Annotated in this window: 41 protein-coding genes and 1 riboswitch (1 of these 42 only partly in view); of the genes, 16 read left to right on the plus strand and 25 right to left on the minus strand. The window is 71.3% G+C overall.

Annotated elements, in window-relative coordinates:
- On the minus strand, positions 1-403 hold the 5' end (the start) of the coding sequence (locus KEC57_RS06000; RefSeq protein WP_372456946.1) for an ABC transporter ATP-binding protein. It extends 1163 nt beyond the left edge of the window; only the first 403 of its 1566 coding nucleotides appear in the window; the start codon lies at positions 401-403; the stop codon falls past the left edge of the window.
- A 2-nt stretch (positions 404-405) separates the two neighbouring features.
- A complete protein-coding gene (locus KEC57_RS06005) occupies positions 406-1050 on the minus strand; it encodes an ECF transporter S component (protein WP_229383605.1) in 645 nt (214 codons plus the stop codon).
- A riboswitch (TPP riboswitch) is annotated at positions 1041-1152 on the minus strand. (Overlaps the previous gene by 10 nt.)
- 38 nt (positions 1153-1190) lie before the next feature.
- On the opposite strand from KEC57_RS06005, the gene KEC57_RS06010 reads away from it, so the two are divergent.
- A complete protein-coding gene (locus tag KEC57_RS06010) occupies positions 1191-2882 on the plus strand; it encodes a D-alanyl-D-alanine carboxypeptidase family protein (RefSeq protein WP_229383606.1) in 1692 nt (563 codons plus the stop codon).
- Between the two features lie 32 nt (positions 2883-2914).
- Here the strand turns inward: KEC57_RS06010 and KEC57_RS06015 are convergent, their stop codons facing one another.
- The 4 genes from KEC57_RS06015 to KEC57_RS06030 form a co-directional block, all read right to left on the minus strand.
- On the minus strand, positions 2915-3841 hold the full coding sequence (locus tag KEC57_RS06015; protein ID WP_229383607.1) for a J domain-containing protein: 927 nt from the start codon (positions 3839-3841) through the stop codon (positions 2915-2917).
- Between the two features lie 105 nt (positions 3842-3946).
- Positions 3947-4615, minus strand: coding sequence for a hypothetical protein (locus KEC57_RS06020; RefSeq protein WP_229383608.1), 669 nt, complete (start codon positions 4613-4615; stop codon positions 3947-3949).
- Positions 4612-5430, minus strand: a complete 819-nt coding sequence (locus KEC57_RS06025) for an LssY C-terminal domain-containing protein (protein ID WP_308187576.1) — start codon at positions 5428-5430, stop codon at positions 4612-4614. Before KEC57_RS06025 ends, KEC57_RS06020 begins: the two co-directional genes overlap by 4 nt.
- Positions 5427-6518, minus strand: a complete 1092-nt coding sequence (locus tag KEC57_RS06030; RefSeq protein WP_229383609.1) for an enoyl-CoA hydratase/isomerase family protein — start codon at positions 6516-6518, stop codon at positions 5427-5429. Before KEC57_RS06030 ends, KEC57_RS06025 begins: the two co-directional genes overlap by 4 nt.
- A gap of 194 nt (positions 6519-6712) precedes the next feature.
- Here KEC57_RS06030 and KEC57_RS18895 point away from each other — a divergent pair, with 194 nt between their 5' ends.
- Together KEC57_RS18895 and KEC57_RS06045 are read left to right on the plus strand one after the other, a co-directional pair.
- A complete protein-coding gene (locus tag KEC57_RS18895; RefSeq protein ID WP_267492048.1) occupies positions 6713-8890 on the plus strand; it encodes an ATP-binding cassette domain-containing protein in 2178 nt (725 codons plus the stop codon).
- Positions 8887-9711 carry an ABC-2 transporter permease gene (locus KEC57_RS06045; RefSeq protein ID WP_229383610.1) on the plus strand — a complete coding sequence of 275 codons (825 nt, stop codon included), beginning with the start codon at positions 8887-8889 and terminating at the stop codon, positions 9709-9711. Before KEC57_RS18895 ends, KEC57_RS06045 begins: the two co-directional genes overlap by 4 nt.
- A gap of 14 nt (positions 9712-9725) precedes the next feature.
- On the opposite strand, the gene KEC57_RS06050 is transcribed toward KEC57_RS06045, so the two are convergent.
- Positions 9726-10190 (minus strand): hypothetical protein, encoded by a 465-nt coding sequence (locus KEC57_RS06050; protein WP_229383611.1) that lies wholly within the window; start codon positions 10188-10190, stop codon positions 9726-9728.
- Positions 10191-10315: 125 nt separating this feature from the next.
- Here KEC57_RS06050 and cofG point away from each other — a divergent pair, with 125 nt between their 5' ends.
- The 6 genes from cofG (at position 10316) to KEC57_RS06080 (ending at position 18329) form a co-directional block, all read left to right on the plus strand.
- The gene (gene cofG / locus KEC57_RS06055; protein WP_229383612.1) at positions 10316-12934 is read left to right on the plus strand and encodes a 7,8-didemethyl-8-hydroxy-5-deazariboflavin synthase CofG; all 2619 of its coding nucleotides are present in this window, start codon (positions 10316-10318) and stop codon (positions 12932-12934) included.
- Positions 12931-14460, plus strand: coding sequence for a flavin-containing monooxygenase (locus KEC57_RS06060; RefSeq protein ID WP_229383613.1), 1530 nt, complete (start codon positions 12931-12933; stop codon positions 14458-14460). Before cofG ends, KEC57_RS06060 begins: the two co-directional genes overlap by 4 nt.
- A complete protein-coding gene (fgd, locus tag KEC57_RS06065) occupies positions 14457-15467 on the plus strand; it encodes a glucose-6-phosphate dehydrogenase (coenzyme-F420) (protein ID WP_229383614.1) in 1011 nt (336 codons plus the stop codon). The genes KEC57_RS06060 and fgd overlap by 4 nt, the downstream gene beginning before the upstream one ends.
- Positions 15464-16201, plus strand: a complete 738-nt coding sequence (gene cofC, locus KEC57_RS06070; protein ID WP_229383615.1) for a 2-phospho-L-lactate guanylyltransferase — start codon at positions 15464-15466, stop codon at positions 16199-16201. The genes fgd and cofC overlap by 4 nt, the downstream gene beginning before the upstream one ends.
- Positions 16202-16879: 678 nt before the next feature.
- Positions 16880-17311 (plus strand): cupin domain-containing protein, encoded by a 432-nt coding sequence (locus tag KEC57_RS06075; protein ID WP_229383616.1) that lies wholly within the window; start codon positions 16880-16882, stop codon positions 17309-17311.
- 25 nt (positions 17312-17336) lie between these two features.
- Positions 17337-18329 (plus strand): class I SAM-dependent methyltransferase, encoded by a 993-nt coding sequence (locus KEC57_RS06080; RefSeq protein WP_229383617.1) that lies wholly within the window; start codon positions 17337-17339, stop codon positions 18327-18329.
- 9 nt (positions 18330-18338) lie between these two features.
- Here KEC57_RS06080 and KEC57_RS06085 read toward each other — a convergent pair whose 3' ends face one another.
- From KEC57_RS06085 to KEC57_RS06135, 11 genes are all read right to left on the minus strand, one after another.
- Positions 18339-19082, minus strand: a complete 744-nt coding sequence (locus KEC57_RS06085; protein WP_229383618.1) for a sulfite exporter TauE/SafE family protein — start codon at positions 19080-19082, stop codon at positions 18339-18341.
- A gap of 1 nt (position 19083) precedes the next feature.
- Positions 19084-20067: a 2-phospho-L-lactate transferase gene (gene cofD / locus KEC57_RS06090; protein ID WP_229383619.1), complete on the minus strand. Its 984-nt coding sequence runs from the start codon at positions 20065-20067 to the stop codon at positions 19084-19086.
- 7 nt (positions 20068-20074) lie between these two features.
- Entirely contained in the window at positions 20075-20917 is an 843-nt protein-coding gene (locus KEC57_RS06095) for a uroporphyrinogen-III synthase (protein ID WP_229383620.1), read from the minus strand.
- A 160-nt stretch (positions 20918-21077) separates the two neighbouring features.
- Positions 21078-21377 carry a DUF3618 domain-containing protein gene (locus tag KEC57_RS06100; protein WP_229383621.1) on the minus strand — a complete coding sequence of 100 codons (300 nt, stop codon included), beginning with the start codon at positions 21375-21377 and terminating at the stop codon, positions 21078-21080.
- The gene (locus KEC57_RS06105) at positions 21367-21768 is read right to left on the minus strand and encodes a phage holin family protein (RefSeq protein WP_229383622.1); all 402 of its coding nucleotides are present in this window, start codon (positions 21766-21768) and stop codon (positions 21367-21369) included. Before KEC57_RS06105 ends, KEC57_RS06100 begins: the two co-directional genes overlap by 11 nt.
- Before the next feature lies 1 nt (position 21769).
- A complete protein-coding gene (locus KEC57_RS06110) occupies positions 21770-22156 on the minus strand; it encodes a hypothetical protein (protein ID WP_229383623.1) in 387 nt (128 codons plus the stop codon).
- Between the two features lie 100 nt (positions 22157-22256).
- Positions 22257-24044, minus strand: coding sequence for a protoporphyrinogen/coproporphyrinogen oxidase (locus tag KEC57_RS06115; protein ID WP_372456948.1), 1788 nt, complete (start codon positions 24042-24044; stop codon positions 22257-22259).
- Positions 23929-24753, minus strand: a complete 825-nt coding sequence (locus KEC57_RS06120) for an ABC transporter ATP-binding protein (protein WP_229383625.1) — start codon at positions 24751-24753, stop codon at positions 23929-23931. Before KEC57_RS06120 ends, KEC57_RS06115 begins: the two co-directional genes overlap by 116 nt.
- A complete protein-coding gene (locus tag KEC57_RS06125; RefSeq protein ID WP_229383626.1) occupies positions 24750-25850 on the minus strand; it encodes an ABC transporter ATP-binding protein in 1101 nt (366 codons plus the stop codon). The genes KEC57_RS06120 and KEC57_RS06125 overlap by 4 nt, the downstream gene beginning before the upstream one ends.
- Before the next feature lie 4 nt (positions 25851-25854).
- Positions 25855-28560, minus strand: a complete 2706-nt coding sequence (locus tag KEC57_RS06130; protein WP_229383627.1) for an ABC transporter permease — start codon at positions 28558-28560, stop codon at positions 25855-25857.
- Positions 28557-30944: an FtsX-like permease family protein gene (locus KEC57_RS06135; RefSeq protein ID WP_229383628.1), complete on the minus strand. Its 2388-nt coding sequence runs from the start codon at positions 30942-30944 to the stop codon at positions 28557-28559. Before KEC57_RS06135 ends, KEC57_RS06130 begins: the two co-directional genes overlap by 4 nt.
- A gap of 139 nt (positions 30945-31083) precedes the next feature.
- Between KEC57_RS06135 and KEC57_RS06140 the strand changes: the two genes are divergently transcribed.
- From KEC57_RS06140 to KEC57_RS06150, 3 genes are read left to right on the plus strand one after another with little or no spacing between them, the layout of a single operon-like run.
- Positions 31084-31680: an HhH-GPD-type base excision DNA repair protein gene (locus KEC57_RS06140; protein WP_229383629.1), complete on the plus strand. Its 597-nt coding sequence runs from the start codon at positions 31084-31086 to the stop codon at positions 31678-31680.
- The gene (locus KEC57_RS06145) at positions 31677-32099 is read left to right on the plus strand and encodes a DUF1801 domain-containing protein (RefSeq protein ID WP_229383630.1); all 423 of its coding nucleotides are present in this window, start codon (positions 31677-31679) and stop codon (positions 32097-32099) included. Before KEC57_RS06140 ends, KEC57_RS06145 begins: the two co-directional genes overlap by 4 nt.
- 53 nt (positions 32100-32152) lie before the next feature.
- Positions 32153-35077, plus strand: a complete 2925-nt coding sequence (locus KEC57_RS06150) for an ATP-binding protein (RefSeq protein ID WP_229383631.1) — start codon at positions 32153-32155, stop codon at positions 35075-35077.
- Between the two features lie 27 nt (positions 35078-35104).
- Here KEC57_RS06150 and KEC57_RS06155 read toward each other — a convergent pair whose 3' ends face one another.
- Both KEC57_RS06155 and KEC57_RS06160 read right to left on the minus strand, forming a co-directional pair.
- Complete coding sequence (locus KEC57_RS06155) at positions 35105-35926, minus strand: ABC transporter permease (protein ID WP_229383632.1); 822 nt, start codon at positions 35924-35926, stop codon at positions 35105-35107.
- Positions 35923-36939 (minus strand): ATP-binding cassette domain-containing protein, encoded by a 1017-nt coding sequence (locus KEC57_RS06160; protein ID WP_229383633.1) that lies wholly within the window; start codon positions 36937-36939, stop codon positions 35923-35925. The genes KEC57_RS06155 and KEC57_RS06160 overlap by 4 nt, the downstream gene beginning before the upstream one ends.
- 188 nt (positions 36940-37127) lie before the next feature.
- Here KEC57_RS06160 and KEC57_RS06165 point away from each other — a divergent pair, with 188 nt between their 5' ends.
- Positions 37128-37595, plus strand: a complete 468-nt coding sequence (locus KEC57_RS06165) for an NfeD family protein (protein WP_229383634.1) — start codon at positions 37128-37130, stop codon at positions 37593-37595.
- A gap of 39 nt (positions 37596-37634) precedes the next feature.
- On the plus strand, positions 37635-39146 hold the full coding sequence (locus tag KEC57_RS06170; RefSeq protein ID WP_229383635.1) for a flotillin family protein: 1512 nt from the start codon (positions 37635-37637) through the stop codon (positions 39144-39146).
- A gap of 207 nt (positions 39147-39353) precedes the next feature.
- Here KEC57_RS06170 and KEC57_RS06175 read toward each other — a convergent pair whose 3' ends face one another.
- Positions 39354-40139: an SDR family NAD(P)-dependent oxidoreductase gene (locus tag KEC57_RS06175; protein ID WP_229383636.1), complete on the minus strand. Its 786-nt coding sequence runs from the start codon at positions 40137-40139 to the stop codon at positions 39354-39356.
- 62 nt (positions 40140-40201) lie between these two features.
- Here KEC57_RS06175 and KEC57_RS06180 point away from each other — a divergent pair, with 62 nt between their 5' ends.
- Positions 40202-40813: a TetR/AcrR family transcriptional regulator gene (locus tag KEC57_RS06180; RefSeq protein ID WP_229383637.1), complete on the plus strand. Its 612-nt coding sequence runs from the start codon at positions 40202-40204 to the stop codon at positions 40811-40813.
- 284 nt (positions 40814-41097) lie between these two features.
- On the opposite strand, the gene KEC57_RS06185 is transcribed toward KEC57_RS06180, so the two are convergent.
- The 3 genes from KEC57_RS06185 to KEC57_RS06195 form a co-directional block, all read right to left on the minus strand.
- Positions 41098-42483: a glycine--tRNA ligase gene (locus KEC57_RS06185; RefSeq protein WP_229383708.1), complete on the minus strand. Its 1386-nt coding sequence runs from the start codon at positions 42481-42483 to the stop codon at positions 41098-41100.
- A 72-nt stretch (positions 42484-42555) separates the two neighbouring features.
- Positions 42556-43572 carry a hypothetical protein gene (locus tag KEC57_RS06190; RefSeq protein ID WP_229383638.1) on the minus strand — a complete coding sequence of 339 codons (1017 nt, stop codon included), beginning with the start codon at positions 43570-43572 and terminating at the stop codon, positions 42556-42558.
- A 23-nt stretch (positions 43573-43595) separates the two neighbouring features.
- The gene (locus tag KEC57_RS06195; RefSeq protein ID WP_229383639.1) at positions 43596-45470 is read right to left on the minus strand and encodes a substrate-binding and vWA domain-containing protein; all 1875 of its coding nucleotides are present in this window, start codon (positions 45468-45470) and stop codon (positions 43596-43598) included.
- A 154-nt stretch (positions 45471-45624) separates the two neighbouring features.
- Here KEC57_RS06195 and KEC57_RS06200 point away from each other — a divergent pair, with 154 nt between their 5' ends.
- A complete protein-coding gene (locus tag KEC57_RS06200) occupies positions 45625-46704 on the plus strand; it encodes a class I SAM-dependent methyltransferase (protein WP_229383640.1) in 1080 nt (359 codons plus the stop codon).
- A gap of 1 nt (position 46705) precedes the next feature.
- Here KEC57_RS06200 and KEC57_RS06205 read toward each other — a convergent pair whose 3' ends face one another.
- A complete protein-coding gene (locus KEC57_RS06205) occupies positions 46706-47029 on the minus strand; it encodes a DUF4870 domain-containing protein (RefSeq protein WP_229383709.1) in 324 nt (107 codons plus the stop codon).
- Between the last annotated feature and the right edge of the window lie 115 nt (positions 47030-47144).

Raw genomic sequence — 47144 nt, forward strand, 5'->3', positions numbered from 1 at the left:
CGACATCGTCGCCGACCTTCGAGAGCACGACCCCCGAGTCCGGGTCCTGCAGCACGAGGCCGACCCGCCCGCGGTGGGCCTCGGGCCGCTCACCGTCGATCAGGAGGGACCCGGCCTGCTCACCTTCGTCGGCGCCGCCGAGCAGACCTGCGATTCCGGCGAGCAGCGTCGACTTTCCGGCGCCGGAGGCTCCGAGCAGCAGTACGCGCTCGCCGGGCTCGATGGTGAACGTCACGTCGCGCACCGCCGGCAGGCGCCGTCCGGCGTAGCGCCAGCCCCAGCCATCGACGCTCACACGCGCAGGACGGACCGCCGGGCGGCCCCCGGAGCCGGCGATCGGCGCCGCGCTCCGCGGGGGTCTGGATGAGGCGCTCCCGGCCACGGGAGGGGGCACGCGGAGCATCGTCAGACCTCGCGTCGGACTTCCCGGCCTGCCGCGAATCGACTCAGTGCCCCGGTGGCGGCAAGTCCTCGCACGGCGAACCAGCCGACCACACCGGCGAGCAGCGCACCCGAGACGACGAGGGTGCCGAGGTAGATCGCGTTGAACTGGGCGGTCTTCAGGATGTTGGGCGAGCTGCCGTAGAAGAGCTCGAACACCCAGGCGCCGGCGGCGGCGCCGATGCCGGCGAGGATCGCGACAGGCAGCGTGAAGCGACGGTAGAGGAAGAGCGCGAAGACGAGTTCGGCGCCCAGGCCCTGGACGATGCCCGAGAACAGGGTCGAGACGCCCCACACGTTGCCGATCAGCATCGACACGATGGCGGCGATCACCTCGACGAGCAGCGCGGCGCCGGGCTTGCGGATGACGAGGCCGCCGACGACGCCGCCGAGCAGCCAGATGCCCACGGCGATGCCGCCGAGGCCCGGGGTGAAGCCATCCATGACCGTGAACCAGGCGTACCCGACGGTGTTCCAGGCCCAGAAGACCAGGCCGATCGCGACACCGAGGACACTGGCCACGACGATGTCGATGACCCGCCAGCGCAGTCGGTGCTCCGAGGGCGACGTGATCGGTGCGGCCTTCGGTGCAGACGTGGACGCGTGCATATGAACTCCTCCCTGCGCCGGCATGATCCGGATCAGGTTCGACGGTCGAAGCGTGGATCGCTTCCTCTCAGCCCGGCTTACCGGACTCCCGTGGTTATGCGGATGAGTATACCGCCGCACAGCCGCGGTATCTTGAGCGGGTGACTCTGGATGACGCCGCCGCGCCCACGCGCCGTGAGCCTCATGCGCCCATCGGGTCGCTCCCCGTGGTCGAGCAGTACGACCCGGACGCGAGCAACATCCAGACGATCGATCCGACAGCGGTGACGGATGCCTCGCACCCGGGCACCGACACCGCACCCGTCGAGGTCGCCGCAGCCGTTTCGACCGACACCGCCCCTGTCGATGTCGACACCCCCGTTTCGACCCTCGCCGCCGCGTCGTTCGTCGACGTCGAGTCGGATGCCGTGCTGGTCACGACCGTTGCCGCCGGGACCTCTTCGACCGGGTTCGGCAGCGGGCCGTCCGGCTCCGGCAACAGCCCGACGCCTTCTGGACGCACCGCTCTCGCGTGGGTGGACGAGAGCACCGTCGGGCAGACCCACGTCCCCGTCGATCTGACGGTCGCCGCGACGGCGTTCGTGCCGGTCGAGACTGATCTGCTCGCCGATGCTCCTCGCCGCACTCCGCTGCGTGCCAGTGTCATCGTGCCCACTCTCATCGCCGTCGGGGTCGTCGGCGCGTATGCGGGCACGACGCTCCTGTGGCCGCTGCACTCGGTCGCACCCACCGTCTCTGCGATCGAGGTGCAGCCCGCTGCCGCACCGGTGACGACACCCGCATTTCCGCCCGCAGGGTCCGCGGCCGTGGCTGTTCAGGGGATGCCGGGGGTCGCGGCATCCGCTGTCGAACCCGAGGCGATCGCGAGCATCACCAAGGTCGTCACCGCGCTCGTCGTGCTCGACGAGATGCCGCTGGCCGTCGGCGAACAGGGTCCCGAGTACCGGTTCACCGCCGCGGACCGGACGCGGTACTGGCAGTACCGCAACAACGGCGAATCCGCACTCGACGTGCCCGCCGGCGGCTCGCTCACCCAGTATCAGATGCTCGAGGGCATGCTCATCGGCTCGGCGAACAACTACGCGGATCGTCTCGCCCAGACCATCTGGCCGACGGACGCGGTCTTCGAGCGTGCCGCGACCGAGTGGCTGTCGACGCACGGCGTGCCCGGTGTGACGATCGTCGAGCCCACCGGGATGGATGCCCGCAACGCGGCGAGTCCCGAGGCACTGATCGTGCTCGCGCAGAAGGCGCTCGCGAACCCCGTGATCGCCCAGATCGTCGCCACGCAGTCGGTCGACCTGCCCGGCGCGGGGCTGGTCGATAACACCAACGGACTGCTCGCCGATCCCGGTGTGGTCGGAATCAAGACCGGCACCCTCAACGCGTGGAACCTGCTGTCGGCGAAAGACATCACCGTCGGCGACACGACCGTGCGGCTGTTCGCGTCGGTGCTCGGCCAGCCCGACGACGACGCCCGGCTCGCGGCATCCCGTGCTCTCTACACGCAGCTCGAGACCGAGCTGCAGCTGAAGCCGTCGGTGACCGGCGGAACAGTCGCCGGCCGGGTCGAGACGAAGTGGGGCGAGAGCGTCGACATCGTCATCGGCGAAGATGCCTCCGTCGTGCTGTGGAACGGCGGCTCGGGCACGGTCGGTACGACCTACGACCTCGGCGACAGCCGCGAAGAGGGCGACAGCGTCGGCTCGCTCACGGTGACCGGCCCGCTCGACACGGCGACGGTCGATCTGCGCCTGGCCGCTGATGTCGACGACCCCTCGCCGTGGTGGCGTCTGACGCATCCGCTCGACCTCTTCGGCCTCAACGACTGACACCCGCTCCTCGGCAGAGGATGCTCGTCCGGCTAGGCGTAGCGGACGGTGTGCTGCAGGCGCGTGCGCACGTCGAACACCTCGTTGCCGCCGACGTCGGCGGCACCGGTGATGCCACGTCGCAGCACCGTCGAGAGCGCGCTGCGCGAGACCACCGCGACCCGCACTCCCCGGACCTTTCCGAGCTCTTCGATCGGATCGATCACGTCTTCGTCGGGCAGCACCACGATCGCGCCGCTGAAGCGCACGCCCGCGACGCGGGCGACGACCCGCATCCGTGCGAGCAGTTCCGTGATCGGCGCACCGGGAACGCCCTCGCCGATGAACTCGCCGCGGCGCAGGCGCACCGGGGCGCCGAAGTCCTCCGAGAGGAGGCCGTACAGTCCGCTCGGGCCGAGAACGATGTGGTCGATCTTGGCGTCGGGATCGGCATCCCGACCCACCGCCGCGACGTCGTGCCAGACCGTGTATCCCATGCCGAGATCCGACACGATGCGCGCGGTCGCCTCTTCGGCGAGTGCGTCGGCGAGCAGGCGCCGCAGGTGCTGCGGGGCGCCGCGCACGAGCGCGGGGTCGTACGGGTCCTCGAGCGTGACGCCGCGTCCGGCCCACTCGCGGATCAGGTCGAGATACCGCTCGCGGCGCCAGCCTCCGGGATGCCCGTACGAGCGCGCCCGGGGACGGGTGTCGGTGCGTGCCGCGGGCGGCCGCCATCCGGACCACTCGGGTGCCGCAGTCTCGCCGAATCCATGGCCCCGGTCGTAGGCGGCTCGCGCTTCGGGCGTGCCGATGAGCTCCCATGCCCGCTGCACCTGGATGAACACGGCCGCGTCGCCGCCGGTATCGGGGTGGGTCTGGCGGAGGCGCAGACGGTAGGCCTTGCGGAGCGACTCGTTGTCGACGCCCGGGTCGACGACGAGCACCTCATAGGCCGAAGCGGACAGTGGACTGTCGAACACTCACCCTCCCCCGAGACCGTCGGACCGCGTCTCGCGGCCGAATCAGGCTACGCCACGCATCGGTGGCCGCGGCTCGGTGACCGCACTTCATACCGAGCCCACAGGTCAGCGGGCCTCGTTGCGCCGGGCGTAGGCCGATGCCCTGCGGCTGGACAGTGCGAGAAGCAGCAGGATGTCGAGGCTGAGCGACAGGAACGTGCCGTAGATCTCGATCTCCTGTCCCTGCGCCCACCACGCCACGAACACGGTGCTGATCGAGATCACCGACACGACCATGACGAGGATCCGCGCCCAGTTGAGCCCCCGGAAGACGAAGATCGCGAGCGCCAGGTCGACCAGCAGCACCGCCGCGCCCACGGCGAGGACGAACCACAGCGCGAGCTGGCGCCCCTCGGGTGAGGGATCGAAGCCGTCCAGCACGGAGTCGGGATCGTCGAGCATCGCGTCCCATCCTGCGGCGATGCCGACCAGCACGATCACGCCGGCGAGCACCCGCAGCAGCACGAGGGCGAAGCCGGCCGTGGTGGCCATCGGACGGCGCATGTCGGGGTCGTAGCCGGTGGGTCGCAGCAGCCGTGCGGCGGGCTCGTACGCCGGCCGTTTGCGCGGCGCGACCTCCTCCGCGGGCGCGGGCGCGGACGAGGTCGCGGGTGCGGACGAGGTCGCGGGTGCGGACGAGGTCGCGGGTGCGGGTGCGGGTGCGGGTGCGGACGCCGAGCCGGACGCCGATCCGCCGTCCGCCTCCGGCCCGTCCAGCGGTGCTCGGCCGGTCATGCGTCCACCCCCTCGAGCGCGCGCACGTCGACGATCGGCAGGTCGCCGTCGGTGCGGATCGTGTCGCCTCCCCCGTTTCGCGCGTGGTAGCCGGTGGCGAAGTCGGCGATGACGTCCACGACGACCCGGGGTGCGGCATCCGTCACCGTCTTGACGATGTGATCACGCTCGACGTCCGTGTCGGCGTCGATGCGGTGGGTCACCTGGAGAGTGAACAGCGAGAGCCCGACGCTCGTGTCGAACGTGCCGGCCGCGAGCCAGTCGACGCGGCGGCCGCCGGGCAGCAGCCAGTCGTCGGGGCACTTCCAGAAGCGCACGTGGTGCCGCTGCGCCGGGTTGCCGTCGACCTCCTGCTGGTAGGCGAAATCCTGCTGGCGGCCGAACAGGAACAGCGGGCTGACCGGCGCCTGGTGGTAGCTCTGCCGGCTCAGGGTCGAGGTCACGATGCGCCATGACGACGTGAAGGTCACGGGGTCGGCGCGTGTCCAGCCGGCGGCGCGCATCGCCGCCTCGATCTGCGGTCCCGCGCCGAGGAACGCCAGGTTCACCGGGTCGCCGAGCAGCCCGTCGCTCGTGCGCGCCCGCCCGATGAAGTAGTCGGGGACGTAGACCGTCGTGAGGATCCGGTGCACACGCGGCAGCACCAGATAGGCCAGCAGCAGCCAGAATCCGACGAAGAACGGGATGCCCCACCACCCCACCTTGAACGTCTCGGTGAAGCTCAGGTACGCGAGCCAGATCGCGGCGAGGCCCGCGAAGACGAAGAAGAACCAGTCGATCGCGATTCCGATCGAGTAGGCACGACGCGGCTTCACCCCCACAGCGGCTCCGGAAAGCGGAAGGCGAGGGCGGATGCCGCGGCATCCGGTGACAGGTCGGCCAGGGTGGCGGGCTGCCAGCGGGGCGAGCGGTCCTTGTCGATGACCTGCGCACGGATGCCCTCGGCGAGGTCGGGCTGGGTCGTCGCGAACCACATCACGAGGCCGTACTCCTGCTCGAGCGCGTCGCGCAGGCCCGGCAGCTCGCGCGAGCGGCGCACCGACGCGAGGGTGACGGCGAGACCCGTCGGCGAGAGTTGTTCGAGCAGGTCCGCCGTTCCGGAGGCGTCGGCCTCGGGCCGTGCCCGCAGGCGCGCGACGATCTCGGGAACGGTGTCGGCGGCGAAGGCCTCGTCGATCCACACGCGGGCGTCCTCGAGCTTCGAGCGCTCGGGGGTCTCGTCGAACAGGAGCACGAGCTCGGTCGGACTCGACGGATCCGCCCGGGTCTCGAGGGCGTCGCGCAGACCGTCGAGGTTGGCGGAGGGCACGAAGTGGTCGGCGAACCCGGCGTAGATCGCGTCCGAGCCATCCATCACCGCCCCCGTCAGACCGAGGTACTCCCCCAGACGACCCGGCGCGCGGCCGAGCAGCCACGTACCGCCCACGTCGGGGGTGAACCCGATGCGAGTCTCGGGCATGGCCAACTGCGACCGCTCGGTGACGACGCGGATCGCGGCATGACCGGCGATCCCGATCCCCCCGCCCATCGTGATGCCGTCCGCGAGGGCGACGATGGGCTTGGGGTACTCCGCGATGCGGGCGTTGAGCGCATATTCGTCGCGGAAGAAGACGGATGACTCGTCGGCCCGGCCGCCGATCACGCGCTCCGCGAGCCCGCGCACGTCGCCGCCCGCGCACAGTCCTCGCTCACCGGCACCGTCGATGACCACAAGATCGACCTCGGTGTCGTGCTCCCACGCGTCGAGCGCCTGGTGCAGCAGGTGGATCATGCCGATGTCGAGCGCGTTGATCGCCCGGGGACGATTGAGCGTCAGCCGCCCGAGGCCCCCGCTCGCACGGACGAGAACGGTGGGCTCGTCGGCGCGGGACTCGCTGGCACGGGGCTCGGGGGCGTCGGTCACGAGCGCAACGTTACCGGCCGCGTTCGCCGCGTGGCACGCTCGCGTGCCGGGTCGCAGGCGTGACGCCGAGAAGTCTCCCCCGCGGGACAGGGGCGAAACCACCCGACTTCTCCCACGGTGGAGCAGGAATCCGCAAAGATAGGCAAAGTCCGCAATGCCGCGGGCGTGCACTCACGTCGATGAGAGGGTTCGGGATGCCCGACGGCCAGTCGCTGGAGTTCTCTGGAGTCACCAAACGCTTCGGCGCCGTCACGGCCGTCTCGGAGTTCACCGCGCGTGTCGAGCCCGGTCGCGTGACCGGGTTCCTCGGTCCCAACGGGGCCGGCAAGACCACGACGCTGCGGATCCTGCTCGGACTCGTCCGTGCGACCGGCGGTGCCGCCACGATCGGCGGGGTGCCGTACGCCCGCCTCGATCGCCCGCTGCAGACCGTCGGTGCGGTGCTGGAGGCATCCAGCTTCCACCCCGGTCGCACGGCCGCAGCCCACCTCACCGTCTATGCGCAGGCCGCCGGAATCGCGAAGGCGCGCGTCGAAGAGGTGCTGGGCCTGGTCGGATTGGCGGATGCCGCGGGTCGCAAGGTCGGCGGTTTCTCGCTCGGCATGCGCCAGCGCCTGGGTCTCGCCTACGCGCTGCTCGGCGACCCGGGCGTGCTGGTGCTCGACGAGCCCGCCAACGGACTCGACCCCGAGGGCATCCGCTGGATGCGCGGGTTCCTCCGCCAGCTCGCGGGCGAGGGGCGCACCGTCCTGGTGTCGTCGCACGTGCTCTCGGAGGTGCAGCAGACCGTCGACGCGCTGCTGATCATCTCGCGCGGGCGCCTCGTCTTCCAGGGTCCGCTCGACGACCTGTCCGACCCGTCCGGGCACGCGACGGTCGTGGACTCCCCCGACCGCGCGGCGCTGTCAGCGGCGCTGCAGGCGGCGGGGGTGCGGTTCGAGATCCTGCGCTCGGGCCTCACCGTGCGCGGGGTCGACCCGGTGGCCGTCGGCGCCACGGCAGCGGCGGCCGGCGTCGCCCTGTCGACGCTGCACCAGCGCGGTCCCGCGCTCGAAGAGGTCTTCCTCGACCTCGTCAACGGCACGCGGGTGCACGCCAGCGCGGCGGGGACGGATGCCGCAGCTGCGGCGAGCGCAGCGGGTGCAGGTGCCGCGAGGGCTGGGGTTGTGGAGGCCCGAGGTGCGGAGGCCGGAGCTGCGCTGGACGAAGACGCTGCGGGAGGTGCAGCCGCTGGCGGTGCCGCGGCAGCGGGTGCAGTAGCCCTGGGCTCCTCGGATGCGACGGATGGTCCGTACGAAGCAGACGCGCCGACGATGCCCGCCGGAGATGCTGCCGTCGACGCGGCGGCCGCGGAGGCGGCGGAATCCGCCCTCTCGGCAGACCAGCTCGATGCGGCCGCCACGAGCCTGCCCGGCGCGGCGGCGGCCGCGGGCACCGCGGCGGCCGCGGCGTGGGCGATCGACGGGTCCGGACGTGCAGAAGCGGCCGAGCCGACGGAGTCCGCCCCCATGGACGCGGCGCCGGAGACCGGTGCACCCGAGTCGGCCGACCCGGGGGCCACCCACGCCCCGGCGGCGTTCGCGGTGGCCGGCACCGGCGTGATCGACATCGTCCCCTCCCCTGCCCCGCCAGCCGAGCGCTCAGAGACCGAGCCGCTGAACGAAGTGGTCGACGAAGCACTTCCCGAGGATGCCGACCCCGACGTCGAGGCGATCGGCGAGATCGACGAGGAGCTGTCGGACCTCGCCGAATCCGATGACGCCCGACCGTGGGAGACCTACCTGAAGACGGATGCCGATATCGACGCGGATGCCTTCTTCCACGCCTTCGACACGACCGGCGAGGGCGGTGCTGCGGGCGCGAAGACTGCTGTGGATCCCGACTCCGAAACCGACGCGGGCCCCGCAGACGCGTCCGATTCCGAGACCGACGCGGACCCAGCCGACACATCCGAATCCGTGCTCCGATCCGACCCCGCCTCCGGCTCCGCATCCGGCTCCGATCCCGAGCCCGACTCCCGACCTGAATCCGAACCCGAGTCGTGGGCGCCACCCGAACCCGAACCCGAGCCCGAGCCCGAGCCCGAGGCCGAGGCCGAGGCCGAGGCCGAGGCGTGGGTGCCACCCGAACCCGAACCCGAACCGGACTCCCGGGACGACGCACCCGGAGTTGAGCCTGACTCCGGGAACGAAGTATCCGGAACCGAACCACATCCTGGCGACGCGGCATCCGACTCCGGCGACGACGAGAACCACGACACTGACGACACCGGCATGGGCACGCTCTCGGATCTGTCGCCCGACTGGGTCGAGACCGACGTGCGCAACCCGCTCGACGACGAGCAGGACCACCAGGGAGGGGAGTCGCGATGAGCCTCACCGCCGCCACGCGCGCCGAGACGACGAAGCAGTTCACCACGTCGATGTGGTGGATCCTCGCGATCGTCCTGTTCGTCTACGTGGGCTTCACCGCCGCCACTCTCGGGTTCGTCTTCGCGGCATCCGCGTCCGGCACCCTGCCCGGCGACGCGCCTCAGATCCCCGAAGAGGGTCTCGCGAAAACGCTCTACAGCACCGCGACGGCGATCGCCTATGTCTTCCCCCTCCTCATCGGCACCCTGATGGTCACGGGCGAGTTCAGGCATCAGACACTCACGCCCACCTTCCTCGCGACTCCGCGTCGCGGGCGGGTGCTCTGGGCGAAGCTCGCGGTCGGGGTCGTGCTCGGCGTCCTCTTCGGAGTCATCGGAGTGTTCGCCTCGGTCGCGCCGTCGGCGCCGTTCCTCGCCGCGAACGGGCTCGAGACGGACCTGTCGTCGTCAGACACGTGGGCGATGTTCGCGCGGATGATCCTCGCGTACGTGCTGTGGGTGTTCATCGGGATCGGCGTCGGCGCGCTCGTGCGCAACCAGGTCGGCGCGATCGTCGGCGTGCTCGTGTTCACGCAGTTCGTCGAGCCCGTCGCGCGCGCCGCAGCCGCCTTCGTCGACGGGCTCACCGAGGTCTCGCGCTACTTTCCGGGAGCGGCGAGCGACGCCCTCGTCGGGGCGAGCCTGTTCACGGGAATGACACCGGCCGGAATGACCGCCGAGACCCCGCTCGAGTGGTGGGTCGGCGCGCTCGTGCTGCTCGGCTACGCGGTCGTCTTCCTCGTGCTCGGCCACCTGACCAGCTGGCGCCGCGACGTCAGCTGACCCGATGCCTCGAGTCAGACCGCGGGGGCGGGGGCGGGAGCCTTGCGCGTGCGGGGCTTCTTCGCCGGCTGGACCGGAATCGTTCCGGTCTCGGCCGCGATGTCGACGACGTCGGCGGGCTTCTCGTCTACCTCGACCCGCAGCGCCTGCACCAGGGAGAGACCGTGGCGGGTGGTGAGGATGATCCGCTCGAACTCGGGGTGGCCCTCGAGATCGATCACCACGCTCGGTCGATGGCGGCGGATGATCGCGAAGTCGTTGCCGCCGGCGGAGCGCCAGGTGCCCATCGCGATGACTCCGCGCAGGTGCGTGCCGGGGCTCGGGATGCCTCGCAGCCACGTCCACGCGTCATCGGTGAGCTGCACCTTCGTGATCGTCGAGCGTTCGATCTCGACATTCCCCTTGCGGAATGCCAGAGCGCGCTCAGACCCCGACAGCACGACTTCGAGCTGCGTCGAGTCGAGCAACAGCGTCACCATGCGTCTAGTCTGCCAGCGCCGACGAGCGGAACAGGGTTGATTTGCTCACAGGAGAGCAACGATCCGCTCCGCGTTCGACGCGGAGTACGACCCCCTGTCCTCGCACGCGGTGCGAGACTGGTTCGATGACCGTCGTGGCCAGCTCCATCGCCGAATCGCCGGCCCGGGCCGCTGCTGCGGCCGTGGACCGGGCGCTCGCGCGGGCGCACTCCGGCGAGCGCCTCGACGTCGCAGATGCCGAAGCACTCCTCTCCGCGACGGGCGAACGTCTGGAACGGCTGCTCCGGATCGCCGGAGCGATGAGGGATGCCGGGCTCGCGGCATCCGGTCGTCCTGGCGTTCTGACCTACTCCCGCAAGGTGTTCGTCCCGCTCACCACTCTCTGCCGCGACCGCTGCCACTACTGCGTCTTCGTCGACACCCCCGGTCAGCTGCTGAAGAAGCGCAAGCCCGCGTTCATGTCGCCCGAGCAGGTGCTCGCCGTCGTCCGGCAGGGGCAGGCGATGGACTGCAAAGAGGTGCTGCTGACCCTCGGCGATCGCCCCGAGGATCGCTGGCCCGAGGCCCGCGCGTGGCTCGATGAGCACGGCTTCGCCTCGACCCTGGATTACGTGGGCCACATCGCCCGCCTGGTCACCGCCGAAACGGGCCTGCTCGCGCACCTGAACCCGGGCGTGATGAGCGCGGACGAGCTGCGGACGCTGCGGCCCACCGCCCCTTCGATGGGCATGATGCTCGAGACGACCTCGCGCCGGTTGTTCGATGAGCCGGGGCAGGTGCACTTCGGCTCGCCCGACAAGGACCCCGATGTCCGGCTCGCCGTCATCGACGACGCGGGGCGAGCGCGCGTGCCCTTCACGACCGGCATCCTCGTCGGGATCGGCGAGACCCTGCGCGACCGTGCCGAGTCGCTCGTGGCGATCCGGGACGCGCACGAGCGGCATATGATCGACGGCCCCGGCGGAGCGCAGGGACACGTTCAGGAAGTCATCGTGCAGAACTTCCGGGCGAAGCCGCGCACCGCGATGCAGGGCGCGCCCGATGCCGAGCTTCTCGAGTACGTCGCCGCGGTCGCCGTCGCCCGGCTCGTGATGGGCCCGCGCATGCGGATCCAGGTGCCGCCGAACCTGTCGGACCCGGCAGAGTTCGATCTGCTGGTGCGCGCCGGCGCCGACGACTGGGGCGGGGTCTCACCGCTCACCGCCGATCACGTCAACCCCGAGCGCCCGTGGCCGCACCTCGACGACCTGGCCGGAATGACATCCGAGCTCGGCTTCGAACTGCGGGAGCGCCTGACGGCCCAGCCCGAGTTCGTGCTCGATGCCGAGACCTGGATCGATGCCGGCCTTCGCCCGGCGGTGGCGGCGCTCGCGGATGCCGCGACGGGGTTGGCCGCGTCGGTCCCCGCCACGGTGAAGGCGGCGGGCCCGAGCGCGCGTTCGGGGCACGATGACGCGGATACGGCGCACCTGGGCCCCGCGCTCTCACGCGACGGCGTCGAGGATTCAGGAGACGCGCCGGCCGATGCCTCTGCGGATGCGCGCCAACGACCGAATCTCCTGAATTCTCGACGTGGGCACGGGGTGAAGGAGCTCGCCGAAGCCGCGGCATCCGACCCGCTCGCTCTCGACGACACGGAATGGGCGACGCTTCTCGAAGCCACCGGGGGCGACCTCGACGCCCTCGCCGCCACCGCCGATGACGTCAGGCGGTACACCGTGGGCGAGGCCGTGAGCCTCGTCGTCAATCGCAACCTGACGTCCTCCGGACTCCGCCCCGAACCGACCGCCGACCCCGCGACGTTCACGCTCGACGACGTCGCGGCGATCACCGCCGACGCCTGGGATCTCGGCGCGACCGAACTGTGCGTGCAGGGCCTCCTCCCGCCCGACGCCGACCCGGTCGGCTACCTCGACATCGCCCGCGCCGTCAAGGCGGCGGCCCCGCGCATCCACCTGCACGCCTACCGGCCGCAGGATGTGCGCGACCTCGCCGAGCGCGGCGGTCTCGGCCTCGCCGGCGCGCTCGCTGCGCTGCGCGACGCCGGTGTCGACACCGTCCCGGGGACGGGCGTGAAGGTGCTGAGCGAGCGCGTGCGCGCGCTGATCGCTCCCGGCGACCTCGAGATCGATCGCTGGATCGAGGGCGTCGCCGCCGCGCATCGCGCCGGCTTCTCGTCCACGTCCGTCCTGTTCTACGGTCACGTCGAGACCGCCGCCGAGCGCGTCGCCCACCTGCGCCGGCTGCGCAGGATGCAGGGCGCTTCGACGAGCCCCGCGGGCGGGCACGGCTCCGCGACGGGCACGGGCGGGCACGGCTCCGCGACGGGCACGGGCGGGCACGGCTCCGCGACGGGCACGGGCGGGTTCACCGAGTTCGTGCCGATCCCCCTCCCGGGGCCCGCGGGCGGCGTTCCGCTGGTGGTGGGCCGGGCGGCGATCGACGAGCACCGCGCCATGGTCGCCGTCTCCCGTCTGCTGCTGTCGGGCAGCATCCCCCACATTCAGATCCCGTGGACGCGCGTCGGGCGCGAGGCATCCGCCGTGCTTCTGCAGTCCGGTGGAGACGACCTCGGCGGCACGCTGCTCGATGGGCGGGTGAAGCCCGCGGCAGGCATCGAACAGGGTCTCGAACTGCCCGTGGCGGATGCCGCAGCCCTGGTCGCGCGCCTGTTCCGGCCGTTCCGCCAGCGCACCACCGACTACCGCGAGCCGCCCGCGGACCGCAAGGCGCTGCAGCGATGACCCGCGTCGAGGTCGCGATCGTCGGGGCCGGATTCGCCGGCATCGGCACGGCCATCGCGCTCCGCCGTGCGGGCCGGGAGGATTTCGTCCTTCTCGAGCGTGCGGCATCCGTCGGCGGCACCTGGCGCGACAACACCTATCCCGGCGTCGCGTGCGATGTCCCCTCGCATCTGTACGGCTTCGCGTCGCACCCGAACCCGGCCTGGTCGGGCACATTCGCGCGCGGCAATGAGATCCACGACTACCTCGAGCGCGTCGTCGACGCGGAGGGGCTGCGGGACCGGCTGCGGCTGGGAACGGCGATGCAGTGGGCGGATTGGGATGCCGAGCACGAGGTGTGGCGCATCGGCACCTCGACCGGGATCGTCGTGGCCGACGCGCTGGTGCTGGCGTGCGGGCGGCTGACCGAACCGTCCATCCCCGAGATCACCGGGCTCGAGACCTTCCCCGGGCCGCTGTTCCACTCCGCGCGCTGGGACCATGCGGCCGATCTCGCCGGCCTCCGCGTCGGTGTCGTCGGTACGGGGGCGAGCGCCGTCCAGATCGTTCCCGAGCTGGCGCGCACCGCGGGTCAGGTGACGCTCTTCCAGCGCAGCCCGGCGTGGATCGTGCCGCGCGGCGGAGGCACTTACTCGGATGCCGACCGCGCCCGGTTCGCGTCGCATCCCCACGAGCTCGTCGCCGTGCGCGCCGACCTGTACGCCGAGGGCGAGGCGCGCTTCGCGTCTCGATCAGGCGACGCGTCGGCCGCCGCAGAGGCTCAGGCCGCAGCGCTCGCGCATCTCGAGGCACAGGTCGCCGACCCGGGCCTGCGCGCCGCGCTCACCCCGGACTACGCCTTCGGGTGCAAGCGCGTCCTGCTCTCGGACGAGTTCTATCCGGCGGTCGCCTCCGGCGCCGTGGCCCTCGTCCCGGCCGCCCTCTCGGCGGTGCAGGGCACTGCGCTCCTCGCGACCGACGGCACCCGTCACGAGGTCGATGCGCTCGTGCTCGCGACCGGTTTCGCGTCGACGCGCCAGCCGTACGCCGACCTCGTGGTCGGTGAGCACGGCGAGACGCTGGCCGCGCACTGGTCGGGCGGCATGACATCGTTCGGCTCGACCGTCGTCGCGGGTTTCCCGAACCTGTTCGTACTCAACGGACCGAACGCCTCGCTCGGCCACTCCTCGTCGGTGCTCATGATCGAGGAGCAGGCGTCCTACGCGGCGCGCGTGCTCTCTCGCCGCGAGTTCGCGGGCGGCGTGCTGCGCGTCGACCCCGCGGCCGAGGCCGCGTACACCGATGAGATCGCGAGCGCGGCTCGCACCACCCCCTGGATGACCGGCGGATGCCGCAACTGGTACGTCGACGAGCGCTCGGGCCGGCTCACCCTGCTGTGGCCGGGCACCGTCGACGCGTTCCGCGCACGGCTCGGCCGCGCCGACGGCTCGGAATTCCTGACCGAGCCGCAACCGGTACCCCCGCACGGCTTCGACCCCGCGCCACGCCTTTCCGCCGGCGGCGCAACGACGAGAGGACTCGCATGATCCCCCTGCGATTCGGATACAAGGCATCGGCCGAGCAGTTCGGCCCGTCCGAGCTGCTCGACTACGCGGTCCTCGCCGAAGAGGTCGGGTTCGACTCGGTCTTCATCTCCGACCACCTGCAGCCCTGGCTGCACGAAGGAGGACACGCCCCGGCATCCATTCCCTGGCTCGGCGCGCTCGGCGCGAAGACGTCGCGGGTGCTGATCGGAACGTCGGTGCTGACGCCGACGTTCCGCTACAACCCGACGGTCGTCGCGCAGGACTTCGCGACGCTCGGGGTGATGTACCCGGGACGCGTGATCCTCGGGGTGGGCACCGGCGAGGCACTCAACGAAGCGAATCTGGGAATCGCGTGGCCCGATCCGCCGGAGCGCTTCCAGCGCATGAAAGAGGCGATCGGACTCATCCGCCGGCTGTGGTCCGAGGACCGTGTCACGTTCGACGGCACGTACTACACGGCCCGCAACATCACGATCTACGACAAGCTGCCCGAGCCCGTGCCGATCTACATCGGCGCCGCAGGACCTGCCGCGACTCGTCTCGCCGGCCGCATCGCCGACGGCTTCATCACCACGAGCGGCAAGAAGCGCGAGCTCTACACCGAGACGCTGCTGCCCGCGCTCGACGACGGCCTCGCGAAGGCCGGCCGCTCGCGCGACGACATCGACACGCTCATGGAGATCAAGGTCTCACTCGACGCGTCGCTCGACGCCGCCCGCGAGAAGACCCGCTTCTGGGCTCCGCTCGCCCTCACCCCCGAGGAGAAGATGGGCATCGACGACCCCATCGAGATGCAGCGCCTCGGCGAGGAACTGCCGATCGAGCGCGCCGCATCACGCTTCATCGTGTCGGACGACCCCGACGAGCACGTCGAGCGCATCGGCTGGTACATCGAACTCGGCTTCCGCCACCTCGTCTTCCACGACCCGGGCCACGACCAGGGCTCCTTCCTGCGGATGTACGGCGAAGAGATCCTCCCGCGGCTGCGGGCGAAGTTCGGCGCGTGACCCCGCTGTTCCGGCGGCCCGGGAAGCAGAACTCCACTGATCCGGGGCCGCCGAGGTCCGCGCAGGGATTCGAGGCCGATGCGAGCCGCAAATCCGTGGAGTTCGGGAACACGCGCTGGATCGTCGTCGTGCCGGTGAAGGCCCCGGCACGCGGAAAGTCCCGCCTCGACGCGCAAGGCGTCGACCGCGCCGCCCTCGCTCACGCGATCGCGCTCGACACGATCACCGCCGCCACCGGGTGCGAGCTGGTCGCGCAGGTCGTCATCGTGAGCGATGACGCGGCGCTGGCCCGAGAGTCCGCCATGATCCCCGCACTGCGGTTCGTCCCCGAGGGCGAGAGCCGGGGACTCGACGCCGCGGTGGCGACGGGAATGACCGCGGTGGATCCGAACGGCCGGATGCCGCGCGCCGCACTCCTCGGCGACCTCCCGGCCCTGCGGTCAGAGGATCTCGCCGCAGGGCTTCGGGCGGCGGCATCCGTCGATCGTGCCGTCGTCGCCGACGCGGAGGGCACCGGCTCGACGCTCGTGACCGCGCGCGCCGGAGTGGCGTGGACGTCGTCGTTCGGCGACGGGTCGTTCGCGAGGCACCTCGCGCTGGGGTGCGCGGCGCTGGAGATTCCGGATGCCTCGACCCTCCGCCGCGACGTCGACACGGCGACCCAGCTCGAGGCCGCACGTGCGCTCGGTCTCGGTGCGCGGACCGCCGCTGTGCTGGACGCGACCCGCCGCTGACCGCGTGGTGCCCGGGTACCAACCGCACACGCCGGCCCCGCATCCCCGCGGCGCAGTTCGCCCGAACTGCCGCGTCAGCGCCCAGATGCGACCACTCGCGGCAACCGCACGGCCTGCGTCCGGTCCCGTCCGGCGCAGTTCGCCCGAACTGCCGCGTCAGCGCCCGGACGCGACCACTCGCGGCAACCGCACACACCGGCCCCGCATCCCCGCGGCGCAGTTCGCCCGAACTGCCGCGTCAGCGCCCGGACGCGACCACTCGCGGCAACCGCACACACCGGCCCCGCGTCCCCGCGGCGCAGTTCGCCCAAATTGCCGCGTCAGCGCCCGGACGCGACCACTCGCGGCAACCGCACACACCGACCCCGCATCCCCGCGGCGCAGTTCGCCCGAACTGCCGCGTCAGCGCCCGGACGCGACCACTCGCGGCAACCGCACGGCCCGCGTCCGGTCCCGTCCGGCGCAGTTCGCCCGAACTGCCGCGTCAGCGCCCGGACGCGACCACTCGCGGCAACCGCACACACCGACCCCGCATCCCCGCGGCGCAGTTCGCCCGAACTGCCGCGTCAGCGCCCAGATGCGACCACTCGCGGCAACCGCACGGCCGGCGTCCGGTCCCGTGCGGACGAACCTGGCGCGCACGAGCCGCACGTTCGCGGCCGGCGCTAGCCTGGCGGGATGAGCGACTACGAAGTGCTGGAGATGGGCGGGCTCGACGAATGGCGGTCGCATTATGGCGGCTTCCGCCCGGAGAGTTCGCGCGATGGACGGCGGGTGGTCGACCACGACATGACCATGCAGTTCATCGGGATGACGGCGAACGCGCTGGAACCCGGCGAAGAGGCAGGCTACTGGCACGCGCACGCGCACGTCGAGGAGGTCTACGTGTTCCTCGGCGGCCGCGGCCAGATGGGCCTCGACGACGATGTGGTCGAGGTCGGTCCGGGCAGTGTCGTCCGGGTCGGGCAGGGCGTGTGGCGTACCTGGCGCGCCACACCCGACAGCCCCGAGCAGCTGCGGTGGCTCTGCATCCGCGCCGGGGGCTCCGAGCTGCCGCATTACCCCGACGACAGTCAGCGAGCCACCGACCGCCCGTCGCCCTGGGCGTGACGGCTCACGCCGGGCAGACACGAGCGTGACGGCGGAGGCGATCGAACCGGTCGATCCGCAGACCAAGACGCTCGCGGCATATGAACGGGGCGCGGCGCGGTACGCCGCGCACACATCGGGTGTCCGCTCTCCGCTCGTCGACGATCTGCTCGCGCACGTCGCACCGGGCGCGGTGGTGCTCGAGCTCGGGAGCGGACCCGGGCGAGATGCCGCGGCACTGGAAGCCGCCGGCCTCGTCGTACACCGGACGGACGGCGCCGAGCCGTTCGTCGCGACGTTGCGTGCGCAGGGGCATGACGCTCGCGTGCTCGACGTGCGCGCCGAGGATTTCGGCGGACCCTACGACGCGGTGTTCGCGAACGCAGTGCTGCTCCATGTGCCGCGGGAGCACCTCGTCGCCGTGCTCGCGACAGCTCTGCGAGCCACTAAAGCCGGTGGCGCCTTGGCCGCGAGTTTCAAGAAGGGCTCGGGTGAGGGATGGTCCAACGCCAAGCTCGAAGACGCGCGCCATTTCACGTACTGGACCGAGGGCGAACTCGCCGCTGCGGCTGATCGCAGCCGGGTGGATTCCGCTGCGCGTCTTCGACTCCACCGGACCGACGTCGCTCGAGCCCTGGATCACCGCGATCGCGCGGGCGGAGGCATCCGTCACGGCCTGACAGAGCGGATGCCGCGTGTCCCGCCACGTCACGACTCAGCGTCGATTGCGTGGCCGAGCGGGCGAGAGTCCTATCGTGACGACATGACGACCCCGGGCCGCGGCCCCTCCTCCACCGCCCGCACGGCAGTGTGGCTGGGCGTGGCGGGCGTGGCGGCCGCGATCGTCTTCTTCCCGTTGTTCACGGCCGGGATGTGCGCCGACTCCAGCGTTCCCGGCGAGTCGTACTGCACGTCGTGGCAGCAGTCGCTCGTCGGGCTCGAGACCACGACCTGGCTCTGGCTCGGGGCTACGGCGGTACTGTGCGGGCTGGCCTGGCTGCTGACCCGGCCCAGACGACGCCGGGCCGAGGGCGAGTGACGGACCCCGTCACACCACGAGCAGATACACCGCGCCGACGACGGTGAAGCCGATCACGAGCTTCTCGAACACGGACTGCGGGATCCGTCCGGCGATCCAGCGTCCGAGGAACGCTGCGGCGACGACGAACGGCACCAGGACCAGGTCGATGAGCAGGCCCGGAACCGTGATGATGCCGATGCTTATCGACAGCGGCACCTTGGCGATGTTGACGATCGCGAAGAACCATGCGGCGGTGCCGAGGAAGGCCTTCACCTCGAATCGGGCGGCGAGGAAGTACATCGACATCACGGGCCCGGCCGCGTTGGCGACCATCGTCGTGAAGCCGCCCAGTGTGCCGTAGGTCGCCGCGGCGACCCGGTGCGACCCGCTCGACGCGGCACCGGCCTGCATGCGGCGGCGCAGCAGGGTGATCGCGATCACCGCGAGCAGGATCACGCCGATCGTGCGCTTCACCCACACGTCGTCGGCGAACGCGAGGAACACCGCACCGACCGCGAGACCGACCACGACTGCGGGCGCGAGACGCACGAGCGTCTTCCAATCCGCGTGCCGCCGGTACATCGTGACGGCGAAGATGTCGGCGACGATCAGCAGGAGCAGCAGCACGCCCGTCGACTGCTTCGCCGGCAGCACCGCGGCGAAGATCGCCACCGCAATGGTGCCCGCACCCGGCACGGCCGTCTTCGAAAGGCCGACGATCACTGCGGCGAGGCCGAGCAGTGCCCACGCGAACCAGGTCAGCTCGGGCACGTCAGACGCCGGCGGCGGCGAGCGCCGATTCGGCGAGTGCGGCGGAGCGATCGACATCGGTCATCCACAGCGGCGTGACGATCGACCGGATGCCGAACCCGTCGACACCGGCGGCCAGAGCCGCGTCCTCCTCGGCGATGAGCCAGGCGTCGAGCAGCCCGCCGTGGGCACGCGCCCCGTAGTGCGCGGCGACGGCGTCTGCGGTCGTCTCGACGCCGATCGCGGCGAGGCAGACGTCGGCCATGCCTCGCACGACCCGTCCGCCGATGATCGGCGAGACGCCGACGATCGGGGCCGCGGTGGCGCGCAGCACGTTGCGGATGCCCGCAACCGCGAGGATCGGGCCGATCGAGACGACGGGGTTCGACGGTGCGACGAGCACCACGTCGGCGGCGGCGATCGCATCCGCCACACCCGGTGCGGGCGAAGCGGAATCGATTCCCGGGTTGTCGAAGCGCGACGGGGTGAGCGTGGCGCGGTGACGCGTCCACCATTCCTGGAAATGCAGGCGCGAGCCGTCCTCGAGGACGACGATCGTGTCGACCTCGGCGTCGGTCATCGGAAGCAGGCGTGCTCCCAGCGGCCAGCGGCGCGACATCCGCTCCAGCACCTCGGTCGGCGTAAGGCCGTCCCTCAACCAGCCGGTGCGGGCGAGGTGCGTGCCGAGGTCGAGGTCGCCGAGCGTGAACCAGGGCCAGCCGGCATCCCACTCCTGCAGCTCCGCGTTGACGCGTTCGGTGTCTCCCTGACGTCCCCAGCCTCGCTCGGTGTCGTTGACACCGGCCAGCGCATACATGATCGAGTCGACATCGGGCTGCAGTCGCACGCCCGACAGCCACAGGTCGTCCCCGGTGTTGACCACGACCGTGAGGGCTTCGGCGGTGTCGGCGATGCCGCGACGACGCAGTGCCTCGCGGACTCCGAGCACGAAGCGCGAGCCCCCGACGCCGCCGGCGAGCACGACGATGCGAGGCGTGACGGGCATCGTCGGTTCAGGCGCGAAGGTCGAGACCGGGCAGCGGCAGGGCCCCCGTCTTGGGAGCGAATTCGTCGGCAGCGTGGGGCAGCGAGAACTTCGCGACCGCGTCGATGAGCGCGTCGACCGTCTGCACCTCGGCGACGATGTCGACGTCGAGTCCGGCGCGCTTGGCATCCTTCGCCGTGCGCGGCCCGATCGCTGCGATGAGGGTCGTGTCGGGAACCTCGGGGAACTGGGCGTGCACCTGCTCGGCGACCGAGCCGCTCGTCACGAGGATGGCGTTGATGCGGCCCGACCGCACGTCCTCGGCGATGCGATCGGTCACCGGAACGCCGACCGTGCGATAGGCGACGACGCTCCGCACGCGGTGACCCGCCTCCGACAGCATTCGCGTGAGCACCGGCTTCGCGATCTCGCTGCGAAGAGTCAGGATGTCGCGGGAGTGCGGCTCGAGAGCGATGAGCTGCTCGGCCATCCCGGCCGCGGAGTTGTCGCGTTCCGGAACCAGGTCCACGCCGTATCCGACGGCCAGCAGGGCGGCGGCGGTGGTCTCGCCGACGGCGGCGATCTTCGTGGTCGGCGGCACGACCGCGCGGTAGGCGTAGAGCACATCCACTGTCGTCGCGCTGGTCACGGTGAGCCAGTCGAACGCTCCGGCGGCGAGGTCGGCGAGGGCCTGGTCGAGCGAGTCCTGGTCGTTCGTCGGTGCGAAGTTGATGAGCGGCGCGATCACGGGAACCGCTCCCTGATGGCGCAGCGAGGCGGCGACTCCATCTCCCCAGGGGCCACCTCGGGGCACGAGGACGCGCCAGCCGGCGAGGGGCTTTGCGGACGAGTGCTGTGAGGCTTGATTCATGGGGGGTCGACTCTCATGGTGCTCGGTCGGCCGCCCTGAACGTTCGAGCAGCCGATGCGCGGTTGAATCGGGTTCGCGCGATCGGCAGCATACGCACCATTGCACTGCCTTGCACCCTGAGCATACCCCCCTGTGAGAAAGGTATGTCCGGTCGGTTCAGTCAGCGGGTATAGAGACGCACCAGTCCCCACACCGCGGCTCCGACTGCGGCGGCGCCGACGACGACGGCCACGGCGGTGAGTGCGGGGTTGGACCGCTGGAACTTGCGGACCTGGGCGACGGTGTCATCGACCTTCCGCGAAACCCGGCGGGGAACGTTCGCCTTGACCTCGATGGCGGCGAGTGCGGCCTTCAGCTCGGCCCTGGCCTGCTCGACCGGATCGGTGATGCCGAGGGGAACAGCGGTCCTGGGCAGAACCACGGCGGTCTGGGGCAGTGGCACGGGCGCGTCAGAGCTCATCGCGCACCTCCTTCACGTCCTGGGCGATCGATTGCACGGGGTTCTGGCGTTCGCCGATCTTGCGGAAGCGCAGGATGCCGAGGAGGGCCAGCACGGCCGTCACGATCAGCATCGCGAAGAAGACGACCAGCGCCGACAGCCACACCGGCCACCACGACGAGAGACCGGCGATCACGAACGTGCCGAAGACGGGCACCGCCCAGAACAGCACGAAGAGGGCGGCGAACATCCACAGCGCGCCCCAGCCGCCGTCCTTAGCGGTGCGCGCGACCCACGCCTTCGCACCCTCAATCTCGGCGATCACCAGGTTGCGGATCAGCTCCGGGATTTCGCCGATCAGCGTGAGCAGGCTGTCGTCCGCGCGGTCGCGGAAGCCACGCGGGCTCGTCACGTCAGGCTCCGCCCTGACCGCTCGTCGCGTCGTCGATGACGTCGTCCACGACATCCTTCACCGCGCGGGCCGACGTGTCGGCCGCTTTGGCGATGTCGTCCGCGGATTCCTTGCCGACCTGCACCGCGGCATCCAGCTTCTGCCCGGCCGAGCCCTTCGACGAAGCGGCCTGCGCCACCTTCACCGCGGAGTCCCACAGCGTCGACGGCAGGGCCATCGCCTGGGACTTGGCGAAGTCCTTCACCTTGCCGACCTGCTCCTGCACGGGGCCGAGGTTCCAGACCTTCAGCCACTGGCCCTTGATCTGCTCGTAGCGCTCGCGGCCTGCCCGGCTGCCCAGCACGTACCCGATGGCGAGTCCGACGACGAGTCCTGCTTTGCCCCTCATGGGGTCTCCTCACGCTCGGTGGTGCACCTGACGACCCTCCCAGGGTAGCCCTGTATTCCGATTCCGGCATCCGCCTTGACACGGGCTGCGCGAACACTCCTCAGGCGTTGTCGCCGCTGCGCCAGATCAGGCTTCTGCGCAGACGATCCGCCTCGGTCTGGGCATCCCCGACGACCTGCGCGAGGCCGCTTCCCGAAACCCACGCCCCCACCGCGGCGATGCCGGGCGCCGCGGCGATGGCGGCGCGTGCGGCCGCAGCACGTTCCCGCTGCCCGACCGCCGAGACCGGTGGAACGAGCGTGAAGGAGTCCCGGTGAGCGCCGACGAGATGATGGTCGTCGAGCGCCACCCCCAGGAGAGCGGATGCCTCGGCCAGCGCCATCCCTGCGGCATCGGCGTCGCCGAGTCCCGCGGTGGCGGGCGGGTCGGCCGGGCCCCCGAAGGCGACGCGCACCACGTGGCGCCCGGGGCCGATCGCGCGCGCGAGCCAGTCCCAGCGCGCGGTCTCGTGGACGAGCCCGACGGCACGGTGGGCGCCCGGGATCGCGTGGACGTGCGCTCCGCGCGGAGCGGTGTCGAGGGCGGGAGCCTCGATGAGCAGTGTGACGACCTCGCGCGCGATGCCCGCCGGCGTGACGTCCGCGAACGCCGGGGAGCCCGCGGCGGACGCCAGCAGCACACGGGCCGTGGCTTCGTCCGTCGCGACGATGACCGCATCGGCGGTGTACTGCGAGGCCGTCTCGGGTGTGAGATCCGGCGCATCGTCGCCCGCACCCGATCCGGGTGCCGCGATGTCCGCGTCGAGGTCGATCGTCCATCCCGCGTTCGCTCGCGCGAGGGCCAGGACGCGGGCGCCGGTGCGGATGGTGGCGCCCCGACCGGCGAGCTTGTCGCGAAGGGCGGCGACGAGCTGCGGCATCCCTCCCTCGATCGTCTCGATCGCCGGACCGGACGCGGCGTCGAGACGGATCTCCGAGACGGCGGCGCCGAGCGACCCGGTACGGGTGAGCGCCGGGCTGAGAGCGGGGATCGCGACCTCGACGTCGACGTCGTCGGGGAGCAGCCCGAAGCGGTCGATGCTGAGAGGTGCGACGAGCCGGTGGAGCACGGCGTCGCCCATGCGGCTTCGGACGAGGCGGCCGAGACTGCGCTGCGTGCCGATCGTCAGAGGCGGACGCAGTCGGTCGACATAGGCGCGCCAGGTGCCGCTCCAGCCGATCACCCGGCGGACGCTCTCGTCCCACGCGTTCGCCGGGATTCCGAGCACGTTCTCGACCGGGAGCGGCGCCGCCGCACCCCGCGGAAGTCCCGCGAGCCACTCGCGATCGTCGCGGGGAGTGACGACGACCGCATCCGGTGCGACCTCGGCGACGAGCCGCCGCACCGCGCCGCCGCGGGTCGACCAGCAGGTCGCGCCGGTCTCGAGGCGAACTCCGGCGACCTCCGCCGAGCCGATCACACCACCGAGCCGATCGGATGCCTCGACGACCGTCACCGACATGCCGACCTTGGCGCACTCCCACGCCGCCGTGAGACCGGCGATGCCTCCGCCGATGACCACGACCCGGGTGTCTCGGGCGTGCGCGACGAGCTCTTCGAGCGGTTCGGAGGCTGGGCCCACACGCCCGGAGACTCCGGGCACCCCGTCTGAGTGCCCGTGGCCAGAGGCTCCGCTCGACACGCCGGCAGCGAGTGGAGAGGCCGCCGGGGCGGCGTCTGGAGAGGGCGTCGGGACGGTCACGGCATCCATCCTTCCATCCCGGGGGTTTCCGTCAGCCGTCGGTGTGGCGCTGTTCCCGCGCCTCGGCGCGCGTGCGCGGGGGGTGCGGCGCGTCTTCGGACGGCCCTTCTGCGTCATCGGATGCATCGGCCGGCCCGGATGCTTCATCGGCCGGCCCGGGACCCGCCGGAGCGTGGCCGCCGACCGAGGTGACGCGTCCGTCGTGCAGCTCGATCACCCGATCGGCGCGCTGCACGAGCAGCGGGTCGTGCGTCGAGACCACCGCCGCCAGCCCCTGCGAGTGCACCAGGTCGCCGATGAGGTCCATGACCGTGGCGGCGGTGCGGGAGTCGAGCTGTCCGGTCGGCTCGTCGGCGATGAGCACGTGCGGCCGCACGGCGATCGCCCGTGCGATGCCGACACGCTGTTGCTGGCCTCCCGACAGCTCGCCCGGTCGCTGGGCGGCGTGATCGGCGAGCCCGACGAGGCGCAGTGCCTCGGCGACGCGGCGGTCGCGCTCGGCCGGCGCCGTCTTCGCGATGCGCAGCGGCAGTTCGACGTTCTCGGCGGCGGACATGATCGGGATCAGCCCGAAGGATTGGAACACGAAGCCGAGGCGCTCCCGCCGTACCCGGGCGAGTTCGTCCTCGTCGAGCGCCGTGGCCTCGACGTCGCCGATCCACACGCGCCCCGAGGTGGGCTGGTCGAGTCCGCCCAGCAGGTTGAGCAGCGTCGTCTTGCCCGCACCCGACGAGCCGCGCACCACGACCAGCTCGCCCTCGGCCACCTCGATGTCGATGTCGACGCACGCGTGCACGTCGCCGGCAGCGGAGCGGAATGTGCGGGTCAGCTTCTCGCCGCGCAGTGCCAGGGTCATGACGGCTCCTCCTCGGTCGTCGGCGACGTCGTCGTCTCGGTCCCCTCCGCCGTGTCCCGGAAATCCTCGCTGGAAGCGGTTCCCCCCGGATGATTCTGGGGCACGGATGCCTCGACCCTCGCGGATTCGTGGTCGCTCGAGCGGTCCGAGGTGGTTGTCGGACGCTGACCGGGCCAGACGCCGACGTGGTCGGGCTCGAGGGCGAGGCGCACGCGCTCACGCAGATCGAGCGCGGACACGAAGTCGTCGGGAAGCTGGAGGCGCCCGACGCGGTCGAGCACGGCGTACTCCTCGGCGACGTGCTGTTCGGCGCCGTGCTCGTCGACGCGCGTCGAGCGGAGCACCTCGGTCGAGGTGCGGCCGTCGCGGATCTGCACGGTGCGCGCGACGTGCTCCGAGACCGCAGGGTCGTGCGTCACGATGAGCGTGGTGACGCCGAGCTCGCGGTTGACCGCTCGCATGGCCTCGAGCACGTGCGCGCTCGTGGTGTCGTCGAGCTCGCCGGTCGGCTCATCGGCCAGGAGCACCCGCGGGCTGTTCGCGATGCCGACGGCGATCGCGACGCGCTGCTGCTCGCCGCCCGACATCTCGGCGGGCCTGCGCTCGGCGCAGTGCGTCACCTCCAGCAGGTCGAGCATCTCTGCGACGCGCGCGCGGCGCGCGGCGGCACCTCGCGCCGCACCGGTGATCGCCAGCGTTGCGGCGACGTTCTCGCTCGCCGAGAGGTACGGCAGAAGGTTGCGCGAGGTCTGCTGCCACACGAACCCGACGCTGCGGCGGCGGAACGCGACGCGCTCCTTCTCCTTCATCGTGAGCAGATCGTGGCCGGCGACCCACGCCACGCCCGCCGTGGGCTGGTCCAGGCTCGACAGGATCGATAGGAGCGTGGACTTCCCCGACCCGGATGCTCCCACCACGGCGACCAGCTCGCCCGCCTCCACACGCAGATTCAGCCCCTGGAGCGCCTGTACCTCGACGCCCTGCCCGCCGGCCGAGAGCACCTTGAAGATCCGCACCAGATCGACGCAGAGGATGTCGGCATCCGGCGCATCCGTTCGCACCGGCGCCTCTCCCGGCTGCTGAGCGTGTCGAACCATGGTCCTATCCTTCCTCCACCGTGCGCAGAGCGCCCGCGGCGCGGATGCGACGTGAGACGAGCAGGGCGATCGCGGTGAGCAGCGTGGCGAGCGCGAGGAATCCGCCGAGCGTGAGCGCGAGGATCGCCGGGTCGATGACGTAGGCGGGTGCGACGGACGATCCCGTGAAAGGGCGGAGATCGACTGCGGCCAGGACGACGAGCGGAACGAGGGCTCCGAACACGGTGCCCGCGACGACGGCCGCGATCGTGGGAGGGCCGATCTCCCACAGGGCGAGGGACGCCCCGGACCGCGGCGGTGCGCCGAGAGTGCGCAGCAGCGCCAGGACGCGTGCCCGGGGTCCGGCGGCGAGCGCGAGCGTCATCGCGATCGCGAGCGCGCTGAGCATTGCCGCCACCCCGGTCGCCAGGAGCAGAGCCCCGCGCACGCCCTGCACCGCGGGACCGGATTCGATGCGCGCGGCGATCTCTGCGGCCGTGTCGATGCGCACCTGGGTGCCCAGGATCGTGCGGAGGTCCTGCTCGACGGCGTCGCGCTCTGCGTCGGCCTCGAGCCTCACCAGCACCGTGCGGTCGCTGGGGTCCAGACCCAGCACTTCGTCGGCATAGAAGGAGTCGAACGTGATCCAGTTCTCGCGCGCGCCGGTCGGCACCGGCCCGCGGGTCACTCCCACCACCTCTGCCTCCACGCCGCCGGCGCTCACCTCGTCGGAGCCGTCGATGATGTCGGCCGTCGCCCCCGCCACGACCATCGGCATCGGATCGTCCGAAGGCTCGATCGAGACGCCGGGTGGCAGCATCCCCGGCCCGTCGCCCTGCACGGCCCGCAGGTCTGCCGCATCGACGACGAACGCGGATGTTCCCCGCCGGTCTCCGCCGATCTCGAGCGTGACGGAGTCCGCTCCCGAGATGCCCGCTGCTGCGGCGACACCGTCGACCGCCTTCACCTGTTCGAGCTCATCGCGGGTGAACGTCGCGCCCGCGATGCGCAGGTCGGCGCCGATCTGCGCGCGCGAGGCCTCGGCGACCCCGTTCTGCAGTGCGGACAGGAGGATGCCCGACGACACGGCCACCGAGACGCCCACCACCAGGGCGAGCACCGGAGTGAGCCCGATCGACGGCTCGCGCAGTGCGCGCGCCGAGCCGAGGAAGACGTCGGCGCCGCGGGATGCGCGCGACCGCGCGAGGATCGCACTCAGCGGCAGCGGATACACCCGCAGCGTGACGAGGCAGGCGACGAGGGAGAGCAGGAGCGGTGTCGCGGCGAGCAGCAGATCGACGCCGTCGCTGTAGCCCCGCACGAACAGCAGGACGAGTGCGACCCCGGCGAACCCGGTGATCACGCCCTCCGAGATGAGGCGCAGCCTCGAGCCGCGCCGCCCCAGATCGGTGCGGACCTGACGCTCTGCCGCGGACGGGGCGAGGACCACGAGGATCGCGATCGGTGCGAGTGCGAGCAGGAGCGCCGGCACGAGCCCCGCGGCGCCGGGCGCGGCGCCGAACGCGACGGCGCCGATGACGACCGCGAGAGCTGCACCGACGATCGCGGGCACGACGCCGATGAGGGCCCCTTCGACGGTGAGGAGGCCGCGCAGCTGGCCGAGGGACGCACCGCGCGCCGACAGCAGGCGCAGTCCGGGGCGACGGCTCTCGAGGATGAGGCGGCATCCGAGGATCAGCACGGCGACCGCGACGCCGACGGGCCCGGCGACCAGCATCGCGATCACGCCCGCGGTGGTCGCCGCCTGAGCGAGGGCGAGTTCGATCTCGGCGGTGATCTCGGCGTCGAACTTCAGGCTGAGGATGCCGGCGCCCTGCGCCGAGGACCCGACGGTGTGTCCGACGGACGTGAGCTTGTTGAGCGCGGCGACGGTCTGCTCAGCGTCGTCGGACTCGATCCGATCGACGTCGGCGGGGTACCAGACGGTCGTGCCGGCCCGGCCGCCGAGGCCGTCGTACATCCATGCCGTGGCAGACGAGGACGGATGCGCGAACGCCGTGCCCGTCACCTGGCGCGCCCTGTTGCCGTCATCGAAGATCTGCGGCTCGATCACCGAGCGAACGTGCTGCCAGAAGTCCGACCGGGGGTCGGCGGCCTCGAACACACCCGAGAGGACGACCACGTAGGGGGCGTCGTCCTCGCGCAGGTGGCGTTGCTCGCCGACCGCCCACTCGAGCTCTCGCGCGGTCTCCGCCGACATCACGACCTCCACGCGATAGCCGCCGCCTTCCTCCACGGCCGGACCCGGCAGCTCGCCCTCGGTCATGCGCAGCTCGGACTCGTAGCCGGGAGAGAACGCCATCGTGAGCAGCTTCGTGGCGGGGTCCTCGAGGATCGGCAGACCGGAAACGGACGCGACGGCGTGCGCCGGCCCGAGCACCGTCGGCAGCGGGCTGTCCGCACTGGTGCGGATGTCTTCGAGCGCCGCGGCGAACTCGCCCCACACCGCTCCCGTCTCGGTCGGCGGATAGGGATCGAGCGCGGGCAGCTGCGGAAAGCTCGGCGAGTCCGCCACGACGTCGCGCTCGGTCGCCGAGAGACCGGCGAGCCGGTCGCGCAGCGCGGCATCCCCCAGCACCCCCATCGCGATCGGCGCGGCCGTCGCGATGAACGACAGCACCAGTACGAGCGCCGCCACGATCACGCTGCCCCCGGCGCGGGAGCGCACGTGGTGGACCGCGAGAGCACGAGTCGTGACACGCCGGGTCATCGCGATTCCTCCCCCACCGTCGCCGCACGGGCGGCGCGGCCGACCCCGGTCGCGGCGACCGCGACGATCGCAACCAAGCCCAGGGCGAGCCCCGCCACGGCGAGCAGGAGAGGCACCCACACGACGGTCACGCCGCCGGCGAGCGAGAGGATGCCGGGGGTCACGGCCCGCACCAGCTCGGGAACGATCAGCCACGACACGAATCCACCCGAGGCCGCACCCAGCACGATCGCCGTCGCGAACACGCCGCCGAGCTCGGCCGCGCGCATCCGCGCCTGTCTGCCCGCCGTCACGCCGAGCGCCCGCAGCACTCCGAGTTCGCGCCGCCGAGCGATCGCGAGGGTCTGCACGATCGCGAATGCCGCGATGAGCGACAGCACGGCGGATCCCGCCGTCGCGATCCACCAGCCGGGAACGAGCGCGCCGACGACGCTCGCCGCGACGCCGGGTGCGGAGGTGATCACGGGGCGGTCGCCGAGTGCTGCGCTCAGTCCGTCGGCGGCGGACTCCGAGCCCGCCGCCCACACCGAGTCGGGTGCCACGATCGACGTGCCCAGCTGCAGCTGCGAGGTCAGAAGGGTCTCCATAGGCACGAAGAGGGAGACGGATGCGGTCGCCCCCGCAATCGCGTCGACGAGCGACGAGATGACGGCGGCGCCGCGTCGTCCGGTGCCGGCGTAGCGGAACTCCAGCGGATCGCCGACTCCGACGCCGAGCCGTGAAGCGAGCGTGCCGGTCACGACCGCTTCGACCGGCGTGGCCGCGCCCCCCGCTCGCGCGCCGCCGTCTGCGAGCCAGAGCACCTCTTCGGCGTTGCCGCCCTCCAGCAGCACCTCCCCGCCGATATCGAGCGGGCCCTGTCCGACCGCCTCCACCTCGGCGAGCGTCACCGACACACTCCGGTTCGAGAGGATGGGGCCGGTCCCGGCGACAATCGCGAAGAGGCGCCATGGGGCCGTACCGCCGGGCAGCACCGCCTCGCCGACGAGGGTCGCCGTGCCATCATCGTCCACGAGCGGGTCGCCGTCCAACGCGATCCGCGCCGGGGCCCCTGTCGCGTCGAACAGGAGCGCGACGACCCGGACATCGGTGACGACACCGCCCGACGGCGATACGAGGTCGGCGCGCACGCGAAGCCGGGTCACGGCCTCGTCGAGCGGTACGGGATCGGAGACCACGACCTCGCCCTCCCCCTCTCCCTCGGCAGACGCGGAGGCCCGGAGCGCATCCTTGTCGATGAGGCCTCCGGCCGAGCTCACGACGGAATCGATCGCCGACGACGGCACCGCGACCAGCTGCGCATCGCTCGAGCCGATCTCCACGGGTGCCACGAGGGCGGGAGCCGCGGCATCCACTCCCTCCACGGACGCTGCAACGGCGACGTCGTCGGGCGTGACGGACTGCGGCGCAGTGTCGACCCGCAGGTCGGCGCCGGCGCGCACGGCGGCCGAGTCCGTCGTCATCGCGGTCCAGGTCGCGGAGTACGCCGAGGCGAACACGGCCTGCGCGACGGTCAGCGCGACGAGCAGCACCGCGACGGCGTAGATCGGGATGCGGCGCGCCACCTGGCGCGCAGGATATCCGGGCTCGAGCGCCGCACCGGCTGCGGCGGGTCGCGACCATGCGACGGCGGCGGATCCGAACAGGGCGAGCGCGACGAGGGCACCGGCCATGAGGACCACGGCGGGGGCGATCGCGACGATCGGGTCGAACCCGGCGCCCCGCGCGAGCGGGAGCTGCCAGATCACGAGCGCCGACGCCAGAAGCACCACGATGACCAGCGCCGCGGTCGTCACGCGGGCACCGCGCGTCGCCGTGCGCCGGGCTTCGCCGCGGCGGATGGCGATCGTGAACGTCGCGGCGAGGAGCACGCCTGTCGCCCCTGCCCACGGCCACTGCACGAGCGCGTCCGAGGGCGCTGCGCCGACGACGGCGGTGACCGCGGTCGCGAGAAGGAGGCCGGCCACGACTCCGGCGAGCGCGACGAGGCCGCCCTCCGCGGCATCCGTCGTCCATGCCTGCGTGCGCGAGAAGCCGCGCGCGCGAATGGTCGCGGTCTCGTGCTCGCGCGCCGCGGCGATCAGCCGTGCGAGCTGGGCGATCGCAGTGGCGGCGAGGATCGCGACCAGGAGCACGAGTGCCGGTGCCGCCGATGCGAGCGCGGCGGTGCCCGCATCGACCTGATCGGCGACCTCCTCGGCCGAAGCGCCCGGCGGGGACGCATCGCCTGCCGCATCGACCGCGCGCGCGAGCCACGCCAGCACGACGCACACGGTCACGACCGCCACCGAGACGGTGGCCGCCGCGCTCGCGAGCAGGCCCGAGCGGGCTCCGGCCCTGATCCGCAGCAGTCGCCAGGACGACGGCGTGCGGCGATCGGGCATGGGCTCGGTCCTCCGCGGTTCGTCCGGCGCTGGCGTGGGTTCTGCCAACCTAACCGACGCGCTCCCGCAGCGTCTCGCCTTCTCGACGCAGGACGACCCGGGCATCGCACGCATCGGAGTCCGGTGGAAGACTGGGGCCATGACGCTCCACATCACGGGCGATGCCGCCGCCGATCGTCTTCTGACCGACGACCCGCTCGCACTCCTCATCGGCATGCTGCTCGATCAGCAGGTCGCGATGGAGACCGCGTTCGCCGGTCCCCTCAAGATCGAGCAGCGCGTGGGATCGCTGGATGCCGCGGCCCTCGCGGGCTACGACCCCGAGGCGTTCGTCGAAGAATTCAAGAAGACCCCGGCGGTGCATCGCTTTCCGGGGTCGATGGCGGCCCGCGTGCAGTCGCTGTGCTCCGCCGTCGCGCAGGACTGGGGCGGCGACGCCGCCGCGATCTGGACGCGTCCGGCGTCCGAACCGGCTGACGGCGCACCCGACGGGCTCACCGTGCTGAAGAGGCTGAAGTCGCTTCCCGGCTTCGGCGAGCAGAAGGCGAAGATCTTCCTCGCCCTGCTCGGCAAGCAGTACGGCTACACGGGCGACGGGTGGCGCGAAGCATCCGCACCCTACGGCGAGGACGGGTCGTACCGGAGCGTCGCCGACATCGTCTCGGCCGACTCGCTCACGAAGGTGCGCGAGCACAAGAGGGCCATGAAGGCCGCCGCGAAGGACGGCGCATCATGAAGAAGACCGAAGTCGGCGTCGACGAATTCCTCGCCGGTGTGAGTCCCGCGAAACGGCAGCGGGATGCCGCGACCATGGTCACCCTGATGCACGACATCACGGGGCACGAACCCGAGATGTGGGGCACCATCGTCGGCTTCGGATCGTGCCACTACCGCTATCCCACAGGCACCGAGGGCGACGTTCCGATCGCCGCGTTCTCGCCGCGCCGCCAGGCCACCACGATCTACCTGCTCGACACCGGCGCGCACGCCGATCGGCTCGCGAAGCTCGGACCCCACGAGACGGGAGCCGGCTGCCTCTACATCAAGGACCTCGAGGCGATCGACGCCGACGTCCTTCGCGAGATCGTCACCGACGACTACCGGCGCGTGATCGACGGCGACACCGGCTCTGCGACGTTCACGGTCACGGGCTGAAGACCGCGGCGGCGCGATCCACGGGAGCGGACGCCGGTCTTAGGGTTGACCACGTGCGGCTGAAGTACTTCGGAGGGTTCGCGGCGGACGCCGACGGGGTCGCGCTCGCGGTGCGCGGCCGGGGCCAGGAGTCGCTGCTGTTCCGGCTCGCACTCGACGCCGGCACCACCGTCGCCTACCGTGCGCTCGCCGAAGACGTGTGGCCGGATGACCTCCCCGACGATCCGCGCGCTGCGCTGCAGTCGCTGGCATCGCGCCTGCGCCGTATCATCCCGTCCGGCGCCCTCGAGGCCGTGCCGGGCGGATACCGCCTCGGGCTCACCCGCGCGGATGTCGACCTGACGCTGTTCCAGGACCTGGTGACCGACGCGCGCCGTGCCGACGATCCCGCCGCCGCGGCGCAAGACGCGCGGCGCGCGCTCGCGCTGTGGATCGGCGAGCCGTGGGTGCCCGGCCCCGGCTTCGACTGGGTCGTGCGCGACCTGCTCGAAGACCGCGCGCATGCGGAGCGCCTGGTTCGCGGCGCACCGACACCGCGCGAGCCGGCGTCGTCCGAGCCCGCAGCGTCCGAGCCCTCGCCGTCCGGCGGCGACGCGTCGGAGGCCTTCGCGCATGGGCCGGTCCCCGCCGCAGTCACCTCCCTGATCGGCCGCCGCGCCGAGCTGGATCTCATCCAGGACCAGCTGCGCGACGAACGGCTCGTGACGCTCATCGGCCCGGGCGGGGCAGGCAAGACGACGCTCGCCCTCGAGGCGGCGCGTCACCAGCCCGGCGCCATCGTCGTGGAGCTCGCGCCGGCCGCGCCGGGCGAGGTGTGGGCCGCCATCGCGGGAGCGGTGGGGCGGAGCATCCGCATCGGCGATCCGCCGACGATCTCGGCCGGTTCACGCGAGCGGGTGCTGGAGGCGCTCGCCGGACGCTCGACCCTGATCGTGCTCGACAATTGCGAGCACGTCTCGGCCGAGGCGGCCGCTGTCGCGCTCGACGTGCTGCACAGCGCGCCGGGATCGCGCATCCTCGCCACCAGTCGCGAGCCGCTGGGGCTGGCCGGCGAGGCGTTCGTCGATCTCGGGCCGCTGCCGCCCGGCGACGCTCGCGAGTTGTTCTCCCGGCGCGTCCGCGCGGCGCGCGGCGCACCGCCGTCACCGGAGGAGGCCGAAGCCGTCGGCCGGATCGTGGCGAGGCTCGACGGTCTGCCGCTTGCATTGGAGCTCGCCGCCGCGAGGGCCCGCACGCTCACGATCGCCGAGATCGACGCCGGCCTCGACGACCGGTTCGCGCTGCTGAGTAACGGTCCTCGGGCGGCCGTCGCACGCCATCAGACGCTCCGCGCCCTCATCGACTGGAGCTGGGAGACGCTGACGCCGTCGGAGCGGACCGCCCTGCTGACGATGGCCGTCTTCCCCGACGGGATCGACGCACGAGACGCCGCCGCCGTCGGCGCCCGTTTCGATGTGGATGCCGCGTCGTTCGACACGCTCGTCGACAAGTCGCTGCTGCACCGCGGCGGCGGCCGGCTCCGAATGCTCGAGACGGTCCGCGAGTACGGGATCGATCGCCTTCGCGCGGACGGCGACGAAGACGCGTTCCGCGCGGAGCAGGCGCGCGCCATGGCCGAACTCGCCGCGCGACGTGACCTGCTGCTGCGCGGCCCCGCCGTGCGCGAAGGGCTCGCCTGGTTCGACGCGGGCGATGAGAACCTCAGCGCCGCGCTTCGGACGTGCGCCGAGCAGCCGGGACTCGCCGACGTCGGCGTACGGCTGGTTCGTGCGTGCCTGTGGACCTGGCTCATGCGCGAGCGGTTCGAAGAGATCCAGGGTGGCGTCCTGCGGTTCTCCGACGCCGCGGCGGCACTCGACTCCGAGCCCGCGGTCGTCGTGCGCGGGGTGGGCCTGGTGCTGAGGACGTTCGCCGCAGCCCGCGAGTCCGACGACAGCGGCATCGCCCTGCTCGGCGACGTCGACCACGACGCCGACGCGATCACGACGGCCGCGGCACTGCACCCGAGCGAGCTGACGGCCGCACTCGTCCCGCTGATCGGCTCCATGAGGACGGCCGTGCGCGACCACCAGCCGGGTGCTCCGTGGACGCGCGACTTCGTGATCGGCGTCGACGGGCTCGACGACGCACCGGCGTGGTCCGTCGCGATCCTGAGCATGCTCCGCTCCGCCCTCGCGCAGAACGGCGGCGACATCGAGACTCTCGGAGCCGAGAGCGAGAAGGCGTTGCGGATGTTCCGCGAGCTCGGCGATGTCTGGGGCGTGGCCTTCTCGAGCCAGATGCGGTCGGAGTGGCTCGTGCTCGCCGGACGCCTGGACGAGGCGCTCGAGGTCGCCGATGCATCGTCGGCGGGCCTCGTCGGTCTCACGTCGGTGACCGACCTCGTGCAGCAGCGCTCGCAGGGCGTCGGGATCCTGCTGCGACTCGGACGCGTGGACGACGCGCGGGTCCGTCTCACCGACATCGATGCGCTGGCGCGTTCGGACGGGTCGCAGCGCGCGGTGGCACAGGCCGAGATGACCGCGGCGGCGGTCGAGATCGCGGTCGGCGACGGCGATCGCGCGCTGCGGCACCTCGACGTTCTCGGTGCTCAGGTCGGCCCCGCCTACCCCGAGCAGATGGTGGCGTGGGCGCAGTCCAAACGGGCGCAGGCCCACCTCATGATGAATCGCCCCAGCACGGCTCACGCGGCGCTCGCGATCGCGCTGCCGGCCGCCGCGAAGAGCGGGGATCAGCCGATCATCGCCGATGTCGCGCTGTCGCTGGCAGGCTGGCTGGCCACCGTCGGACGAGATGCGGATGCCCGGACCGCATTGGCTGCCTCTGCACGGCTGCGCGGCGGTGTCGACGCCGCCGATCCCTTTCTGCGCCTCGTGCTGGCACGACTCGGCGACAGCACGGAGCCGGGCGCCGGTCCCTGGCAGGGACGAGCACCCGGCTCCGACGACATCGCGGCACTGACCGCGCTGCTCGGCTGACGCGGGCTGCCCGCCCGCGGCATCCAGCTATGCCTTGCGCATGTAGGCCCGCACCGTGAGCGGTGCGAAGATCGCCACGATGACGGCGGCACCGATCAGCGTCACCAGCACGTCCGGGCCGACCGTGCCGTTGTTGACGAGATCGCGCACGGCGGTCACGAGGTGCGACACCGGGTTGATGTCGACGAACCACTGCAGCCACGGCGGCATCGTGTCGGCGGGCACGAAGGCGTTCGAGAGGAACGTCAGGGGGAACAGGATCAGCATCGAGACGCCCTGCACGCTCGAGGCCGAACGCGCGATGACGCCGAAGAAGGCGAAGATCCAGCTGATCGCCCATGAACTCACGATGACCAGCGCGCCCGCTGCGACGACCGCCCAGATGCCGCCCTCGGGACGGAATCCCATGATGAAGCCCATCGTGAAGGTGAGCGTGGTGGCGATGAGGTAACGGACGGTGTCGGCCAGCAGCGCACCCGACAGCGGCGCGATCCGCGCGATCGGCAGCGAGCGGAACCGATCGAACACGCCCTTGTCCATGTCTTCGCGCAGCTGCACGCCCGTCACGACCGAGGTCGTGATGACCGTCTGCACGAGGATGCCGGGAATGATGATCGGCAGATAGCTCTGCACGTCGCCGGCGATCGCGCCTCCGAAGATGTACGTGAACATCAGCGTGAAGATGATCGGCTGCACGGTGACGTCGATGAGCTGCTCGGGCGTGCGGCGGATCTTCAAGAGGCCGCGCCACGCCATGGTGAAGGTGTTCTGGAGCGTCTGGGCGATGCCCGAGTGGTTGGTCAGGTGCCGGTCGGCGACCGGCGTGATGGGAACGGCGAGCGCGGTCATGCGCGAACTCCTTCCAGGTCGAATGCGGTCTCGTGGGCGGGCGCGTCGTCGGCCGGCACGCCCGTGCCGGTGAGGGTGAGGAAGACCTCGTCGAGCGTCGGCTGCTGCACGCTGAACTCGCTCAGGTGCAGCCCGGCGGCGCGGAACGCGACGAGGAGGTCGGTGACGCGGTCGGGGTCGCTCATCGGCACCGTGAGGCGCGCAGCTTCGGGCGAGACGACCGCCTGGACATCCAGGACACGGCTGATGACGGCCTGCGCCTCGTCGAGGTCGGACCCCGGCTGCAGACGCATGAGGAGCGATGCCTGACCCACCGACGCCTTGAGCTCGAGGGCGGTGCCCTCGGCGACGACACGGCCGTGGTCGATGACCGCGATGCGGTCGGCCAGCTGATCGGCCTCGTCGAGGTACTGCGTCGTGAGCAGAACCGTCGAGCCCGTCGCGACGAGGCGGCGGATCGTGTCCCACATCTGACCGCGCGTGCGCGGGTCGAGTCCGGTCGTCGGCTCGTCGAGGAAGATGAGCGGCGGCTGGGCGATGAGGGATGCCGCGAGGTCGAGACGTCGGCGCATGCCGCCGGAGAACTTCGCGAGCGGGCGGGATGCGGCCTCCGTCAGCCCGAACTCCTCGAGGAGCTCGTTCGACTTGCGACGGGCGTCGGCGCGAGACAGACCCAGGAGCCGCGCGAAGATGATGAGGTTCTCGGTGGCCGAGAGCCTCTCGTCGACGGAGGCGAACTGCCCCGTCAGCCCGATGAGCTGACGGACGATCTGCGGGTCTCGCGCGACGTCGTAACCGAAGATCTCGGCGCGACCGGCGTCGGGCTTGAGCAGCGTCGCGAGCATGCTGATGGTGGTGGTCTTGCCCGCGCCGTTCGGGCCGAGCACGCCGTAGACGGTGCCGGCTTCGACGGTCAGGTCGACGCCGTCCACCGCGCGATGGGAACCGAAGGTCTTGACGAGACCCTCGGCGCGGACGGCGGGAACGCGGGATGCGGAACTGGTGATGGTCATGGGAACGCCTTTCGACGTCCCAAGGCTCGCTCGGGGGCGCTGTCGCGCCGCTGTCATGGCGGCGGCCCCGCTGTCACCGCGCTGTCAGCACGCTTTCTCCACATGCCGTCGCACGATTGGACACCGGGTCCCAACCGCTGGCTAGGGTGGGAGGACCGCCCGCCCCGCCCCTCCCGTGGAGACAGATCATGCTGCCGTTCCTCATCGTCGGAGGCGTCGGCCTCGCCGTCCTCGTGATCTCGCTCCTCGTCGGCGACATCTTCGACCACTTCGAGATCGGTGACGGCGCCATCTCGGGCACGGCGCTCGGCGTCGCCGCGGTGGTCTTCGGCGCGGCGGGCGTGCTCACCACCACGAGCGGCCTCGACCTCGTCTGGGCGTACGTCCTCGCGGCGGTGCTCGCCATCCTCGCGTATCTGCTCGCGCTGCTCTTCGTGAAGCGGATCACCAAGAGCTCCGACGGCATCCCGCTGTCCGCCATCGGCCTGACGGGCGTCTCGCGCTCCGACATCACGCCCGCGGGCGGCGAGGTGAGCCTCGACGGCCCCGGCGAAGTCGAGCGTCGCCTCGCCTACTCCGACGAGCGCATCGCCGAAGGTGCGCGCATCCGCGTCATCGAGCACTCCGGCACCCGCGTCAAGGTCGTCGCGGAATAGCTCGGCACAAACCTCACCCCCGGCATCCGAAAGGGAACCATGCTCGATACGAGCCTCATCCAGGTCATCGCCGTCGTCGCGCTCATCGTCGCGGTCCTCGGCCTCATCACCTTCATCGCACGTCGCATCCGCCGCGTGCCCCCCAACGAGGCCCTCGTCATCGTCGGTCGTGGCGCCGGCAAGCCCGCTCCGGGCGAGTCGGGCATCGGCCAGCGCGTCGTGATCGGCGGCCGCACGTTCGTGTGGCCGATCCTGCAGCAGGGATTCTCGATCTCGCTCGAGCAGCGCCAGATCGGCATCACGGTCGAGGGCGTCGACAAGAACCGCATCAAGATCGCCATCAAGGCGTCGATCAACTTCAAGGTGTCGGGCACCGAAGACGGGGTGCGCCGCGCAGCCCAGCGATTCCTCTCGCAGCAGGGCGCGCTGACCGAGATCATCAAGGAGTCCCTCGAGGGCTCGCTCCGCTCGATCATCGGCGACATGACGATCGAGCAGATCATCTCCGACCGCAAGGGCCTGTCGGACCGCGTCGTGGCCGAGACCAAGACCGACCTCGTCGAGCAGGGTCTGCAGGTCGATCTGCTGAACATCAGCGACATCTCCACCCCCGGCAGCGACTACCTCGCGAACCTCGGTCGCGCCGAGGCCGCCCGTGCCCGTCAGGTCGCCGAGGTCAGCGAGGCCGAGGCCGCGCGCGCCAGCGAGTTCGCCCGCATCGACGCGGCCGAGCAGATCGCCGAGCGCCAGAAGGCGCTGAGCCTCAAGCAGGCGACGATCAAGGCCGAGACCGACCGTGCCAACGCGGAGGCCCAGGCCGCGGGCCAGCTCGCCACGGCCGAACAGGACAAGCTCGTCGCCGTGCAGGAGCGCGAGGCCCTCACCGAGCAGGCGCTCGTGACACAGGAGCGCCTCGACATCGAGATCCGCAAGCCCGCCGAGGCCGAGGCGTACGCCGAGGTGCAGCGCGCCACGGCGCTGCGCGACGCCGCCAATGCGGCGACCGAGGCCGACGCCTACAAGCGCACCAAGATCGCCGAGGCGAACAAGGTCGCCGCGGTGCAAGATGCCGAGGCGTCCGCGACCGCGGTGCGCTTCGCCGGTGAGGCCGAGCGCGACAAGCAGGTCGCGCTCGCCGCCGGTGTCCGCGCCGAGGGCGACGCCCGCGCCTCGGCGATCCAGGCCGAGGGCCTCGCCGAGGCGGCCTCGACCGATGCCAAGGCGCTCGCCCTGCAGAAGTACGGCGAGGCGGCGCTCGCGCAGGAGATCATCTCGCGCCTACCCGAGATCGTGCGGGCCGCCGCCGAGCCGATCGGGCGGATCGACAAGCTGACGGTCGTCTCGACCGACGGTGCCTCCGAGGTCACCAAGACCGTCGGCAAGGTGCTCAGCGAAGGCACCGAGGTCGTGAAGAACCTCACCGGACTCGACCTCACGACGCTCCTGCAGGGCTTCGCGCTGAAGTCCGCGGGGACGGATGCCGTCGACGGCGCGAAGTCCGTGGCGAACACCCTGACCGACGCCGCGAAGACTGTCGGCGCGGCGGGCTGACGCGCCCTCGCGAAGAACCCGGTCCCCTTCGGGGCCGGGTTCTTCGCTGTCCGGGCGGACACGCGGCGCGAGATGCGCCCTTCGGTTGGCGAAGCCGCAATCGGGCGAGTGCTGCAGTCTCCTGCGAGTGCTGCGTCGCGCGACGCAGCACTCGCAGGAGAAGGCAGCGCAAGCGTGACGGCCCGGGCCGTCCAGAGGCGGTCGGACTCAGCCCAGCACGCGCCCGCTCACCGCGAGGGTGAGCCTGCGCGGCATGACCCGCGCCGCCCACGCACTGAACGCGTTGGCGCGGCCCGACACGACGCTCGGGGGCACATCGTCGCGGTCGAGTCGGCGCAGGGTGAGCTGGACGACCTGCGCCGGCGTCTGAAAGCGCCCGACCGCTGCGTCGCCACCGGTGATGTCGAAGAACTCGGTGCGCGTCGCGCCCGGGCTCACCGCCAGCACACCCAGACCCGAACCCTTCGTCTCGAACGCGAGCGCCTCGGTGAAGCTCAGCACGAACGCCTTCGTCGCGCCGTACACGGCCATACTCGGGCACGGCTGGTAGGCGGCGGTGCTCGCGATGCCGACGAGCACGCCCCTCCCGTCAGCGACCATTTCGGGCAGCAGTTCCCGGGTGATGGCAACGAGAGCGGCGACGTTGACCTGCACCATCTCGCCGACGCGCGCCGCATCCGCCTCGGCGAACGCGCCCTTCATCCCGAACCCCGCATTGTTCACGAGGCTCTGCACGCGGAGTCCCCGCTCGTCGAGCTCCCGGCGCAGCAAGGCCGCGGCATCCGTCCTCGTCAGGTCCAGAGCGATGGGCGTCGCGCGCACGCCGTGGTCTCGCGTGAGGCGGTCAGCGAGCTCGCGCAGGCGGTCCTCGCGGCGGGCCACGAGGACGACGTCGGCGCCACGCGCGGCCAGCTGCGTCGCGTACTCGACGCCGAGTCCGGCGCTCGCGCCGGTGATGAGCGCGGTCGTGCCGCGGTAGTCCCTGGTGGTCATGCCAGCCAATGTAGTCAGTGACAGCATTGTTGTCAATGTCAACATCGCGCTAGAGTGAGTCCGTGACGGAGCGCACCTACCACCACGGCAATCTTCGGGTCGCGCTGCTCGACCGCGCCTGGGACGTCGTCGACGCCGCGGGCGCCGACGCGTTGTCGCTCCGCCAGCTCGCCCGCGATATCGGCGTCAGCCATGGGGCCTCCGCCCGCCACTTCCGCGACAAGCAGGCGCTGCTCGACGCTCTCGCGGTCGAAGGCTTCCAGCGGCTCAACTCCGCGCTCGCCGAAGCCATCGCCGCCCCCGGATCGTTCGCGGACCGATTCCGCTCCGCCGGCGACTCCTACGTGAGCTTCGCCGTGCGTCATCCGTCGATCCTGCGCACGATGTACACCGCCAAGCATCACGCCGCTGCATCCCCCGATCTCATCGAGGTCAGCCACGTCGCGATGCCCGCGCTCGTCACCCTCGTCACCGCGGCGCAGGACGCCGGCGAGCTGCCGCAGGGATCGGCGGAGGAAGCCGCGGTCGTCGCGTTCGCCGCCGTCCATGGCGTCGCGACCCTTGCGACCGACGATCTGCTGGGCGGCTTCCCCTGGCAGGAGGCGACCGCCGCGACCATCTCGTCGGTGTGGCGCGGCCTCGTCGCGACCGGCGCCCCGACCCACGGCCGCTGAGAAGACGCTCAGCCGAGTGCTGCAGTTTCCGGCGACCGCTGCGTCGCGTCACGCAGCGGTCGCCGGAAAGTGCAGCACCCGCGCGGAAAGCGGCGAGAACGATCGTTCCCGCGCCCCTCCAAGCGCCGCTGGCGCGTCGCTCGGAGCCTCGGGGCGCGTGGGCCCAGCCGCCACCGCGGCGGGTGGCGGCGTCCGAACGGCGACCGGGTCGGAGAGCAGGTCAGGCTCCGCGCAGACGCTCCGAGAGACGGGTCAGGCTCCGCGCAGACGCTCCGAGAGAGCGGTCAGGCTCCGCGCAGGCGCTCCGAGAGGTACGCGTGCAGGCCCTCGAGCGGCACGCGCTCCTGCGCCATCGTGTCGCGGTCGCGAACGGTGACGGCGCGGTCCTCGAGCGAGTCGAAGTCGACCGTGACGCAGAACGGGGTGCCGATCTCGTCCTGGCGGCGGTAGCGGCGGCCGATCGCACCGGCATCGTCGAAGTCGATGTTCCAGTCACCGCGCAGGCTCTCGGCCACCTCGCGGGCGATCGGCGACAGCTGCTCGTTGCGCGAGAGCGGCAGAACGGCCGCCTTGACGGGCGCGAGACGGGGGTCCAGGCCCAGCACGGTGCGGGTGTCGGTGCCGCCCTTGGCGTTGGGCACCTGCTCTTCGCGGTACGAGTCGACGAGGAACGCCATCATGGCGCGCGTGAGACCGAACGAAGGCTCGATGACGTACGGGGTGTACTTCTCTCCCGAGGCCTGGTCGAAGTAGGTGAGGCTCTGGCCCGACGCCTCGGTGTGGCTCGACAGGTCGTAGTCGGTGCGGTTGGCGACGCCCATCAGCTCGCCCCACTCCTTGCCGGCGAAGCCGAACCGGTACTCGACGTCGATCGTGCCGGCCGAGTAGTGGGCGCGGTCCTCTTCGGGCACGTCGAACTGACGCATGTTCTCGGGGTCGATGCCCAGATCGATGAACCAGTTCCAGCAGGCCTCGACCCAATGGTCGAACCATTCGCCGGCTTCGGCGGGCGGCGTGAAGAACTCGATCTCCATCTGCTCGAACTCGCGCGTGCGGAAGATGAAGTTTCCGGGCGTGATCTCGTTGCGGAAGGCCTTGCCCACCTGGCCGATGCCGAACGGCGGCTTCTTGCGGCTCGCGGTGAGCACGTTGGAGAAGTTCACGAAGATGCCCTGCGCCGTCTCGGGGCGGAGGTAGTACAGGCCCGACTCGTCGTCGACGACGCCGAGGTAGGTCTTCACGAGACCCGAGAACGCCTTGGGCTCGGTGTAGTTGCCCTTCGTGCCGCAGTTCGGGCACGGCACGTCCGCGAGGCCGTTCTCGGCCTTGCGGCCCTTGCGCGCCTCGAAGTCCTCGATGAGGTTGTCGGCGCGGAAGCGCTTGTGGCACTGCAGGCACTCGACGAGCGGGTCGGTGAACGTCGCGACGTGACCGGATGCCTCCCACACGCGCTTGGGCAGGATGATCGAGGAATCCAGGCCGACCATGTCGCCGCGCCCGCGCACGAAGGTCTGCCACCACTGACGGCGGATGTTCTCTTTGAGCTCGGTGCCCAGTGGGCCGTAGTCCCATGCCGACCGGGATCCGCCGTAGATCTCACCCGCTTGGAACACGAACCCGCGGTGACGGGCGAGGGCGATGACTTTGTCGAGGCGAGACTGCTCGGCCACGGTGGCTCCAATGGTCGGGAAGGAGGAGTGCACGAGAGTGCGGGATGCCGCGAATCGCGGCATCCGTCGATTCTAGTCGCCGCGCGGCACCGGGCCGGTGTCGCCGTCGGCCCGCTCGAACGCACGGTCCCACTCCTGCAGCTCCTTGCGACGGCCGATCAGGCCGTCGAGCGAGACCTGGAAGTGCAGGCCGCGACGGGCGTTGACCTGCTTGATGTTCTCGACGAGCTCTGTCGAGAACGCCGACACCGCGGTGCGCACCTCGCGGACGCGCTCTTCGGGGTCGTCCCAAAGATCCGGATGGGTCAGGATGTCGAGCAGATAGTCGCGATCGAGGGCGCCGGTGAGCTTGCGCAGCGTCTCGCCGTACTCGACGGCCGCGGCCGCGCGCTGGCCTTCCTCGCCTTTTCGATCGAGCCGGTCGAAGAGCTCGGTCGTGTTCGCCGCGATCGTGCCGGCATCGTGCGCCATCTCGACCGCGCCGGCGATGCCCGCACCCCCGGCGCGCGCATACTCCGCACTCAGCGCCTGGAGCGTGCGGACGTGCGTGCGGACCGGCTCGGGAAGCGGATGCGCCCCCGCCTGTCGGGTGGCACGTCGCCGCGAGCGCGTCACGCCGAAGATCACGGCGCCTGCGGCGACCAGCGCCGCCACGCCCAGCGCGATGCCGATGAACGGCCCCGCGTCCACGCCCAGTGCGGGCGCATCCGCGGGGGTGGCCGCGATGACGCCCTGGATCGTCTCGGTGAGCGCGTCGCCCACGTCCGCTCCCGACGCCTCGGCCGCGTTGGCGATCTGCATGGCCTCGTTCGTGGCCAGCACGCGAGAACCGGCCAGGAGGTCGTCGCCCACCGCGACGATGATCGTGGCGGTGTCGGGGTGCGCGGCGGCGATCTCCGAGAGGATCTCGGGACCGGATGCCTCGAGCGCTGCGTTGTCGGAGAAGACCGCGACACCGATCGAGGCGTCTCCCACCTGGGCCGTCAGCTGGTCGTGCAGCGCAGTGGCGCCCGAGAGCTCGGGCGACACGTAGACGCTGCTCTGGGCCAGGGCGTCGACGGCGTCGTCGACGTACCCCTGTCCGCTCATCGCCGCAGTCACGCTCGTCTCGCTTAGAAGTTGTTGATGACGGAGGCGAACACGAGGTCGATCTTGGCGGCGTCCGACGCGTCGAACCACTGGCCGCCGGTGGCCTCGGCGATCCGCTGCAGCGCACCGGTGTCTGCGCCTTCGCCGTAGGCGATCGGGAAGATGCGCACCGGTGCGTCGTCTCCGCCCTCGCTCGACTCCTTGCCGATCTTCGCGATCAGCGAGTCGAGCGAGATCGTCGAATCGGTGTCCTGTCCGTCCGACAGCACGACGATGGCGTTGATGCGGCCTGGCTCTGCCCGCGCCGTCATCTCTTCGTAGGCGGCGGCGATCGCGTCGTACAGCGGAGTGCCCTGCCGATCGGCGAAGCGCAGGTCGTCGAGCGACGAGTCGACCGATTCGCGATCGGAGGCGAGCGGACTGACGTCGCGCAGGACGACGATGTTCTGTCCGGCAGCAGACGAGACCCCGGTCGTGAAGGCCCACACGCCGACCTCATCGCTGGAGCGGAAGTGCCCCAGGGTCGACTGGGCGCCCTCGATGGCGCCGTCGAGCTTGGAGCGGCCGTCGCCGATCGCCTCGTCCATCGAGCCCGAGATGTCGATCACCTCGAGCACCGACGACGGCTTGCGGATCTGCGTCCACTGATCGATGGCGGCCGAGACCACGTCGACGGACGGTTTCGGAAGGGTGACCGCAGGTCCGGCCGGGTCCACGCCGTACTCGGCGGTGAAGAGGTCGCCGAGGGCGACGGACTCGTCGAGCGGCCGGAAGCCGTACTCCGGCAGGATCTGCTGCGCCGCATCGGTCTGCAGGAACTCCGCGAACGCCGCGCCGGCGGTCGCCTGCACCTCGGTCACCCAGTCGGCGCCGAGCACCGTGATGGGGTTGTCGGACCACATCGAGCCACCCGAGGGGTAGACCGCGACGAGCTTCTCCTTCGGAGGCGTGAGCGTCTCGCCGGGCTGCACGGTGTGCGAGTCGGGGTTGCCCTGGTTGTAATTGAGCAGCGAGGTCTCTTCGAGGGCGACGGCCGAGACGTAGCCCGAGCCCCCCGAGCCGTTCTGCGTCTCGTCGTACAGCGTGTTCAGCACCTTGCCGGTCGTGTCGCCGTAGTGGATCACGCACTCCTCGAACACGCGCGAGAACTCGGCGGCCGCGGCGACGTCGGCGGCGGTGAGATCGACGGTCTTGCCGGATGCCTCGTACGACTGCATCAGGATCGCCGAGAGCCCGGTGGTCGAGGTGTTGGGGTTCGTCTTGGAGATCTTGAACGATCCCCACAGCGGCTTGCCGACGCTCGCCCAGCCTGCCGGGTCCTGGCAGAGCGCCTCGAAGTCCGTGATCCCGATCTCGGACCCGGGATACCCCAGTGCCTTCGCCATCGTCTCGGGCACGCCGAACACGACGGGGGTGTGCGTGAACGACTCGGGCTCGCCGACGAGAGAGGCGGATGCCGCGGCCGCGACCCGCTCGGTCCACACGGTCGATGCGGGCGACCACATCGTGGGCCAGCGGCGTGCGTCGTCGTCGGGCCAGTCGCCGCCGGCGGTGAGGAAGCGCGTCGCGTCGCCGGACGAGACGTTGATGGGGCGCACCGTCGCGCATTCGGCCAGGCCCTCGTGCTGCGGCGACTCCTTGAAGGCGTCGGCCAGGGCATCGAGCATGTTGACCTTCTCGGACGAGGTCGCCACGACCACGCTCGTGCACCCGTCGTCGGCGAAGTCGCCGTCGGCATCGGAGTCGACATCGGTGCTCGCACCGAAGCATCCGGTCAGCGCGAGGACCGTGCCCAGCGCGACGACCCCCGCACCCGCCAGGCGGGCGCCGTGGCGCCAACCTGCCGTCGACATCGACGTGACGGAGAGGACGGACGTTCGCGGGGGGCGAGGGGCCATGGGTACAGCGTAAATCCCGATCGGGGTCGATGCATCGTCGGCGTTCTCGCCTCGAATCCTCCGACCCCTCGCGGCCACGCTTCGAGAGGTCTAGCATGTGCCGCGTCGGGGACGGCGACGACTGCCGGGCCTGCGCGAATCCGGGAGGTGCGCGATGACCGCGCCCGAGAACGACGATGCCGTCGACGCCTTCGCCGAGGTCGTCTTCGACAGGCTCATCGGCGGGATCGAGATCCTGTCGATCTACCTCGGCGACCGGTTGGGCCTGTACCGGGCGCTCGCCGGATCACCCGCGACCGCTGCGGAGCTCGCCTCGCGTGCCGGCATCCACGAACGGTACGCGCGGGAGTGGCTCGAGCAGCAGGCGGTGGCGGGGTTCCTCACCGTCGATCCCACCCGAGATGCCACTCAACGACAGTTCGTGCTGCCGGCCGCGCACGAGCGCGTGCTCGCCGACCCGTCGTCGCTGGTCTACTCCGCGCCGCTCGCGCGGATGGTGGCGGCGGCGGCATCCCGCCTCCCCGATCTGCTGACGGCATACCGCACCGGGGGCGGGGTCGGGTGGGCGCTGTTCGGCGACGACGCCCGCGATGCCCAGGGCGACCAGAACCGCCCCTGGTTCGACTCCGCGCTCGCCGGCGCCCTCGCGTCCGTCCCGGCGGTGCACGATGCGCTGTCGCGCGACGGCGCCCGCATCGCCGATGTCGGATGCGGCCACGGTTGGTCGACCATCGCGCTCGCGCAGGCCTACCCCTCGGCATCCGTCGACGGGTTCGACCTCGACGCGCCCGCGCTGGAGTCCGCGCGTCTCCATGCCGAGGGGCTCGAGCGGGTGTCGTTCCATCACCTGGCCGGCGAGCGCGTGGCGGACGGGAGAGAAGCCGCCTACGACGCCGCGTTCGTGTTCGAGGCCCTCCACGACATGCCCGATCCGGTCGGCGTGCTCACGGCGCTGCACCGGGCCGTGAAGCCCGACGGCGTCGTCGTCATCATGGACGAGGCCGTCGCCGAACAGTTCACCGCGCCCGGCGACCCGATCGAGCGGGTCATGTACGGCTACAGCCTCTTCGTCTGCCTGCCCGACTCCATGTCCACCGCGGGTTCGGTCGCCACGGGCACCGTGATGCGCCGGTCGACGCTCGCCCGCTACGCACGCGAGGCGGGATTCCGCGACGCCGTCGCCCTTCCCATCGAGGGGTTCGCGGCGTTCCGCTTCTACCTGCTGGAGCGCTGAGTCAGCTGACGAACGGGATCGACAGCGGGTACGTGTACGGCTGCCCCTGGTTCGCCTTCACCGCGGCGATGATGCAGAACACGATGTTGAGCACGTACGCGGCGATGAGGATGAAGATGCCGATGATCACGATGCTGAGGATGCCGCCGACCACGTAGGCGATGATCAGCGTCAGCTGGAAGTTCAGAGCCGTCGCGGTGTGCGCACGGACGAACGGACCGCGGTCCTTGAGCACCAGGAAGCCGATGAGAGGTGCGAGGAACCCGAAGAACAGTCCACCCAGGTGGACGAGCGTCGACCACAGCTTCTCATCGGAAGGGGTCATGTACTGCGGTGGCTGGGCCGCGCCGTACGGGGGCTGCGGCGGGTAGGGCGGAGTGGTCACGGACCCAAGCCTAGGGGCGGCGCGCAGCCGCCACTCGGGGGCTGCCCCCCCCCCC

The organism is Microbacterium allomyrinae (assembly GCF_020682705.1).
In the GTDB taxonomy this organism is placed as follows: Bacteria; Actinomycetota; Actinomycetes; order Actinomycetales; family Microbacteriaceae; genus Microbacterium; species Microbacterium allomyrinae.

Coding starts and splice junctions, on each gene's coding strand:
- KEC57_RS06005 (WP_229383605.1), bottom strand. CDS start 1,050: ATGCACGCGTCCACGTCTGCACCGAAGGCCGCACCGATCACGTCGCCC.
- KEC57_RS06020 (WP_229383608.1), bottom strand. CDS start 4,615: ATGACCGGCCGAGCACCGCTGGACGGGCCGGAGGCGGACGGCGGATCG.
- KEC57_RS18895 (WP_267492048.1), top strand. CDS start 6,713: ATGCCCGACGGCCAGTCGCTGGAGTTCTCTGGAGTCACCAAACGCTTC.
- KEC57_RS06045 (WP_229383610.1), top strand. CDS start 8,887: ATGAGCCTCACCGCCGCCACGCGCGCCGAGACGACGAAGCAGTTCACC.
- KEC57_RS06050 (WP_229383611.1), bottom strand. CDS start 10,190: ATGGTGACGCTGTTGCTCGACTCGACGCAGCTCGAAGTCGTGCTGTCG.
- cofG (WP_229383612.1), top strand. CDS start 10,316: ATGACCGTCGTGGCCAGCTCCATCGCCGAATCGCCGGCCCGGGCCGCT.
- KEC57_RS06060 (WP_229383613.1), top strand. CDS start 12,931: ATGACCCGCGTCGAGGTCGCGATCGTCGGGGCCGGATTCGCCGGCATC.
- fgd (WP_229383614.1), top strand. CDS start 14,457: ATGATCCCCCTGCGATTCGGATACAAGGCATCGGCCGAGCAGTTCGGC.
- KEC57_RS06075 (WP_229383616.1), top strand. CDS start 16,880: ATGAGCGACTACGAAGTGCTGGAGATGGGCGGGCTCGACGAATGGCGG.
- cofD (WP_229383619.1), bottom strand. CDS start 20,067: ATGCCCGTCACGCCTCGCATCGTCGTGCTCGCCGGCGGCGTCGGGGGC.
- KEC57_RS06095 (WP_229383620.1), bottom strand. CDS start 20,917: ATGAATCAAGCCTCACAGCACTCGTCCGCAAAGCCCCTCGCCGGCTGG.
- KEC57_RS06100 (WP_229383621.1), bottom strand. CDS start 21,377: ATGAGCTCTGACGCGCCCGTGCCACTGCCCCAGACCGCCGTGGTTCTG.
- KEC57_RS06110 (WP_229383623.1), bottom strand. CDS start 22,156: ATGAGGGGCAAAGCAGGACTCGTCGTCGGACTCGCCATCGGGTACGTG.
- KEC57_RS06115 (WP_372456948.1), bottom strand. CDS start 24,044: ATGAAGCATCCGGGCCGGCCGATGCATCCGATGACGCAGAAGGGCCGT.
- KEC57_RS06120 (WP_229383625.1), bottom strand. CDS start 24,753: ATGACCCTGGCACTGCGCGGCGAGAAGCTGACCCGCACATTCCGCTCC.
- KEC57_RS06125 (WP_229383626.1), bottom strand. CDS start 25,850: ATGGTTCGACACGCTCAGCAGCCGGGAGAGGCGCCGGTGCGAACGGAT.
- KEC57_RS06130 (WP_229383627.1), bottom strand. CDS start 28,560: ATGACCCGGCGTGTCACGACTCGTGCTCTCGCGGTCCACCACGTGCGC.
- KEC57_RS06135 (WP_229383628.1), bottom strand. CDS start 30,944: ATGCCCGATCGCCGCACGCCGTCGTCCTGGCGACTGCTGCGGATCAGG.
- KEC57_RS06140 (WP_229383629.1), top strand. CDS start 31,084: ATGACGCTCCACATCACGGGCGATGCCGCCGCCGATCGTCTTCTGACC.
- KEC57_RS06145 (WP_229383630.1), top strand. CDS start 31,677: ATGAAGAAGACCGAAGTCGGCGTCGACGAATTCCTCGCCGGTGTGAGT.
- KEC57_RS06155 (WP_229383632.1), bottom strand. CDS start 35,926: ATGACCGCGCTCGCCGTTCCCATCACGCCGGTCGCCGACCGGCACCTG.
- KEC57_RS06160 (WP_229383633.1), bottom strand. CDS start 36,939: ATGACCATCACCAGTTCCGCATCCCGCGTTCCCGCCGTCCGCGCCGAG.
- KEC57_RS06165 (WP_229383634.1), top strand. CDS start 37,128: ATGCTGCCGTTCCTCATCGTCGGAGGCGTCGGCCTCGCCGTCCTCGTG.
- KEC57_RS06170 (WP_229383635.1), top strand. CDS start 37,635: ATGCTCGATACGAGCCTCATCCAGGTCATCGCCGTCGTCGCGCTCATC.
- KEC57_RS06175 (WP_229383636.1), bottom strand. CDS start 40,139: ATGACCACCAGGGACTACCGCGGCACGACCGCGCTCATCACCGGCGCG.
- KEC57_RS06190 (WP_229383638.1), bottom strand. CDS start 43,572: ATGAGCGGACAGGGGTACGTCGACGACGCCGTCGACGCCCTGGCCCAG.
- KEC57_RS06195 (WP_229383639.1), bottom strand. CDS start 45,470: ATGGCCCCTCGCCCCCCGCGAACGTCCGTCCTCTCCGTCACGTCGATG.
- KEC57_RS06200 (WP_229383640.1), top strand. CDS start 45,625: ATGACCGCGCCCGAGAACGACGATGCCGTCGACGCCTTCGCCGAGGTC.
- KEC57_RS06205 (WP_229383709.1), bottom strand. CDS start 47,029: ATGACCCCTTCCGATGAGAAGCTGTGGTCGACGCTCGTCCACCTGGGT.